The following is a 57,189-nucleotide window of genomic DNA, read 5'->3' as shown; positions in this document are numbered from 1 at the left end:
TGCGCAGATGCGCGACTTCGGCAAGTCGATGCTGGTGTGCCGCATGCAGGTCGAGCGCGACCATCACCACACGGCCTGGGAATGGTTCGGTTACGGCCGCACCATGGCGCTGCTGCCGCTCAACGAGGGCCAGGCATCGGCGGTGATCACGCTGCAGCCGCGGCAGATCGAAGAACTGCTGGCGATGGATGAGGTGGCCTTCGGCGATGCCATCAGTGCGTGCTTTGAACATCGCCTGGGCCGCATGCAGCCGGTGGCGACGCCGCAGGCGTACCCGCTGGTAGGTGTGTACGCGCACCGTTTCGTCGGCGAGCGTTCTGCGCTGATCGGCGATGCCGCAGTCGGCATGCATCCGGTCACCGCGCATGGCTTCAACCTGGGCCTGGCCAGCGCACAGCGGCTGGCGCAGGGCATCGTCGCGCAGCAGCGTCGCGGTGCCGACATTGCTGCCGCCGGCATGCTGACCAGCTACCAGCGGGGCCATCGGCTGGCGTCGCGGTCGCTGTACGAGGCCACCAATGCGATCGCCAGCCTGTACACCGACGACCGTCGCCCGGCGCGCCTGCTGCGTGCGGCTGGCCTGCGCCTGGCGCAGGGCGTGGCACCGTTCAGGCAGCTGATCGCCTCGCACCTGACCCAGCGCGTGGCCTGAACGGCTTCAGATCAGCCGGCAGCCAGCACCCGGATCTGGCTGCCGGAAAATTCGACCACCTGGCCCGCCCGGATCTTGCAGGCCTTGCGCAGCTCGATTTCGCCATCGACCCGCACCTGGCCTTCACTGATGACCATCTTGGCCTCGCCGCCGCTGGTGACCAGGTCGGCCAGCTTGAGCAGCTGCTTGAGTTCGACGTAGTCACCGTCGAGGTCGAATTCGAGAATCTGCATGGAGCGGGTTCCTGGGAAGAGGGCGCAGGCCAGCGGCCGGGCCGGGAAGCGGGCGCGTATTGTGCGCCAGCACGGGCTCGACGGCACGCGCACGGAAAGCTGTTCGCCTCGTTCAGGATCAATGCGGTATCATCCCGCTCTGAGCGAGTGAAATCTCCTCCGACCGAGCAGCGCCAGGGCACGCGATAAGAAGGGCGCCCAAAGCGCGGACCATCCCTTTTTATCGCACTGCCAGGAAGACGGCAGTGCCTTCGGAGTTCCCCATGTCCCAAGATTCCCAAGCGCCGCTGCAGTTCGCGCAGCTCGGCCTGTCCGAGCCCGTGATGCAGGCGGTCACCGCCATCGGCTACGAAACCCCGTCGCCGATCCAGGCCGCCACCATCCCGGCGATGCTGGAAGGCCGCGACGTGCTGGGCCAGGCCCAGACCGGTACCGGCAAGACCGCTGCGTTCGCACTGCCGGTACTGTCCAACATCGACCTGCAGCAGATCAAGCCGCAGGCCCTGATCCTGGCGCCGACCCGCGAACTGGCCATCCAGGTCGCCGAGGCGTTCCAGTCCTACTCGTCGAAGATCCCGGGCTTCCGCGTGCTGCCGGTGTACGGCGGCCAGCCTTACGGGCAGCAGCTGTCGGCGCTGCGCCGTGGCGTGCATATCGTGGTCGGTACCCCCGGTCGCGTGATCGACCACCTGGACCGCAGCACCCTGGACCTGTCCGAGCTGAAGACCCTGGTGCTGGACGAAGCCGATGAAATGCTGCGCATGGGCTTCATCGACGACGTCGAAGCGGTACTGAAGAAGCTGCCGGAGCAGCGCCAGGTGGCCCTGTTCTCGGCCACCATGCCGCCGCAGATCCGCCGCATCGCGCAGACCTACCTGCAGGATCCGGTGGAAGTGACCATTGCGGCCAAGACCACCACCTCGGCCAACATCCGCCAGCGTTACTGGTGGGTGAGCGGCATGCACAAGCTGGATGCGCTGACCCGCATCCTGGAAGTCGAGCCGTTCGACGCGATGATCATCTTCGCGCGCACCAAGGCCGGCACCGAAGAACTGGCCAGCAAGCTGCAGGCCCGTGGCCTGGCCGCTGCCGCCATCAACGGCGACATGCAGCAGGCCCAGCGTGAGCGCACCATCGCCATGCTGAAGGAAGGCAAGCTGGACATCCTGGTTGCCACCGACGTGGCTGCGCGCGGCCTGGACGTGGAGCGCATCAGCCACGTGCTGAACTACGACATCCCGTACGACACCGAAAGCTACGTGCACCGCATCGGCCGTACCGGTCGCGCCGGCCGCAGCGGCGAGGCGATCCTGTTCGCGACCCCGCGCGAGAAGGGCATGCTGCGCCAGATCGAGCGCGCCACCCGCCAGCCGATCGAAGAGATGCAGCTGCCGAGCGTGGAAGCGGTCAACGACACCCGCATCAACAAGTTCACCTCGCGCATCAGCGAAACCCTGGGTGCCGGTGGCCTGGACTTCTACCGCCAGCTGCTGGAGCGCTTCGAGAACGAGCAGAACGTGCCGGCCATCGAGATCGCCGCCGCGCTGGCCAGGATGCTGCAGGGTGACACCCCGTTCCTGCTGCAGCCGCCGGTGCGTGCCCCGCGTGAAGAGCGCGCCCCGCGCGAGCGTTTCGACCGTGGCGACCGTCCGGAGCGTGGCGATCGCTTCGACCGCAACGAGCGCGGTCCGCGCTTCGAGCGTGGCCCGCGTCGCGAAGACGCCGAAGGTGGTTTCGAGCAGCGTCCGCGCCGTGAGGTTCCGCCGCGTGGTGCACCGGAGCAGGGCATGGAGACCTACCGCATTTCGGTGGGCCATCAGCATGGCGTGAAGCCGGCCAACATCGTCGGCGCCATTGCCAACGAAGCGGGCCTGGAAAGCCGCTTCATCGGCCGCATCGACATCCACGACGACTTCTCGCTGCTGGACCTGCCGGCACAGATGCCGCCGGACGTGCTGTCGCACCTGCAGAAGGTGTGGGTGTCCGGCCAGCAGCTGCAGATGCGTGCGCTGGCTCCGGGTGAAGACACCAACCCGGCCCCGCGTCCGTTCAAGCCGCGCTTCGACAAGCGTGGCCCGGGCGGCCCGGGTGGCCCACGTCGTGGTGGCCCGGGTGGTCCGGGTGGCCATGGTGGCGACCGCGGCGGTGACCGCGGCGGTGACCGCGACAGCCGCCCGCCGCGTCGTGACGGCTTCAAGCCGCGCGGCCCGCGCAGCTTCTAAGCCGCACCCGCAGCCGTCCATAACAACGCCAGCCCCCGGGCTGGCGTACAGGAAAAGGGGACGGAGGGGATTAAGTCGTAAATGGCAGGCCATGCGCTTATGCCGAAAACGACTTAATCCCCTCCGTCCCCTTTTTCGCATGGCCCACACATTGCCGGTCATAGGCTGGGCCGGTTCCAAGGCAGGTTGTCACCGCAGCACATTCGGGGGGATCCGGGATGGGTAGAAGTGGCACGGACCAGCAGAGCCGGCGGGTGCCGATGACCCGTGGGCTGGGATTGCGCTTTGCGTTGTTGACGGGCATGGCGATCGGGCTGGTCGCATTGTCCGCGTTGATCCAGGAACTGCAGGCGGCTTCGACGGCCTGGATCGCCGGGCAGGGTTACTGGTCACGCGGGCAGCAGGATGCCACTGCTGCGCTGAGCCGCTACCTGGCGCGCGGCCATGCCCAGGACCTGGAGGACGCGCGCCAGGCCCTGCGGATTCCGTTGGGAGATCTGCAGGCCCGGTTGGCGCTGGAACAGGCGGTACCGGACGAGGAGAAGGCCCGGCAGGGCTTCCTGCAGGGTGGCAACGCGCATGCCGATATCCCGCGTCTGGTGTTCTCGTTCCGCTATGCACGCGACATCGGCGCCTTCCGCCAAGCAACCGCGTTGTGGCGGCAGACCGACGATGACCTGTTGGCGGTGCAGCGGCTGGTCGCCGAGCTGCAGTCGGCGCACGCCGAAGGCACGCTGCCAGTGGCCGACCGCGACCGTTACCTGCAACAGCTGCGCGATCTGGACCGGCGGCTGCAGGTGCAGGCGCAGTCGTTTTCCCGAGCGTTGCTGCGCATGGCCACGATGGTGCGGATCGCCACGCTCGTGGTTGGTGGGCTGTCGGTGCTTGCGATCAGCCTGATGGCGGTGGCCCTCGCGCGCCGCGTCGGCAAGGACCTGACCGAACATGAAAGCCGCTTCCGCGCCGCCTTCTATCAGGCCAATGTCGGCATGCTCAAGCTCGACACCGAAGGCAAGGTGATCGAAGCCAACCAGGCGATGGCCGATATCCTCGACTACCGGCGCGACGTGCTGCTGCAGATGTCGTTGGGCGATCTGCTGATGGACGGCGAGCTTGTCATCGATGGGGTGGGCCGTATCGACTGGGACCGGCAGCTGCGGCCGAGCGAACTGCGCTTCCGCCGTCGCGATGGCAGCCTGGTCTGGGGGCGCTGGAGCGGCACCGGCGTGCGCAGCGCCGCCGGTGGCCTGTCGGTGTTCGCGATCATCGAGGACGTCAGCCAGAACCATGCACTGGCGCGCGAGATCGAGCACCACGCCAGCCATGACCCGCTGACCGGCCTGATCAACCGCCGCGAGATTGAACGGCTGCTGGAACGCGCGCTGTTGCAGGTGCGCAGCGAAGGCGGCACGCACGCGCTGTGCTATATCAACCTGGACCATTTCAAGCTGGTCAACGACAGCTTCGGCCATGCCGCCGGTGACCAGATGCTGCGCAGTTTCGCCGACTATCTGGTGGCGGCGGTGCGTGATGGTGACTGGGTCGGCCGGCTGGGTGCGGACGAGTTCGCGGTGTTCCTCGCCCATGCCGGGCAGGATGAGGCCAAGCGCGTGCTGCAGCGGGTGATCCGCAACCTGGGCCAGGCCACGTTTCCGATCAGCGAGGGCAGCCCGCAGCTGAGCTGCAGCATCGGCGTGGTCGAGGTCAGTGCAGATGCGCCGGACGTGAACTGGTTGATGAGTGCCGCCGACAGCGCCTGCTATGCCGCCAAGCAGGCCGGGCGCAACCGCGTGCACTGCTTCAATGAGAACCGCATGGCGCTGGAGGAGCGGCGGCAGGAGGCCGAGCGCCTGCAGGGCGTCAGCCTGGCGATGGCCGAGAATCGCATGCTGCTGTATGCACAGCGCATCGCCCGCGTGGGGGATCCGTCTTACCTGCACTACGAGGTGCTGGTGCGCATGCGTGGCACCGATGGCAGCCTGCATCTGCCCGGCCAGTTCATGCCGGCGGTGGAGCGCTATGGCATGGCGGTGGCGCTGGACCGGCACGTGCTCGGGCTGCTGTTCCGCCACCTGCAGGTGTGCCCGGCGCACGTGCGCCAGCTGGGCCTGTGCAACGTCAACGTGTCCGCGCAGTCGATCGCCGAGCCGGGATTCCTCGCCTTCGTCTGCGACCTGCTCGAGCGCAACCGCGCGCTGGCCTCCAAGCTGTGCTTCGAGATCACCGAGACTGCGGCGATCAGCAACCTCAGCCAGGCCCGCGCCTTCATCGATGCGGTGAAGGCACGGGGGTGCCGGATGGCGCTGGATGACTTCGGCTCCGGCCTGTCTTCCTTCGGCTACCTGCGCCAGTTGCCGGCGGACATCCTGAAGATCGACGGCGCCTTCGTGCGCGACATGGATACCGACCCTGTCAGCCACGCCACGGTGCGCGCGATCAGCGAGCTCGGGCGCGAGCTGCAGATGGAAGTGGTGGCCGAGTGGGTGGAGACCGCCGAGGTTGCCGGTGCGCTGACCCGGCTTGGCGTACAGGGGCTGCAGGGCTATGCCATCGAACGGCCGCAGCCGCTGGAGCGGCTGACCCTGGTCGATCTGCGCCCGGTACGGCTGGTCGCGGTGAAGGGGCCGCCGGCGGCTGGCTGAACCGCGGGCGCCGACTTTGGTGTACACATGCGTGGCGTGCCCGGCTGCGATAATGCGCGTCAGGGGCGGCGCGCAGTGGGCGCGGACGTAAGCAGGAACAGGACGTGGCGTGGGCGGCAGGCAGTGGCGGTATGGAACAGGAGCGGTGCTGGCCGTCCTGATGGTGTGGTTGGCGTTGCCGTGGCCGCTTCAGGCTGCAGAGGCCGTGTCGGGCCATGATTATCTCCTGGTCGGCGGCGCTACCGACGAGCCGACGCCGCACCGCGCATGCACGCCGCAGATGCTGTCCGGCGCCCGCCAGCAGGTGCTGGTACCGGCTCCGCCGCAGGGCTGGTCAGGCCAACCGCAGGCGCTGGACGTGTTCAACGTCTTTGCCGGTGAAGTGCGCGTCCAGCATGGTGACCGCGAGATCTGCGGCAACATGCATGACGCGCGCACCCGCGATTCACGTTTCCGGGCTGGCATCGGCCTGGTGGCGGTACCGCCGGCCGGCAGCCGTGAGCCGTTCCTGGTCTCCTGGCAGACACCGCTGAAGACACGTTGGGTACCGACCCTGCGGCTGGGCGCGCCCAGCCCGGTGCAGCAGAACGACACCGCCCGCCTGCTGGTGCGCGCGGCCTGCATCGCGGTGGCGATCGCGCTGGCGCTGTCGGCGTTGATGGCCTTCCTGACCACCCGGGACCGCAGTTTCCTGGTCTACATCGCCGGCACCACCGTGATGGTGCTGTGGCAGGCAATCCTCGGCGGGCTCAGCGGCTATCCGGAACCCTGGCTGCCGGTGGGCGAGCACGGCGCATGGTGGCTGCTGGCGCTGACCGCTGCGACCCAGGCACTGGTGCTGCCGGCGCTGTGGCGGCTGAACGGAGGCGATCGCGTGCTGCCTCGATCGCGCCCGGCCCAACTGGCGGTGTTGTGGGCCCTGATGGCGCTGGCCGTGCTGGTGCCGTGGCTGCGCTGGGAGCATCTGGCCTGGGTCGCGAAGGGCTTGCAGGTGTCCTATCTGTCCGGATGTGGCCTGGCACTGATGGTCGGCGTCTGGGCACGCTGGCGCGGCGACCGTTGGGCGCAGGCGGGTCTGGCCGCGCTGGCACCGATGCTGGTACTGATCATCGCCGATGCCTGTGGTGCGGCGTGGCTGCTGGAATACCGGGTGGAGGCGCTGCAGCTGGCGGTGACCTGGCTGTTGATGATGGCCGCGTATGCGTTGAACCAGCGGCTGGGCCGGCTGCGCCAGCAGCGTGATGAACTTCGCCAGCTGGCCGAGACCGACGGCCTGACCGGGCTTCCCAACCGTCGCGCCGGACTGCAGCAGCTGGCCCGCCACCTTGAGCGGGTCGACCGCGAGCGTGGCCCGCTGGTGATCGGCTTCCTCGACATCGACCTGTTCAAGGACATCAACGACCGCCATGGTCACGCCGTGGGCGACCTGGTGCTGGTGGCGGTGGCGCGTGCCCTGCGCATGGCAGTGCGCAGCCAGGACGAAGTGGTACGGATGGGCGGCGAAGAGTTCCTGCTGCTGATGCCGGGCATGCCGCGCGAGGCCGCTTCGGCGCGACTGGACCGGTTGCGCCAGCGAATCACCGAGGCTGGCCAGGCCCTGCAGGTGCCGGGGCTGGAGGTGACCGCCAGCATCGGCCTGGCGCAGTGGCGACCGGGCGAGGACGATCTGGCCGGGCTGCTGCGGCGCGCCGACCATGCCATGTACGTGGCAAAGCGGGCGGGCCGCAACCGGGTCTTCGACGGCGAGGAGCTTGATCCGCCCGCCCTGGCATGAAGCGCAGCGGGCGGCGATGCCGGATAATGGGCCGATGACCACCCGACTCAACAAACATATCGCCGACACCGGCTTCTGCTCCCGCCGCGAGGCCGATCGCCTGATCGCCGCGCGCCGCGTTACCGTCAACGGCCATCCGGCCGGTACCGGCGCGGTGGTAGGCGAGGAAGACCAGGTGCTGGTCGACGGCCAGCCGCTGCGCGCCCGCGTGGCACGCAAGCCCGGCGCCCGCCGCCACGTCTACATCGCACTGAACAAGCCGGTAGGCGTCACCTGCACGACCGAAACTTCGGTCAAGGGCAACATCGTCGACTTCGTCGGCCACGAACAGCGCATCTTCCCGATCGGCCGCCTGGACAAGGACTCCGAGGGGTTGATCCTGATGACCAGCAATGGCGACATCGTCAACCAGATCCTGCGCGCCGAAAATGGCCACCAGAAGGAATACCTGGTGGCGGTGAACAAGCCCGTCACCGATGAGTTCCTGCGCGGCATGGCGCGCGGCGTGCGCATCCACGACCAGATGACGCTGCCGTGCAAGACCTCGCGCATCGCCAAGTTCGGTTTCCGCATCACCCTGCAGCAGGGCCTGAACCGGCAGATCCGCCTGATGGCTGCCGAGTTCGGCTATCGCGTGACCCAGCTGCGCCGCGTGCGCATCGACAACATCAAGATCGGCGCGCTGAAGCCGGGCCAGTGGCGCAACCTGACCGAGCAGGAGCTGCAGGGCCTGCTGCCGAAGCAGCTGGACTGGTAACGCGCGGTAGTGCCGGCCACTGGCCGGCTACTCCAGGCATCGAATGCGCGCGGGATGCCGGCCAGCGGCCGGCACTACCCGTTGTGCGGATTACGCGCCGGCATCAGCTAGACTTTGCAGTGACCTGCCGGAAGTGACGCTGCATGATCAAGCCCGACAAGCCTGCCAACGAAGCCCTCCGGCTCGAGGCGCTGTACCGCTACCGGATCCTTGATTCGCAGCGCGAGAAGTCATTCGACGACCTGGTGGCGATCGCCAAGGCGGTCTGCGGTACCTCGATGGCGGCGGTGACCCTGATTGACGTCGAACGGCAATGGTTCAAGTCGATCCAGGGCATCGACGCGGCGGAAAACCTGCGCAGCGAATCGATGTGTGGCCACGCCATCCTGCAGCCGCACGAGGTCATGGTGGTCGAGGATGCGTTGCAGGACATCCGCTTCCACGACAACCCGGTGGTGACCGGCGACCCGCACATCCGCTTCTACGCCGGTGCGCCGCTGATCAGTTCCGATGGCCTGCCGCTGGGTACGCTGTGCGTGTTCGATGCACAGCCGCAGCACCTGCCAAGCGACAAGGCCGAGGCGCTGGCCGCGCTGTCGCGGCAGGTGATGCTGGTGATGGAGCTGCGCCGTTTCGCGCTCGACATCCAGAACCACATGCTGGAACGCGATGATTACGAGCGCCTGCTGTCGGAGTACCACGACGTGCTGCTGGCGCAGAACGCCGACCTGGCCGAGCAGAGCCGCACCGATGCGCTGACCGGCCTGCCGAACCGCCGCGCGATGGCGGCGGCGCTGGACGAGGCAGTGGCGGTGACCGGGGATCAGCCCGATGTGGCCTGCGTCGCGCTACTGGACATCGACCACTTCAAGCACATCAACGATTTCCAGGGCCACGCCACCGGCGACCGGGTGCTGGCCGAGCTGGGCACGCTGCTGCGCTCGCACTTCGCCGGCCGTGGCATGGCCGCGCGCTATGGCGGCGAGGAGTTCGTGGCGGTGATGCCGGCGACCGACCTGCAAACCGCCGAACTTCAGTGCGAGTTCCTGCGCCTGGCCGTTGCTGATCTGCCGCTGGGGTTCCCGGTCACGATCAGTATTGGAGTGGCCCAGCACCAGCCCGGTGAAAGCGTGGATGAGACGCTGGCACGTGCCGACAAGGCGCTGTACCGGGCCAAGGCCAAAGGCCGCAACCGGGTGGAACGGGCGGACTGAAACACGGCGGTTCGCGCGTTGAACGCATGCGATGCGTGGATGATTCGATGCCGCTCCAGTAGATCCACGCCATGCGTGGATGCTCTTCCCGTTTCACTTGGCGTCGCAGCTCCTGCGATCAGAACCGGCCAGCATGACGCCCTGTTTCCCCGGACGCCGCCCATGCTGCAGACCCTGGCCATCGCCCACTATCGTTCGCTGCACGGGCTCGTACTGCCGCTGCAGCAGTTGAATGTGGTGACCGGTGACAACGGCAGTGGCAAGTCCAGCCTGTACCGTGCCCTGCGCCTGCTGGCCGAGACCGCGCAGGGCGGCGTCGCGGCGGTGCTGGCCCGCGAAGGCGGGCTGGGCTCGGCGCTGTGGGCGGGTCCGGAAAAAATGGACCGTCGGGTTGCTGCCGGCGAAATCCCCCTGCAGGGCGGCCCACGCCAGGAATCGGTGGGATTGAAGTTGGGCTTCGCCACTGACGAATTCGGCTACGCCATCGATCTGGGCTACCCGCCGCCCAGTCGATCGGCCTTCGCACTGGACCCGCAGATCAAGGCGGAGGCGATCTGGTCCGGCCCGTTCCTGCGCAGCGTCAACCTGTTGGTCGACCGTCGTGGAGCGATGGTGCGGCAACGCCATGCGCGCGGTTGGGATCTGGTGGATGACCGGTTGTCGCTGTTCGACAGCCTGTTCACCCAGGTCGGCGATCCGCAGCGCCTGCCGGAAACCATCGCCCTGCGCGAGTACATCCGTCGCTGGCGCTTCTACGACCATTTCCGCAGCGACGCCGATGCACCGGCGCGGCAGCCGGCGATGGCCACGCGCACGCCGGTGCTGCATCACGACGGCCGGGATCTGGCGGCAGCCTGGGTGACCATTATCGAGATCGGAGACCCGGTCGCGTTGGCACGCAGCGTCGACGATGCGTTCCCCGGTGCCACGGTCGGCTTCGAGGAGCTGGACGGTCGACTGGCCCTGCGCTTCCACCAGCCGGGGTTGCTGCGGCCGTTGTCGATGGCCGAACTGTCCGACGGTACGCTGCGCTTCCTGCTGCTGGCTGCTGCGCTGCACACGCCGCGTCCACCGCCGCTGCTGGTGCTCAACGAGCCGGAGACCAGCCTGCATCCGGACCTGCTGCCGGCGCTGGCGCGGCTGATCATCGCAGCCAGTTCGCGCAGCCAGGTATGGGTGGTGTCACACGCCAGCCGCCTGATCGCGGCGCTGGAACAGGCGCCAGGGTGCCATTCGCTGCATCTGTACAAGGAACAGGCCCGCACTCTGTTGAGCGGGCAGGGCCTGCTGGATGCGCCGGCCTGGCATTGGCCGCAGCGTTGATACGGGCGTCCACGCCATGCGTGGATGCACTCAATCGGCGATGTTGCGCGCCTCGGCCGTGCCAAGAATCTCCGGATGCTGCACCGGCTTGCGGCGGTTCAGCAGCGGATGCAGGAACACGGCGCCGACGATGATCGCCACGCCCAGGTAGAACCACGGGGTGACTTCGTGCTGCTCGCGCAGCAGCACCACCGCCAGCACCACCGCATAGACCGGCTCCAGGTTGGTCACCAGCTGCACCGTGTAGGCGCTCAGGTGGCGCAGTGCGACCAGGGCCAGGGCAAACGGCAGCAGCGTGCAGAACCCGGCCAGCACCATCAGCAGGATGCCGTCGTGCAGGTCCGGGACCACCCACAACGGGCTGGCCAGCGCAGGAAGCAGGTAGGGCATCAGCGGCGCCAGCAGGGTCAGGGTGAGGGTGCCCGCACCCAGCTCCAGCGCGGTGACCGTGAGCGGATCGGCGTGGCTGACCATGCGCTTGTTGAGCGAGCCGAACACCGCCACCAGCAGCGCTGAGATCGCGCCGATCAACACACCCAGGCGCATGCCATCGGGCACGCCACCGACCACCAGCGCAACACCCGGCAGCACCGCCAGGCCGAACGCCAGCTCACGCAGCTGGAACGGCCGCTTGGCCACCCACGGTTCGATGATCGAGGTGAACACCGGCGCCAGTGCGATGCAGGTGGCAGCCACCGAGGCATTGGCCAGCTTCACCGCGCCATAGAAGGTCAGCCAATGCAGGGCGACCAGCGCGCCAATGCCGGCGTAGCCGGCGACCAGCCGCAGGGGCAGGGTGCGCAACCCGCGCCAGACCCGTGGCAGCAGGGCCAGCATCGCCGTCACCAGCAGCATGCGCCACCACACCAGCGGCAGTGCGGGCAGGGTGATCAGCTTGCCGAGGATGGCGGTGATGCCCCACAGCAGGACACAGAAGTGGATCTGCCACAGCGCTTTGCGGGTGTCGGGTGTGCTCATCGGCCTATTGTGAGGCAATCGCGCGGCCGTCGGCGATGACTGTGGCATGCTCGCGGCATCGACCCAGAGAACCGAGCCATGGCAGCCGATTGCTCCCTTCTGCGCGGATGGGCCGCACTGACTGCCCTGATGGCGGCAGCCTCGCTGCTGTTGCAGTACCTGTTGCTGGTGCAGGGGCCGGGGGCGGCGGCCGGGATCGGCGTGGCGACGCTGCGTTTCTTCGGCTATTTCACCATTCTCAGCAACCTGGCTGTCTGCGTCGGATGTGGGTGGGTGGTCCTTGGCAGAGTGCTCAAGCCGGCGGTGGCGGCGAGCCTGGCGCTGTGCATCGGTGTGACCGCGTGCGTCTACGTGCTTGCATTGCAGGGGCTGTGGCAACCGACCGGGCTGCAATGGTGGGTCGATGCGGGCCTGCACTATGTCGTGCCTGCCCTGTTCCTGCTGGGGTGGCTGCTGCTGTTGCCGCACGGTGAGCTGCGCTGGCGCGCGCTGGGCGGCGTGCTGCTGGTACCGCTGGCCTACCTTGGCTGGGCGATGCTGGTCGCTGCAATGACCGGACAGGCGCCGTATCCATTCCTCGAACTGCAACGCCTGGGCCTGGCGGCCTTCCTGCTCAACGTGCTGCGCGTTGCGGGCGTGTTCGTGGTGGGCTGGACCCTGCTGTGGGGGCTGGACCGCTGGCGCCGTCGATGAGGCGCTGCAGGGCCATCGCTGCCGCCGGGTTGCGGGCCTTGCCGGCACCGATGCACAGCAGGTAGACCTCGCGCGGGGTTTCCGGGGCGTGCCCGGCCAGACAGGGCAGGTCGTCCACCGGCTCGCCGCGTGACCAGCGTCGCGCGCGTTCAGCCCAGCGCTGCTGCACGGGCGCAGGCAGGCCCTCTTTCAAGCGGGCCTGGCTGCGCTTGATCCGCGCGTAGACGAAGCCCGAACTGACGTCGCCGTGCAGCGGCGCCTCGTCGCTGTCCTCGATCACAAGTGCCACGCCGTGGCGGCGCGCGGCGGCGACCAGTGCGGGGCCATGTGCTGCGGCATTGCGGACCTCCAGCGCATGCTGCAGCGGCACCCCTTCCAGCTGCTTCGGCAGCTGCGCCATCAGCGCGTCTAGTGCATCGGCGTCGGCCGGGTGGCGTGGATCGAACTGCCACAGCAGCGGGCCGAGCCGGTCACCGAGCGCAAGTGCCGCCTGCAGGAACGGCGTGGCCGCTTCCACGGTGCTGGCCAGGTCGCGGCGCTGCACCAGATAGCGTGGCGCCTTCATCGAGAAACGGAAGCCTTCCGGGGTCTGCGCGGCCCACTGCGCGCACTGGGCCGCAGTCGGCGTGCGGTAGAAGGTGCCGTTGATTTCGATGCAGCGCAGGGCGCGGCTGGCATGGGCCAGCTCTTCACGCTGCGGCAGGCCCACGGGGTAGAAAACGCCGCCGCGCCATTCGGGAAACACCCAGCCACCGATGCCGCAGCGGATCTCCGCCTGCCGGGCGGTCGCGGTCACTGGCCGTGGTCCGTGCGCCACGGGTCGTAGCTGCCGAACCACCACAGATAGCCTTCCGGGTCGGCGCAGGCATAGCCACGGCCGCCGTAGTCCTGGTCGGCGATGTCGACGACGATGCGGGCACCGGCGGCCTTGGCCCGGGCGTAGTGCGCGTCGGCATCGGTGACGATCACGCAGGCACTCTGGGTCTGGCGGCCGCCGACTTCTCCGGGCAGGACCGCGTGTTCGCTCCACGCGCTCTGGTTGTTGGCCGAGCCGAGCATGATCATGCCGTTGCCGAAGGTGAGCTGGGCATGGAAAACCGTATCGCCATCGGCATACACGGCCTGGGCATGGAAGCCGAAGGCGCGCTGCAGCCAGTCGATGGCAGCCTGCGCATCGCGGTAGCGCAGGCACGGAATGATGGTGGAGCCGTTGCTCGGTTGGCCGTTTCCGCCCATGACACCCCTCCTATGGCACAGGGCAGGGTGCGCCGCAGACCGTTACCATTCCGCGAAACCCCGGTGACGGCCTGCACATGGCCGCCACCCCTGTTCGGAGATCGTGCTGGATGAAACCCTGGATTGGAGGAGCCGTGCTGCTGGCGTGCACGACCATGGCGAGCGCTGCCACCCCGGCGCAGCTGCAGGAGCTGGATGCGACCGTCGAGCGCGTGCGCGCGCAGTTCGACGTGCCCGGTATTGCGGTGGCGGTGGTCAAGGATGGCGAGGTGGTGCTGGAGCGCGGCTGGGGCGTGCGCGAGCAGGGCAAGCCGGAACCGGTGCAGGCCGATACGCTGTTTGCCATTGCGTCCAACACCAAGGCGTTCACCGCCACTTCGCTGAACCTGCTGGCCGAGGACGGCAAGCTGAAGATGGATGACAAGGTGATCGACCACCTGCCGTCGTTCCGCATGTCCGATCCGTTCGTGACCGGGCAGATGACGATCCGCGACCTGCTGTCGCACCGCAGCGGGCTGAGCCTGGGCGCCGGCGACCTGCTGTTCTGGCCGGCCACCTCCTACAGCAATGCCGAAGTAGTCGAACGGCTGGGCAGGGTGCCGCTGAAGGGCGGTTTCCGCGAGAGCTACGCGTACGACAACATCCTGTACGCGGTTGCCCAGCAGGTGATCGAGCATGTCTCGGGCATGAGTTACCAGCAGTTCCTGCAGACGCGCATCTTCGACAAGGTGGGCATGACCGGCACGCGCTACAACGCCGATCACCTGAAGCCGGGCGACAAGGCCGCGGTCGGCCACGCCAAGTACGATTTCAAGGACCTGCGCACCGTTGCGCCGCTGACCTGGTCGAACAATGCCGGCGCCGGCGGCATCTATTCCAGCGCGCACGACATGGCGCGCTGGATGCAGGTGCAGCTGGCCGAAGGCAAGCTGGCCGACGGCACGCCGTTGTTCAGCGAGAAGAGCCAGCAGCAGATGTGGCGGATGATCACGCCGCAGTCGATCCCGGCGCCGAGCGTGCCGGAGCTGGCACCTGCGCGGGCCAACTTCGCCGGCTATGGCGAAGGCTGGAGCCTGAGCGACTACCGTGGGCAGAAGCTGGTCTGGCATACCGGTGGCTGGCCGGGCATGGTTTCGCGGCTGACCCTGGTACCGGGCGAGAAACTGGGCGTGGTGGTGCTGACCAATCAGGAAGTGGGCGCGGCGTTCAATGCGATCACGCTGAGCGTGCTCGATGCCTACCTGGGCGGTGAAAAGCATGACTGGGTGGACGCCTATGCCAAGGCCGTGGCCAAGGGACAGGACAAGGCCGACGAGGCCTGGGCCAAGCACCAGAGCGCACGCGACAAGGGCAGCAGGCCATCGCTGGCGCTGGCCGGCTACACCGGCAGCTTCCGTGACCGCTGGTATGGCGACATGCAGATCAGCGCCGAAGGCAAGGGCCTGCGCCTGCGCTTTGCGAAGACCGCGCAGCTGAGCGGGCGCCTGGAGCACTGGCAGCACGACACCTTCATCGTGCGCTGGGACGACCGTTCGCTCAACGCCGACGCCTTCGTGAACTTCAGCCTGGACCCGGATGGCAAGGTGCGCGAGGTGCGCATGCAGCCGATTTCCGACCTGACCGATTTCAGTTTCGATTTCCAGGACCTGCTGTTCACCCCGGTGAAATGACGCCGCCGGGCGTGCCCCGGCGCTGACGTTTGACGAATCCGATGGGTAGTGCCGGCCGCTGGCCGGCCACTTCAGCTTCCCGGGAGGCGTCACAAGGTTGCCGGCCAGCGGCCGGCACGACCGCAGCCGCAGCGATCGTCGGCCGGCGTACACATGCGGCGTGGGATACTCCGCCGGCTAAGATGGCGAGGGAATGCGATGTTCCGTTGGTTTGAATCCCTGATTCCGGTGTTCCCGCCCGTGGATGGGCGCATGCCACCGCGCAAGGTGCTGCCGTTCTACCTGCACTACCTGCGCCCGGTGTGGCCGGTGCTGCTGGCCACGCTCATCGCCGGCCTGCTCCTGGCGCTGGTGGAAGTGGCCATGTTCGATTACCTGGGCCGCATCGTCGACATGGTCGCCGAGCAACCCGGTGCCGATTTCTTCAAGCGCCATGCCAATGAACTGGGCTGGATGCTGTTCATCACGGTCATCGCGCGGCCGATCCTGGTCGGCCTGCACAACCTGCTGGTCAACCAGGCCATCGTGCCCGGCCTGAGCAACCGCTCGCGCTGGCTGATGCACAACTACGTGGTTCGGCAGAGCCTGAGCTTCTTCCAGAACGACTTCGCCGGCAGCGTCGCCAACCGGGTGATGCAGACCGGTACCTCGCTGCGCGAGTCGGCGGTGCAGATGGTCGACTCGCTCTGGTACATCGTGGTCTATACCGGCACCGCGCTGTACCTGTTCGCGCAGGCCGACTGGCGGCTGATGGTGCCGCTGATCCTGTGGCTGCTGGCCTACGTGGTGATCATGGTCTACTTCGTGCCGCGCGCGAAGGAGCGGGCCTGGATCGCCTCGGAAGCACGTTCGAAGGCAATGGGCCGCATCGTCGATGGCTACACCAACATTCCCACGCTGAAACTGTTCGCCCATGGCGGGCGCGAGCAGGCCTACGTGGCCGAGTCGATCCAGGAGCTGGCAGTCAAGCACCGCGCGCAGACCCGGGTGACCACCGGCATGGACCTGACCATCGCCATCGTCAACGGTTTCCTGATTGCCGGTACCTGTGGCCTGGCCCTGTGGCTGTGGAATGGCGGCCACATCACTGTCGGCGCGATCACGCTCGCGACCGGCCTGGTGATCCGCATCCACAACATGTCCGGCTGGATCATGTGGACCATCAACGGCATCTTCGAGGACATCGGTACGGTACAGGATGGCATCACCACCATTGCCCAGCCGCTGACCGTGCAGGACCGCGAGGACGCGGTGCCGTTGCAGGTGACCCGCGGTGGCGTGCACTTCCAGGACATCCACTTCCACTACGGCAAGAAGGGCGGCGTGATCGCAGGCCTCGACCTGGTGGTGAAGCCGGGCGAGAAGATCGGCCTGGTGGGTCCTTCCGGTGCCGGCAAGTCGACCCTGGTCAACGTGCTGCTGCGCCTGTACGACCTGGAAAGCGGCCGCATCCTGATCGACGACCAGGACATTGCCTACGTCACTCAGGAAAGCCTGCGCCAGCAGATCGGCGTGGTCACCCAGGACACCTCGCTGCTGCATCGCTCGATCCGCGACAACCTGCTGTACGGCCGGCCGGACGCGACCGATGAGCAGTTGCGCGCTGCGGTGGCCAAAGCGCGTGCCGAGGCCTTCATCGATACGCTGGTGGACGGGCAGGGGCGTCGTGGCTACGACGCGCATGTCGGCGAGCGCGGCGTGAAGCTGTCCGGCGGCCAGCGCCAACGCATCGCCATTGCCCGCGTGCTGCTGAAGGACGCACCGATCCTGGTGCTGGACGAAGCAACCTCGGCACTGGACTCGGAAGTGGAAGCGGCGATCCAGGACAGCCTGGATGAGCTGATGGGCGGCAAGACGGTGATCGCGATCGCGCACCGGCTGTCGACCATCGCGCGCATGGACCGGCTGGTGGTGATGGACCAGGGCCGCATCGTCGAGACCGGCAGCCACGCCGAACTGATTGCGGCCGGTGGCCTGTACGCACGGTTGTGGGCGCGGCAGACCGGGGGGTTCGTGGCGGCCGATCAATGAGTGTTTTCGGGGTCCGAGCCCTTCCCTTCGAAAAAGGCTCCGACCCCGGCGTGCTTCTGGGGACCTGCATGATCCGCTCCCTATGCTCCCTGCTGCTGGCGCTCGCGCTGGCCGGGAGCACTGCGACCGCGATGGCCGCACCCGTCGCCGACGAGCAACTGCAGCAGCTAATCCTGCTCAGCCGCCACAACCTTGCAAAAAAAACGGCCCGGGTTTCCCCGGGCCGCTCCGCTTCACCTCACACCGGCTCGATCACTCGATCGGCTGGTCCAGCATCAGCTGGCGTGCGAAACGCACCGGCGGTGCGCCGTAGGACAGTACCTGGTCGTGGTACGCCTTCAGGTTGAACTTGTCGCCCAGCTTCTCCTGCACCGCCTTGCGGGTGTCGAAGTGTTCCTGCGCACCGACGAAGTAGGTCGGCAGCTGCGCCGAGGTCAGCTGCGCGCGCACCCACTTGCCGGCCGCTTCGCTTTCCTGCTGGAACGCGTCGTGGGTCATCAGGTGCATCGCCTTCTCGCGATCCCAGTTGTCCACGTGCACGCCCTGGTCGAGGATCGCGTTGGAGATCGTGCGCAGGTAGAACTTCAGCTGAACCAGGTGGAACAGCGGGTCGTTGTTGAGGTAACCCTGCTCCTGCAACATGCGCTCGGTGTAGACCGCCCAGCCTTCGGCGAACAGGCCCGAACGCAGCACCGCACGCAGGGTGGAAGGGAACTTGGCCGAATGCCAGCCCTCCAGGTAATGGCCCGGGGTGCCTTCGTGGATGCTCAGCAGGTGGATCATGCGCGAGTTGTACTCACGCAGGAACGAGTCGACCTGCTTGTCGTTCCAGTCGTCCGGAATCGGCGACACGGCGTAGAAGGTCTTCAGGTTCTTGTCCAGCGGACCCGGCGAATCGCAGTAGGCCACGGCCACGCCACGTTGGAATTCCGGCATCAGGATGATGTCCACCGGCGCATCGGGCAGCGTCATCAGGTCGTGCTCGCGCACGAATGCGGTGGACTGCTCCAGCGCGGCCTTGGCATCGTCGACGACCTTGTCGCGTGCCGGCTTGTCGGCGTAGGCCAGCTCCAGCGCAGCTTCGATCGCCTTCTGCTGCTGCTCGTCGGTCGGCTGGGCCGGCATCTCCGGCGCACCCGGCTTGTCCTTCAGCACGGTCTGCGCGATGCCGTACATGTCCTCGCGCACACGCTTGAGTTCGGCGCGCGCACGGTCACCGATCTCCTGGCGCGACAGCGAGGAGCTGAGCGCGAACTTCAGCTTCTGGTCGTACTTTTCCGCACCGATGCGGAAGTCGCCCTTGGCGTTCGGCACCAGGGTCTTGTCCAGCCAGGTCTGCTGCTCGTCCACCGCCTTCTTCAGGCCGTCGATGGCCGCCTGCAGGCGCTGCTGGTCGGCCTGCGGCAGTTCACCGATGTGCGGGGTGATGAAGGTATCGACGATGCTGAGGATGCCCTTGTTCTGCTTGGCCACCGTCTCGGCGTGGATCTTCGGCACGCGCGCCGGATCCAGGTTCTCGCGGGCCTGGGCGAAGATCGCCGGCAGCTTTTCCATGCGCGCGGTGGCCGACTTCAGGCGCTCCGGCAGTGGCGCGAACTCGCGCGCCATCAGGCCGTAGATCGCGCTGCCGGCGATGCCGTTGTACAGCTGCGGGTCCCACTTGCCGGACTGAAGCACTTCGGCGTTCCAGATTTCCGACTGCAGCTGGTTGCGCAGGATCGCCGCGTCCACCTGGTTCTCGCGGCCCAGCTTGGCCACGTCGATCTTGTCCAGCTCGCCCAGCAGCGCCTTGTAGGCGGCCACGGTCTTCTGCTGGCCGGCGGCACTCAGGTCGTCCAGCTCGCTGTCGTAGCGGTGGTCACCGATCTGGGTGGCGCTGACTGGCGACAGCTGCATCCAGGTGTCCAGCGCGCGCTTGGACAGATCGGCGAAGGCGGCGTCGACCGCCGCGTCACCGGCCTGCTGGCTGGCGGCCGGGGTGGAAGCATTGGTCGGGGCGTCGGCCGGCTGGCAACCGGCCAGCGTGGCGACCAGGGCGAGGGCAAGAAGATGCGGGCGCATCGGCATTCCTGTACGGGGTCAAACCCTGAGCATAGGGCCCAGTCGCTGCTTTGTCCCCGTGCCATAGGATTACCATGGGCGGATTCAAGGACCCTCCAAAGGAGCGCAGGACATGGAATACCAAGGAAGCTGTCATTGCGGCAGGATCGCATTCACCGTACAGGCCGAGGCGCCGATCAGCGACGTCATCGACTGCAACTGTTCGATGTGCCGGCGTCGCGGCAGCCTGCTGTGGTTCGCCCCGCGTGCGGCGTTCCAGCTGGCCACCGATCCGGCGGACGTGGCCACCTACCACTTCAACAAGGCCCACATCGACCATCACCACTGCCGCGAATGTGGCGTCGCCCCCTACAGCGAAGCGGTCGATCCGCGTAGCGGCACACCGATGGTGGCGGTGAACGTGCGCTGCGTGCCGCAGGTCGATCTGGCTGGCCTTTCGGTGACCTCCTACGACGGAGCCGCACTGTGACGGGCGCGCGCGCCTGGACGCGCAGCCTGGCGATGCCGGTGGTGCTGCTGGCATTGGCGGGCTGCGCCAAGCAGGGCGACATGGCCGCGGATGCGGGCGCCCCGGCCGCCGAAGCGGCCGTCGCGTCGCCAGAAGGTGCGTTCCTCGCCTATGAACATGACGTGCAGGTGCAGCTGGAGGCGGCAAAGATCGCGCCGCGCATCCAGCAGATCGCCCAAGCCTGCCAGAGCGCGAAGTTCGGTGACTGTGCAGTGTTGCAGGTTGAGCAGCACGGCGGCGAGCAGCCCAGCGGTGAAGTGAAGGTGCGCATCGCCCCGAAGGGCACCGAGCCGCTGATCGCGATGGCTGGTGAAGGCGGCAAGCTGCAGTCCCGCAATACGCGCGCCGAGGATCTCGCGCAGGCGGTGGCCGACACGGCATTGACCAAGGCGCGGCTTGAAAAGGAGCACGCCCGCCTGCTGTCCTACCAGGACCGCAAGGACCTGAAGGTCGAAGACCTGATGGCGATCACCACGCGCCTGTCGGAGATCGAGGCGGGTGTCGAGCAGGCCAACAAGGACGCCGCGCAGCAGCGTCGGCGCATCGATACCCAGCTGGTGGCGATCCACTTCGACACCACCTCTGGCCAGCGCAGCCGCAGCGAGATCGGCGAGGCGCTGAGCGAGTCGGGCAGCATCCTCAGCACCAGCATTGCGTTCCTGATCCGCGCTGCTGCCGCGCTGCTGCCGGTGGCGGTGCTGGCCTTGATCGCGGCCTGGGGTGTGCGCGCATGGTGGCGTCGCCGCCGTCGCAAGCTACCGCCCAACCCCTGAGATGAAGGCCGATGCCGGCCGTCAGCCGGCATCAGCCCTCGTCGGTCTCGTACTCGACGAACACATCGAGTTCCAGCGCCAGTTCCTGCACCGCATCGCGCACCTTCTGCGCGGTGCTTTCATTGCCGACTTCCACTTCCAGCTCGTGGATGCCCGGGCCGATGTCATCGGACAGCCCGGCCGAACTGGAATCGTCGTCGTCCATGTGCGGCATCAGGTCGTCGGTTTCTTCGACATGTTCGATGCCGTCCAGGCCGAGCAGCAGGTCGCTGATGGCGCGGGCGTCGTCTTCGGTTCCGGTGATGCGCAGTCGCAGCATGGCCATGGCATAGGTACGTTGTGGGTTCGCCAGCAGCCTAGCCAGCGTGAGGCAAAGAACGGGTGAGGGCGCAGTCAGGCGTGCGTTGCCGGCCGCCCGAGCAGGCTGTCCGGCAATGCCGGAATCGGCGTGCGCTCGTCCTGCGCCTGTTCCAGCAACCAGTCGATGAACAGGCGCGCGGCCGGGCTCGGCGGTTGCCCTTCTGCGTGCACCACGTGATAGGCATAGCGCGCCTTCAATGCCGGGCCGGGCAGGCGTACCACCTCGTAGCGCTGCAGGTAGGGCTGGGCGATGTGGGTGCGCGCCAGCACCGCGCCCATGCCATACACCGCTGCACGCATCGCGTCGGTGCTGTCGGCGAAGGTGTGCATCGGCGGCATCGGCGACGGCGGGCGCGCGCCGGCGTGGCGGAACCAGTCGCGCCAGCCCTGCGGCGACAGGTCGGTCAGCAGCGGCAGCTCGGCGATGCGCGCCGGATCGACCAGCGTTTCGACCCCGGCCAGTGCCGGTGAGGCCACCGGGAACAGATAGTCATCCATCAGGTGCTGCGCACGCAGGCCCGGCCATTGGCCCAGCCCGTAGCGGATGCCGACTTCCGGTCCGTTGTCGTCGTAGCGATCCAGCCCGCTGCCGGTGTGCAGCTCGATGCGGATGTGTGGATAGGCCTGGGTGAAGCGTGGCAGTCGCGGCAGCAGCCAGCAGTACGAGAGCGAGCGCAGCGTGGTGATCCGCAGCGGCACGCTGTCGGCATCCGGTTGCAGGTGATGGGCCACCGCCGCGACATCGGTGAAGGCGGCGCTGGCGGCGTCGGCCAGCTGCCGACCCTCGGCGGTCAGGCGCACGCCGCGGGCGTGGCGCAGGAACAGGCGAACTTCAAGTACTTCTTCCAGGCGGCGCACGTGGTGACTGACCGCGCTGGCGGTCAGGTGCAGCTCCTGCGCGGCCTGGGCGAAGTTCTGGTGGCGCGCCGCGACCGCGAACACGGCCAGTGCGGGTAGCAGGGAAGGGCGTAGCAGCATGTCGAGCCTCAAACCATATTTGTGGCTGGCAGCGATACTACGCGCTTGTGCCGCGGGCGTCTGCGCCTGATCCTGTCCGCCTTGGCGAAGAATTGACGATGTACGGAGGCAAGGCATGAATGCGGTCCCACAGGCGGTCGAGCGTGACTGGCGCACACCGCTGGAATTGACCCTGCTGGGCGCCATCTGGGGCTGCTCGTTCCTGTTCATGCGGGTGGCGGTGCCGTCGTTCGGCCCGTTCGCGCTGGTCGAGGTGCGGCTGGTGCTGGGCGCGCTGGTGCTGCTGCCGTTCCTGTGGCGCGCCCGCGCGCAGTTCCCGCCGCGTCGTTGGCTGTGGCTGGCACCGATCGGCCTGATCAATTCGGCGCTGCCGTTCGTGCTGTTCGCCTATGCTGCCGAGCAGGCGCCGGCGGCGATCGGCGCGATCTGCAATGCGATGACCGTGCTGTTCGCCGCGCTGATCGCCTTCCTGTTCTTCGGCGAGAAGATCGGCATGCGCCGCGCCGGCGCCTTGCTGGTTGGTTTCGCCGGCGTGGTGGTGCTGGCCACCGCCAAGGTGTCCGGCCTGAGTATTGGTACCGCAGTGATCGCCGGCGCTGCGGCGTCGTTGCTGTACGGGCTGGGCGTGAACCTGGTGAAGCGGCACATGACCGGCCTGCCGTCGGCGGCCGCGGCGGCGGCAACGCTGTCGTGTGCCTCGCTGTGGATGCTGCCGATGGCGGTGACCCACTGGCCGCAGGCGGCGATTCCGGGCAAGGCGTGGGGCGCGGCGATTGCCTTGGGCGTGGCCTGCACTGGCTTGGCGTTCCTGATGTTCTATCGCCTGATCGGTCGTATCGGCCCGTCGCGGGCGTCGACGGTGACGTACCTGATTCCGCTGTTCGGCGCGGCCTTCGCGTGGTTGTTCCTGGGGGAGGCGGTGACGGTACAGATGTTGGTGGCGGGGGCGTTGATTCTGGGGAGCGTGGCGGTGAGTCAGAAGGGCTGAGGCGTTGGCGTTTTGCGCGTGGCGCGTGCTGAAGGTGCTTCATTGTTCATGGGCGTCACTTTTCTTTTCGCGCGAAAAGAAAAGTAACCAAAAGAAACGCGCCGCCAGGTCGCGAGCCGCCGCGCTTCGCACGTAGGTCCCCTGCGCTTCTCGGTGAATCAGGGGACGGTGCCGAACTCGCTGCGCTCAGACATCGGCACCTCTTCGCCCCTGATTCCCCTGCGATGCTCGGCTCGCTCAAGGCGGATTCAAGATCAAGAGCCACAGCTGCACGACGATGCTTGGTAGTGCCGGGCCGGGCCCGGCGAGCGAAGCGAGCGCTTCTGCCTTTGATCTTGGATCCGCCTTGAGCGAGCCGAGCACCGCAGGTCCGGCGAGGGCGAAGAGGCGCGGGTGTCTGAGCGCAGCGAGTTCCCGCGCCGTCCCTCGACGGGCCGAGGAGCGCAGGGCACCGGTGCGCAGCACCGGCTCGCGGCCGGCGGAACGTTTCTTTTGGTTACTTTTCTTTTCGCGCGAAAAGAAAAGTGACGCCCATGAACAATGAAGCACCTTCAGCACGCGTCACGCGCAGGAAACCATCAGCGCACCGGCACCGGAATATTGCACAGATCGATATGCCCGGCCGGGCGCTTGTAGAAATCATCCACGCGATTGCGCCGCGCCTCCACCGTATCGGCGAAGGTCTTCGAATCGGTGCGCAGCACCTGGATCGGCGTGCGCTCGGCCACCGGCACGTCGCTGGCACGGCGGATCGACACGATCGGCGTACGCAGTTTCGGGTCGGTGTAGAAGCCCATCGGCGCCGGTCCGCGCGGCGTCGCGCTGAGCAGTTCCATGCCCTTCAGCACGCGACCCACCAGCGTGATGTTGCGGTCCAGCTGGCGCGGTGACTGGCCGGTCACTACGTACAGTTCGGCGCCGATGCTGCTGTCTTCCTCGTTGCTGCGGCCGGCGCCGAGCATCCCGTAGCAGTGCGCCAGCCAGGCCTTGCCGGCTTGCGGGTCCTGGCCCACCGGGAAGCCATCGACGAAACCGGTCTGCGCGGCCCAGCCATCGCGGTCGGGCAGCACGCTTACCTTCAGGCCCGCGCTGGCTCGTTCGAATTCGGCCGGCAGCTTGCGCGCGGCACTGCCGAACGGCTTGGCCTTGGCTGCGTCATCGGCGTCGGCATCGCCGAACTGCACCACGAAGTTGTCCTGCGAGCGGTAGATGCTGGTGCCGTCCCAGAAGTGCTCGTGGGCGAAGGTCTGGATGTTGGCGACATGGCGCGGGGCGAACTGCGGCGCCAGCTCGATGATCACCCGCCCCGCCGGCAGGTCCATGTACAGCAGGTTGGCCGGGTCCGGGGTGCGCCAGTCGCTGGCCGCCGATGCGTCGAGGATCTGCTGCGGGCTGCGGTAGGGCGTGGCCGAACTGGCCAGGGCGGGCAGCAGGCAGGCGAGGGCGAGGGCGGTCAGGGCAAGGCGACGGCGGTGCGGCATGGGAACCCCGGAACATGAACGAGGCTTCGATTCTGCGCGAGCAATTCGGTCACGCCAACCGGCAGAGTGACTAACGACACATTCGCTATACCGAACTTCGCACTACTGTGGACTTCAACGTAGTGGAGGACCGGCCATGTCCGAGGACGATGTCCACCTGAAGAAGTTCCAGAAGGAGCTCAGCGCCGGAACGGTGTCGCTGGCCCTGCTGGCGGTGCTGGCCCGGGCCGGGGAGCCGCTGTACGGCTACCTCATTGCCAAGGAGCTGGAGCGGGTGGGCGAGGGCGTGCTGAGCGGCAAGCAGAGCGCGCTGTACCCGGTGCTGCGCAACCTGGAGGGCGCCGGGCTGCTGGAAAGCCATGTGGAGCCATCCAGCAGTGGTCCGCCCCGGCGCTACTACCGCATCAATGAACGTGGCCGCGAGGTGCTGGCGCAGTGGCGCCAAGCCTGGCAGGCCACCCGTGATTCCGTCGATTCCGTGTTGGAGGGGGTACCGCAATGAACGACCCGAGCCTGGCAGGCCGAGCCCTGCCGACCACCATCCCGCAGTATCTGGCGCAGCTGCGCGCGGCGCTGGAAGGTGCCGATCCGGCGATGGTGCAGGACGCGTTGTACGACGCCGAGGAATACCTGCGCTCGGAGCTGGCGGCGCAGCCCGGCCGCAGCGAAGCCGAGGTCATCGCCGACGTGGCCGGCAGCTATGGCGCCCCGGACGAAGTGGCCGAGATCTACCGCGAGACCGAAGTGACGGTGAACCGCGCGCTGCGCACGCCGCGTGCGGATACCGCGCCGGTGCTGCGTGCAGCGGCCGAAGCCAGTGGCGTCGAGCCGGCCTCACCGCCGCAGGCGCCGGTGCAGCGTTCGCTGCTGGCGCGCTTCTTCGGCGTGGTGACCGATCCGCACACCTACGGTGCGCTGTTCTACATGCTGCTGTCGCTGGCTACCGGCATCTTCTTCTTCACCTGGGTGGTGACCGGCCTGTCATTGTCGCTGGGCCTGCTGATCCTGATCATCGGCATTCCGCTGACCGTGCTGTTCTTCGGCTCGGTGCGCGGGCTGGCGCTGCTGGAAGGACGGCTGGTGGAAGCGCTGCTGGGCGAGCGCATGCCGCGCCGCCCGCGTTACACCGACCGCAGCCGCACCTGGCTGCAGCGCATCGGCGACATGTTCACCGATGGCCGCACCTGGCTGACCCTGCTGTACTTCGTGCTGATGCTGCCGCTGGGCGTGGTCTACTTCACCATCGCGGTGACGTTGCTGTCGCTGTCACTGGGGTTCATCTGGGCACCGGTGGCCGCACTGTTCAGCGGTGACATTCCGGGCGTGTACGTCGACGGCGTGAACGTGTTGCCGATGGCCGCTTCGCCGCTGGTGGGCATCGTTATCGCCGCCGTGGGCGTACTGCTGCTGTTGTTGACCATGCACCTGGCACGCGGCGTCGGCAAACTGCATGGTCTGATCGCCAAGAACCTGCTGGTGCGGTTGTAAGCGGGAGCCCAGGCTTCGGTAGGTGCCAACCTTGGTTGGCACGATCGATCAGATGCCGGGATCCATGGTAGAGCGCCAACCAAGGTTGGCATCTACCAGGGCCTGGTTACCCCGCCTTTCGCCGCAACGGGGTGACGTTGCTCTTCTTCTTCGTAGCCTTCGCCGCCGGGGTTTCGGCATGCGCGGCGAAGAAGTCGCGTACCTTCGGGTACACCACTTCGCGCCAGCGACGGCCACTGAAGATGCCGTAGTGGCCGGCGCCTCCGACGATGAAATGCTCGCGGCGGTCAGCAGCAATGCCGGTGCACAGCGCCTGCGCGGCTTCGGTCTGGCCGAGGCCGGCGATGTCGTCCAGTTCGCCCTCGATGCTCAGCAGCGCGGTATCGCGGATCGCCGACGGGTCGACCTTCTCGCCATTGACCACCCACTCGCCACGCGGCAGCAGGAAGTCCTGGAACACCACGCGGATGGTGTCCAGGTAGTACTTGGCCGGCATGTCCAGCACCGCGTTGTACTCGTCGTAGAAGCGACGGTGCGCGTCGGCGTCTTCCAGGTCGCCCTTGACCAGGTCGGTGTAGAAATCCCAGTGCGAGCTGAAGTGGCGGCTCGGGTTCATCGACAGGAAGCCGGCGTGCTGCAGGAAGCCCGGATACACGCGGCGGCCGGCGCCGGGGTAACTGGCCGGCACGGTGTGGATGACGTTGTTCTCGAACCACGACAGCGGGTTCTGCGTGGCCAGGTTGTTCACTGCGGTCGGGCTGCAGCGCGCATCGATCGGGCCGCCCATCATCACCAGCGTGCGCGGCGTCGGCTCGCCACGGCTGGCCATCAGTGAAACCGCGGCCAGCACCGGCACGGTGGGCTGGCACACGCTGACCACGTGCAGGCGCTCGACACCCAGGTGGCGGATGAACTCCTGGATATAGGCGATGTAGTCGTCCAGGCCGAACTCGCCTTCGCTGGCCGGTACCATGCGCGCGTCAACCCAGTCGGTGACGTACACGCGGTGGTCGCGCAGCAGCGTGCGCACGGTATCGCGCAGCAGCGTGGCATGGTGGCCGGACAGCGGTGCCACCACCAGCACGAACGGCTGGTTGAGCATGGTGTGCAGCTGGTCGGCTTCATTGCTGTGGCGCTTGAAGCGCAGCAGCTTGCAGAACGGCTTGCTTACTTCCTCGTGCACGACGATCGGCACGCGCTCGCCTTCGACCTCGATTTCGTTGATGCCCCACTCGGGCTTCTCGTAATCCTTGCCGATGCGATGGAACAACTCGTTGACCGCCGCCAGGCGATCGGCACCCGGCATCTGCGACCACCAGTGGCCCGGGTTGGCGAAGAACTTGGCGTTGGCCTGGGCCTGGTGCACCCAGGGGGCAAGCAGGTTGCGGGTCAGTTCGTGCAGTTGATAGAGCATGACGACCGAATATGTATGGTCATATGTTGCCGCGCAGCATATCCCATCCGGGTGTCCCGCAGGTTAAGTTGCCTGAAAATAATGAATCCGGATTCACATCCGTTCCAGCGCGGCGGCATCGCCTGCCAGGGCGGGGCCGAGCCAGCAGTGCGACCCCACCGGCTGCAGGCCGTGCCGGGCCAGCGTGCGGCGGTACCAGCGCGCCGGGCGGGCGTGGAAGCCCTCGTGGTCGCCGTCGAATTCATCCTCGGCGGCGAAGGTCTCCAGGAAGGCCACGCCACCGGTCAGCTCGGCCACCCCGGCCAGGCCGGCGCGCAGTTCACGGTCGGGCACGTAGTGCATCACGTCCGAGCACACCAGCAGGTCGACCGGAGCGCAGGGCCGCAGCCAGGCGAAATCACCGAAGGCGGCCAGGTGCAGGTTGCGGGTCCTGCCGTAGCGGCGCACAGCGTACTCGCTGCTGTCGAAGCCGAGATATTCGACCTTCGGACGCAGCTTCAGCAGCGGCGCGCGCCAGGCGCCTTCACCGCAGCCGATATCCAGCACGCTGCGGATCGGCCGCTCCAGGTAGTACTCGGCGCTGGCCACGGCCAACGCAACCTTGCGCGCCAGGCGGGCGCTGCCGCCGATGTCGGCACGGCGGTACCAGCGTTGGAAGTAGGCGGCGTCGTAGGTCTTGTCCATGGGGCGGTGCGCGATCGGGGAAAACGGCGCCTATCGTACGGTGTTGCGGCGCGCCATGCGTCGATGTGTCGCGGCGGGCGTGCCTGCGGCGGCTTCGCCACGGCATGCGAGAATGGCCGCCAACCTACGCCAGCCGCCGGAGCGAGCGCATGCAGAGCTACTACTGGGTCAAGACCTTCCACATCGTGTTCGTGGTGGCGTGGATGGCCACGGTGTTCTACCTGCCGCGCATCCTGGTGAACCTGGCCGAGACCGCGGGCCAGCCGGCGGTGAGCGAGCGCCTGCAGCTGATGGGCCTGCGCTTGTACCGCTTCGGCCACTCGATGTTCGGCCTGGCGTTCCTGCTCGGCCTGGTGCTGTGGCTGGGCTACAAGGTCATCCCCGATTTCCCGACCATGGTGGCTCCGGGAGCTGCCGGCTGGCTGCACGCCAAGCTGGGGCTGGTGGTGCTGCTGCTGGTGTACTTCGGCTGGACCGGTCGCCTGCTCAAGGGCGTGGCCAAGGGCCGGGCGCTGCCGTCGTCGCGCGCGCTGCGCTGGATCAACGAGATCCCGCTGCTGGCGTTCATTCCGATCGTGTGGCTGGTGCTGGCCAAGCCGTTCTGAACGGGGCGCGCTGCGCGCGCGGCGCATCGCACAGATGCATCCACGCATGGCGTGGATCTACTGGGTTGAGCTGTGGCTTTTGATGTCCAGGTCCGCCATGAGCGAGCCGAGCATCGCAGGTGAAACAGGGGCGAAGAGGCGCCGATGTCTGAGCGCAGCGAGTTCGGCGCCGTCCCCTGATTCACCGAGAAGCGCAGGGAACCGGTGCACAGCACCGGTTCGCGTTCGGCGGCGTGTTCTTTGGTTACTTTCTTGCAAGAGCAAGAAATTAACAAGCCGATGAATCAGGCTGCCTCGTACGTGCCGTAACTGCGCAGGCGCGTGTAGCGCTGTTCCAGCAGCTGTTCGGTGGACAGCTTGTCCAGCGCGTCCAGCTCGTTCAGCAGCACGGCCTTCAGGCGCTTGGCCATCTGGGTCGGGTTGCGGTGGGCGCCACCGGTCGGCTCGCGCACGACCTTGTCGACCAGGCCCAGGCTCTTCAGGCGCGGGGCAGTCAGGCCCAGTTGTTCGGCCGCTTCCTTGGCCTTGCCCGCGTCCTTCCACAGGATCGAGGCGCAGCCTTCCGGCGTGATGGTCGAGTACACCGCGTATTCCAGCATCACGGTGCGGTCGCCCACACCCAGTGCCAACGCACCGCCGGAGCCGCCTTCACCGATCACGGTGCAGATGATCGGCACCTTCAGCTCGGCCATCTCGATCAGGTTGCGCGCGATCGCTTCGGACTGGCCGCGCGACTCGGCGTCGATGCCCGGCCAGGCGCCGGCGGTGTCGATCAGGGTCAGCACCGGCAGGCCGAAGCGCTCTGCCATCTTCATCAGGCGCAGTGCCTTGCGGTAGCCCTCCGGCTTGGGCATGCCGAAGTTGCGCTTGATCTTTTCCTTGGTGTCGCGGCCCTTCTGGTGGCCGATCACCATTACCGCGCGGCCATTGATGCGGGCCAGGCCGCCCATGATCGCCTTGTCGTCGGCGAAGGCGCGGTCACCGGCCAGCTCCTGGAACTCATCGAACATGACGCGGATGTAGTCGGCGGTGTACGGACGCGACGGGTGCCGGGCCAGCTGCAGCACCTGCCACGAGGTCAGGTTGCGGAAGATCTGCGCGGTGCGCATGCGCAGCTTGTCCTGCAGCGCGTGCACTTCCGCCTCGACATTGACCGCCGGCCCGGCACTGGCGTTGCGCAGTTCCTGGATCTTGGCTTCCAGGTCGGCGATGGGTTGCTCGAAGTCGAGGTAGTTCGGATTCATCGGAAGCCGTCGTGTAAAGAAGGGGGCAATTCTAGCCGAATGCGTGCAAACCACCCGTACGCCTTCGTCTGGAAGGCGACGGTAGCGCAGCCGGGCAGGCGGCGCCAGTCAGCTCAGGGCACCACCAGGGCGCTGCGGCCCATCAACTGGCTGCGCTGGGAAACGAAGTCGTTGTAGGCCTCGTTGGCCTCCCGGCCCAGGCCGCTGCCCAGGGTGGCAGTGGCCGAGGTGAAGGCCATCTGCGCAGCGAAGTCCTGCTTGCGCAGGGCCTTCTGTTCATCGGCGGTGGTGGCCTTCAGCCATCGCGCGTAGACCTCGCGAAGCGGCGCGGCATGCGCCTCGAAGGCCGGTGCCAGCGCCGGCAGGCTGGCCGGTGCCGGTTCAAGGCTGTATGCCGGGGCCACGTAGCCGGCCGGCTGTTGGCGCTTGAATGCACCGGGTTCGCCCATGCCTTCTTCGACGTAGGTGATGAAGTCCGGGGCCGTGAACACCTTGGCGACGATCTGGCCACCACTGGAATCGACGTGGGCGACCACCTTTTCCTTCGGGAACGGTTCGCGCACGCCGTAGGTCCAGGTCTTGTCGATGAACAGGTCGTGGTGCTTCTCGAAGGGCCCCTCGAAGTCGACGCCGCCCAGCTCGATGCCAGCCTTGCCGGTGCCGAAGTTCTTCAGCTTGCTCTCGTCGGTGACGTAGACCTCGCGTGCGATCACGTATTCGCTCAGGGTCGGGTTGATCAGGCCGCCACGACCGTCGACGTAGACGATGAAGCGCACGTCGCCAAGCGCGTCTGTGTGCAGGCGATGTTCGCCAATGGCGAGCGAGATCGGGCGCGAGCCGTGCGCGGCCACTGGCACGTCCTGGCCGTCGATGCTCAGCGCCAGCGGCGCGTCGGTCGGGTTGTCGATCTGGAACTCGATCTTCGACGGCGAGCAGGCGGCCAGTGCCAGTGCGGCAACGAACGGAAACAGCAGGGTCTTCATGGGCGATCGTCCTTGATGGTTGGAACGGGAAAACAGGAACACGAAGGAGCCAGCCTCAGCTGGCCCACGGCGGGCTGTAGCGCACCTTCAGCGTGCGTACGGCCGGGTCGGCGCGCAGCGCCTCCATCAGCTTGGAATCGATGCGTACCGCGCTCTGCCCGGAGACATCGAGCATGCCGGCGACACCGCCTTGCGGGCCCTTCAGCAGCAGGTCCAGGCGCAGCGGCGTGCGCCCCGGGCGATGGCGGTCGAGCAGGGCATTGATGCGCTCCCAGACCGGGCGCTGCTGGCGCAGGTCCAGGCGCAGCGACAGCCGCGTGGCGTAGTTGGCGCAGACTTCATCGAAGTCCCAGCACTGGCGGATGCGCAGCGCGTAGCCACCGTTGAACTCGTCCTCGCGCAGGCCGCCCTTGACCACCAGGATGCGGTCCTTGGTCATCAGGTGGCCGAACTCGGCCATTGCATCAGAGAACGCACTGCACTCGACGCGGCCGCGGCCATCCTCCAGCTGGATGAAGATCTGGCTTTCGCCCTTGCGGCGCACGCCGACCACCTGGCCTGCCAGCACGGTCTGCACCTCCGGGCGCCAGCGCTTCTCGCCGCCACCGCCGCCACCGCTGTTGGCGCTCCAGATTTTCTCCACCGAACCCAGGTCGTTGCCTACCAGATCGCGCACATCGTCGCGCCAGGGATCGAACGGGTGGCCGCTGAGGTAGAAGCCCAGCGTGTCGCGCTCACCGTTGAGGCGCTGCAGCAACGGCCATTCTTCGGCTTCTGGCAGGTCCAGCTGGATCGAAACGGTGCTCGGGTCGGGCCCGCCAAACAGCGAGTTCTGTCCGGACGCACGCTCGCGTGCCATCTGATCAGTGGCCTTGATCACTTCCGGCAACTGCAGCATCAGCGAGGCACGGTTGCGGCCGAGCTCATCGAGCGCACCGCAGTTGATCATCGCTTCCAGCGTGCGCCGGTTGAGCTTGGCCGAGCCGACGCGGGTGCAGAAGTCCAGCAGATCCTTGAACGGGCCGCCCTTCAGTCGTTCCTCGACCACCGCTTCGCAGGCGCCCTGGCCCACGCCCTTGATCGCGCCCAGGCCGTACTGGATCGTGTCCGGGGTGACCGCTTCGAACATGAAGGCCGACTGGTTCACCTTCGGCGGCAGCACGGTCAGGCCGAGGTTGCGCACCTCGTCGAGGAAGCCGACCACCTTGTCGGTGTTGTCCAGGTCCGAAGACAGCGTGGCCGCCATGAATTCGGCCGGATAATGGCGCTTCAGCCACGCGGTCTGGTAGCTGACCAGTGCGTATGCAGCGGCGTGTGACTTGTTGAAGCCATAGCCGGCGAACTTCTCCATCAGGTCGAAGATCTCGTCGGCCTTGGGGCCATCGACGCCGCCCTTGGCCGCACCTTCGCGGAAGATCTCACGGTGCTTGGCCATTTCCGCCGGCACCTTCTTGCCCATCGCGCGGCGCAGCAGGTCGGCGCCGCCCAGCGAGTAGCCGCCGACGATCTGCGCCATCTGCATTACCTGCTCCTGGTACACCATGATGCCGTAGGTGTCCTTCAGGATCGCTTCGGTGCGCGGATCGGGATAGATGATTTCTTCCTGGCCGTGCTTGCGCGCGTTGAACGAAGGAATCAGGTCCATCGGGCCAGGGCGGTACAGCGACACCAGCGCGATCAGGTCTTCGAAACGGTCGGGGCGCGCGTCCTTCAGCAGGCGGCGCATGCCCGAGGATTCGAACTGGAACACCGCGCCGGTGTTGCCGTTGGCGAAGATGTCCTTGTAGGTGGGCGCATCGTCGAGCGGGATCGCGGCAATGTCGACCGGCGGAATGCCCGCGCGTTCGTGGCGCTTGTTGATCGCCTTCACCGCCCAGTCGATGATGGTCAGCGTGCGCAGGCCGAGGAAGTCGAACTTCACCAGGCCCACTTCTTCCACGTCGTTCTTGTCGAACTGGGTGACCGGGTTCTTGCCGAGCCCATTTTCGTCGTGTTCCGCATACAGCGGGCAGAACTCGCTCAGCGGCTCGGGCCCGATCACCACGCCGCCGGCGTGCTTGCCGGCGTTGCGGGTCAGGTCTTCCAGCTGCAGCGCCAGGTCGATCAGGTCGCGGACATCGTCCTCGGTCTCGTAGCGCTGGATCAGTTCCGGCGACGCCATTTCCGAGCTCGGGCCTTCCTTGCCCTTGCCCAGCGCATCCTTCAGGTGGATACCCAGGATGTTCGGGATCAACTTGGAAACGCCGTCGACCAGGCCGTACGGGAACCCGAGCACGCGGCCGGAGTCGCGCACCACCGCCTTGGCGGCCATGGTGCCGTAGGTGATGATCTGGCTGACGCGCTCGCGCCCATACTTGCGCGCGACGTAGTCGATCACCTCGTCGCGGCGGTCCATGCAGAAGTCGATGTCGAAGTCGGGCATCGACACGCGTTCCGGATTGAGGAAGCGCTCGAACAGCAGGTTGTACGGCAGCGGATCCAGGTCGGTGATCTTCAGCGCCCACGCCACCAGTGAACCGGCACCCGAGCCGCGGCCGGGGCCGATCGGAATGCCCTGGTTCTTGCCCCATTGGATGAAGTCGGCCACGATCAGGAAGTAGCCGGGGAAGCCCATCTTGATGATGGTGTTGAGCTCGAACTCCAGGCGTTCGAAGTACTCTTCCCGGGTCTTGCCCGGCGCCAGCGGATTCTTCTCCAGGCGCTCTTCCAGGCCCTCGCGCGACATCTTCTGGATCCAGGTATCCAGCGTTTCGTCGTCGGGCACCGGGTAGTTGGGCAGGAAGTAGGTGCCCAGCCGCATCTCGATGTTGCAGCGCTCGGCCAGCGCCAGCGTGTTGTCGATCGCGTCGGGGATGTCGGCGAACAGCGCGCACATCTCCTCGGCCGACTTCAGGTACTGCTGGTCGCTGTACTCGCGCGGACGCTTGGGATCGTCCAGCACGCGGCCGGTGGAAATGCACACGCGCGCCTCATGCGCGCTGAAATCGGAGGGCGACAGGAAGCGCACGTCATTGCTGGCCACCACCGGCAGGCCACGCTGGCCCGCAGCCATCAGCGCGAACTGGTTGAAGGTTTCCTCGCCCTCGCGGCCGGTGCGGGTCAGCTCCAGGTGCAGGCCATCGCCGAACACCCGTTGCCAGTCGGCCAGCTGCTGCTCGGCCAGCTCATGCTTGCCGTCCAGCGCCAGGCGTCCGGCCAGGCTCTGCCGGCCGGCCAGCGCGAACAGGTTGGCGTTGCCGGCCTTCAGCCAGTCCGGGTGGATGGCTACGCCGCCTTCGGGGCGATGGCCTTCCATCCAGGCGCGGGTCAGCAGCCGCGACAGGCTCAGGTAGCCTTCGCGATCACGGCACAGCAGGGTCATCCGCCACGGGTCCTGGCCTTCCTCGGCGATCAGCACGTCGGCACCGGCGATCGGCTTGATGCCCACGCCTTCGGCGGCCTTGTAGAACTTGACCAGGGCGAACAGGTTGTTGAGGTCGGTCACCGCCAGCGCCGGCAGGCCGAGCTCGACCGAGCGCGACAGCAGGTTGGCCTGCTTGGCCTTCTTCGGGTCCGCCTGGTCCGGCTTGGCCGGCACACGGATGGTGGAGTCCGCCAGCGAGAACTCGGTGTGGACGTGGAGATGTACGAAGCGGGAGTTGGACATGCCGGACCAGGTTGGAGCGCGCGGGCCCCGGGTGCTGACGGAGGTTCGTCGCCGGGGTCGGGAAGCGCTGGAATGCCCGGTCAGGGTAGCGAGGGCAGGGGGTTGCCACAAGGCTTGACAGGGGCACGGCGTGGCGCCGGATTCAGGCGTGCGGGAGGCCGCCTTCTGTAGAGCCGAGCCCATGCTCGGCTGTCCACAGCAGCCGAGCATGGGCTCGGCTCTACAACTCCAGCTGGCTCAGGCGATGGCCGCGACAGCCGGCGCTTCCAGGCACTCGCGCACTGGCGCGAAGCTGCGGCGGTGCTCCATGCAGGGGCCGTGCTCGCGCAGGGCGGCCAGGTGGGCCGGGGTGCCGTAGCCCTTGTGCTGTTCGAAGCCGTACTTCGGATGGCGGGCATGCACCTCCTGCATGTAGCGGTCGCGCGAGACCTTGGCCAGGATCGAGGCGGCCATGATCGCGCGGTCGATGCCATCGCCGCCGACCAGCGCCTGCGCCGGTAGTGCCAGGCCCTTGGGCACCACGTTGCCGTCGATGCGCGCGAAGCCGGCCACATGGGCGACCGCTGCAACGACGTCACGCATGCCCTGCAGGGTGGCCTGGTAGATGTTCAGGCGGTCGATGGTGTCCACGTCCACCAGCACCACATGCCAGGCCAGGGCGCGCTCGATGATGCGGTCATGCAGCTGCTCGCGGCGGGCCGCGGTCAGCTGCTTGGAGTCATCCAGGCCGTTGATCCGTGGTCGCGACGGGTCGAACACCACCGCTGCCACCGCCACCGGCCCGGCCAGTGGGCCACGGCCTGCCTCGTCGACGCCAGCGACCAGGCGCTCCGGCTCGACCACGGGCGCACCGTCGAACAGGGTCAGGCTGGCTGCGGCGGCGTGACGGCGGCTCATGCCTGTGCCTGGTCGCGCATCAGCAGTTCGCCAACGGCGTCGGCGGCACGCGCCGAGGCGTTGCGGCGCAGCCGCTCGTGCAGGCGCACGTAGGCATCCTGCAGATCGGTCACCCGCTGCGGGTGGTCGAACCACTGCTGGATGGCCGCGGCCAGCTTGTCCGGCGTGCAGTCGTGCTGCATCAGTTCCGGTGCCAGGTCCTGCCCGGCCAGGATGTTGGGCAGGGCGAAGCGGTCGACCTTGATCAGGCCGAGCGCCTTCACCAGTCGATAGGTCAGTTCGTTGACGCGGTAACCGACCACCATCGGCCGCTTCACCAGCATGGCCTCCAGGGTCGCGGTACCGGAGGCCAGCACCACCACGTCGGCGGCGATCATCGCGTTGCGCGCCTGGCCATCCAGCACATGCGAATAGGCCACCGGCAGCGCCGAGCGCGACAGCTGTTCCTCGATCAGTTCCCTGCAGGCCGGGTTGGCGGCAGGCACCACCACATGCAGGCCCGGAATGCGTTCGGAGACCTGCCAGGCGGCTTCGAAGAACGGTTCGCCCAGGCGCGAGATCTCGCCCAGGCGGCTGCCCGGCAACACTGCCAGCACCTTGGCCGAGGCCGGCAGTCCGAGCGCGGCGCGTGCTTCCTCGCGATTGCCCTGCAGCGGAATGTCATCGGCCATCGGGTGGCCGACGAAGCGCGCGTCGATGCCGTGCCTGGCATAGATCGGTGGCTCCATCGGGAACAGGCACAGCACCAGGTCGGCGCTGCTGCCGATCTTCTCGGCGCGCTTTTCGCGCCAGGCCCAGACCGAGGGACTGACGTAATGCACGGTGCGCACGCCACGCTGCTTCAGCCAACGCTCGATACCCAGGTTGAAGTCGGGGGCGTCGATGCCGATGAACACGTCCGGCTGCCAGTCAAGCGCACGCTGGCGGAACGCCGAACGCAGCTTGAGCAGGCGCGGCAGGTGGCGCAGCACTTCGGTCAGGCCCATCACCGCCAGCTCGCTGGCATCGTGCCAGGTCTGGCAGCCCGCGCTGCGCATGGCGTCGCCACCGATGCCGGCGAACTCGGCATTCGGGAAGCGCGCTTTCAGTTCGCGGACCAGGCCCGCACCGAGCAGATCGCCGGAGGCCTCGCCGGCCACCAGCGCGATCCGCAACGGGCGCTCGCTGAGCACCCGTTGCGCCGGGACGCTGCCGGTCATCGAGGCCAGCGGGATCACTGCGGCGCCGGCCGGCGCCTGGCCGGTCGTGCTGCTCATCGCAGCAGGGGCCTCTCGGCGTGCTCGATGAAGTCCAGCATCGCCTTTACGTCGTCGCTGTCACGCGCCTGCTCGGTCAGCTGCACCTTGGCCTCTGCCAGCGGCAGGCCCGCCACGTACAGCGTGCGGTAGGCACGCTTGATGGCCGAAATGCGGTCAGCGTCGAAGCCACGTCGCTTCAGGCCTTCGCTGTTGATGCCGCGCGGGCGTCCCAGCGAATCAGTACCGACCATGGTGAACGGCGGTACGTCACCATTGGTCAGCGCGCCCATGCCGAGGAAGGCATGCGCGCCGATCCGGCAGAACTGGTGGGCACCGGCGAAGCCGCTGATGATCACGTAGTCGCCCACGGTCACATGGCCGGCCAGGGTGGTGTTGTTGGAGAACACGCAGAAGTTGCCGACATGGCAGTCGTGCGCCACGTGCGTGTAGGCCAGCATCCAGTTGTCGTTGCCGATGGTGGTGATGCCGCCGCCGCCGCCGGTGCCACGGTTCAGGGTGACGAACTCGCGGAACACGTTGCGGTCGCCGATCACCAGTTCGGTGCGCTCGCCGCCGAACTTCTTGTCCTGCGGCTCGCCACCGATCGCGGCATGGCCGACGAAGCGGTTGTCGCGGCCGATCCGGGTCGGGCCGTGGATGCTGCAATGGGGGCCCACCACCGTACCGGCACCGATTTCAACGTCGGGGCCGATCAGGGTGAAGGCGCCCACCTGGACATCGTCGGCCAGGCGTGCGGCCGGGTCGATGACGGCGGTGGGGTGGATCCGCGGTGCGTTGTCAGTCATTGCTGCCTCCAGTGGATCAGCCCTTGGCGCCGGCACACATGACCTCGGCCGACGCGACGACTTCGCCGTTGACCTTGGCTTCGCCGTAGTACCAGCCCATGTTGCGGATCAGGCGCTTCATCTGCACGTCCAGCATCAGCACGTCGCCGGGGACGACCTGCTTGTTGAAGCGGGCGTTTTCCACCTTGACCATGTAGAACAGCTTGGACTGCGCATCGCGGCCAAGCGTGAGCTGGGTCATCACGCCGCCGGCCTGCGCCAGCGCTTCGATGATCAGTACGCCGGGCATGATCGGGCGGCCCGGGAAGTGGCCCTGGAAGAACGGCTCGTTGATGCTGACGTTCTTCTGCGCCAGGATCCGCTTGGCCTCGACGTCGAGTTCAAGCACCCGGTCCACCAGCAGGAACGGGTAGCGGTGTGGAAGCAGCTCCTGGATCTGGCAGACGTCGATCGGAAGCTGCAGCGAATCGTTCATTCTTTCTCCTTGCCAGCAGCCAGGACGCGGCGAGCCAATGCGTCCAGCTGCTTGAAACGCGCGGCGTTCTTGCGCCACGTACGGTTGTCGGTCAACGGGGTGCCGGATGAGTACTCGCCCGGCTCATGGATGGAATTGCGGACCACCGACTTGCCGGTGATCACGACCTTGTCGCAGATCTCGAGGTGGCCGACAACGCCGACGTGGCCGCCGAGCAGGCAATAGCGGCCGATCTTGGCGCTGCCGGCGATGCCGGTGCAACCGGCGATGGCCGAATGCGCACCGATCTGCACGTTGTGCGCGATCTGCACCAGGTTGTCCAGGCGTACGTCTTCGTCCAGCACGGTGTCTTCCAGCGCGCCACGGTCGACGCAGGTGTTGGCGCCGATTTCGCAATCGTCGCCGATGCGCACGCCGCCGAGCTGCGGCACCTTGATCCACTTGCCGGCGTCCATCGCCAGGCCAAAGCCGTCGGCGCCGAGCACGGCACCGGGATGCACGCGCACGCGCTTGCCCAGCCGAACCCGGGTGACCAGGGTGACCCGGGCGATCAGCTCACAGCCGGAATCCAGGCTGCAGTCCTCGCCGATCACGCTGCCGGCGCCGATGATGCAGTTCTCGCCGACCACGCTGCGCGCACCGACCGAGACGAACGGACCGATGTGCGCGCTGGCCGCAACCTGGGCACTGGGGTCGATCACCGCGCTGGGGTGGATGCCCGGCGGACGGGTCGGCGCGATGTCGAACAGCGCGGCGATCTTGGCGAAGGTGGTGTACGGGTCCTTGGCGACGAGCGCGGCGACGGGAGCGGACTCGGCGTCTTCGGCACGCAGCACCACCAGCGAGGCCTGGCTGTCGGCCAGCTGGGCGCGGTAGCGCGGGTTGGCAAGGAAGGTCAGCTGGCCAGGACCGGCATGGGCGAGGGTGGCCACGCCATGGATGGCGGTGGCGGGGTCGCCATGGACCTGCAGGCCGAACTGCTCGGCGAGTTGCTGGGCGGTGTAGGTGGGAGTATTCACGGCGGGAGTTTAACGTGTGACGCCATTGCGGTCATGCGGGGTCAAAAGCGGTGCCTGCCTGATGTCCCGGGGTGATGGCGCAGGGGGCTGCTCAGGACACGCCGCAGACCCATCCCTGGGGGCTCGATGGCGCCTTGCTCGTGTGCGCTGTCCTGCGCACACGGCAAGACCGGGGTTGGGGGTCCTGCCCAACCCGCCCGAGGCATGCCTCGGGCCCATGGCGCCAACGGTCCTGGTCAGCCCCCTGCGCCATCACCAGATGATTTCACGCGAGCGCGGGAAGTAGCGGCGGCGAGCAAGTAAAACGAAAACGCCGGGCAATGCCCGGCGCTTCGCGCCCCGTCTGGTGGAGAGCCCCCCTTTGTTAAGGGGGGCGCGCCAGCGGCGCGGGGGATAGGTGAAATGCGCGGGCAATTCACCGGAGGTGGATCAGTTCTGAGGAACAGAGTTCCTCAGAACTGGCCACCGAACGTGAATTGCAGGCGTTCGATCTTGTCATCGTCTTCCTTCTTCAGCGGGAAGGCGTAGCTGATCGAGATCGGGCCGACCGGGGCGCGCCACAGCAGGGCCACACCGGTGGATACGCGCAGCTCGTTGGCCTTGAAGTTGTCCACGCCGGTATACACGTTGCCGAAGTCGACGAAGGCCGACACGCGCGCCGACGGGCTGTCGAACAGGCGCGGGAAGTAGGCCTCCACCGAGCCGACGGTCTTCAGCGAGCCACCCAGCGGCTGGCCTTCTGGGTAGCCGCGGGTAACTTCGCGCGGGCCGAGGGTGTTGTCCTCGAAGCCGCGTACCGAGTTGGTACCACCGGCGTAGAAGTTCTCGAAGAACGGCAGGCCGCTGGCGGTGACGGTGCGGGTGGTGCCATCCGGATTGGTCAGCGTACGGGTGTAGTCCTTGCCGTAGGCATCACCGTAGCCGATTTCGGCGCGGGTGTTGATCACCAGCGACGGCATGATCGGCCAGTACTTGCTGATCTGGTAGTTCAGCTTGTAGTACTCGATGGTCGAACCCGGCAGCGTGGTTTCCAGGCCCACGCGCTGGTAGGTACCGCGGGTCGGCATGAAGTAGTCGTTGCGCGAGTCGCGCGCCCAGCCCAGCTCGGTGCGCCAGGCATGGAAGGTGCGCTTACCGACGGCGTTGATGTAGTCGATGATCGACTGCGGGGTCGAGCCTTCGTAGGTGGTGATCTGGTTGCTGTCGATGCCGAACATCAGCGAGACGGTATCGGTCTCGGTCAGCGGCACGCCAAACACCACCTGCGCGGCACCGTTGGTGCTGTTGTACTGCGCGGTGTTGAAGTCGGAGTAGTCCAGTTCGCGCCAGGACAGGTTGTAGCCCAGCGAGACGCCGTCATCGGTGAAGTACGGGTTGGTGTAGCTGAAGCCGTAACGCTGCAGGTAGCTGCTGCGCGAGGCTTCGACCGACACGCGGTTGCCGCCGCCGAGGAAGTTGTTCTGCGACAGCTGCACCGACGTGGTCATGCCGTAGGACTGCGAGTAACCCAGGCCGAACACGAAGCTGCCCGAGGTGGTTTCCTTGACGTTGTAGACGACGTCGACCTGGTCGTTGCTGCCGCTGACGGCCGGGGTCTCGACGTCCACCGATTCGAAGTAGCCCAAGCGCTGCAGGCGGATCTTGGAACGATCGATCGCGGCCTGCGAGTACCAGCTGTTCTCGAACTGGCGCATTTCGCGACGCATCACTTCGTCGGACGTACGCGTGTTCCCGCGGAACAGGATGCGACGCACCGACACGCGCGGGCCGGGCACGACCTGCATGTTGATCGCCACGGTCTGCTCGGCGCGGTTGGTGGTCGGGATCGGGTTCACCTTGGCGAACGCGTAGCCGATGTTGGACAGCGAATTGGTGATGGTGTCCGAGCTGAACTCCAGCAGCGCACGCGAGAACGTATCGCCGGACTTCTGGATCACCATGCGCTCGACGTCCTCCTGCGGGAGGATGGTGTCGCCGCTGACCTTGATCTCGGAGATCTTGTACTGCGCACCCTCGGTCACGCCCGCGGTCAGGAACATGTCGCGCTTGTCGGGGCTGATCGAGACCTGGGTGGAATCGATGCTGAAATCGACGTAGCCGCGATCCAGGTACCAGGAGTTGAGCTTTTCCAGGTCGCCGGACAGTTTTTCCTTGGAGTACTGGTCGTCACGGCGGTACCACGACGCCCAGTTGTGCTCCTTGGACTCCCAGGTTTCCAGGATGTCCTTGCTCTCGAACTTTTCGGTGCCCACCAGGTTGACGTGGCGGATCTTGGCCGCCTTGCCTTCCTTGATGGCGATGGCGATGTCCACGCGGTTGCGGTCCAGCGGGCTCACCGTGGGGGTGATCTCGACGTTGTACTTGCCGCGGTCGTTGTACTGGCGGCGAAGTTCCTGGGTCACGCGGTCCAGGCTCAGCCGATCAAAGGTGCCGCCCTCGGTCAGGCCGATGTCGGACAGGCCCTTGAGCAGCTGCTCGGACTTGATGTCCTTGTTGCCGGTCACGGTCAGCTTGTTGATCGCCGGGCGTTCCTTGACGGTCACTACCAGGATGCTGCCCTGGCGGTCCAGCTGCACATCCTCGAAGAAGCCGGTCTTGTACAGGGCGCGGATCGTCTCGCCGACCTTGCTGTCGGTGACCGTCTCGCCACGTTCCACCGGCAGGTAGGTGAACACCGTGCCCGAGCTGATGCGCTGCAGGCCGTCGACGCGGATGTCGCTGACAGTGAAGGGCTCGGCTGCCTGGGCCAGGGCGGGGGCGCCGGTGACGGCGGCAAGGGCGAGGGCCAGCAGGCGGCGATTGGGGAGTCGCGTCATGTCACGTCCGGTAGGAAGGTCGATTTCATTGGTGCGGGATGCCGACGCTGTAGACGGCAACAACGTGGAAAAGTTCATCGCGGGACCAGGCCGAGGATGTCGTTGTAGAACGCCAACCCCATCAGCCCGGCCAGCAACGCCAGGCCGATGTACTGGCCGGCGGCGATGGCACGCTCGCTCAGCGGGCTGCCCTTGACCAACTCGATAAGGTAATACAGCAGGTGGCCGCCGTCCAAGATCGGGATCGGCAGCAGGTTTATGATGCACAGGCTGAGCGACAGCAGGGCAAGGAACTGCAGGAACCAGTCCAGGCCGCGCTTGGCCGAGACATTGGCTACCCGGGCGATGGTGACTGGCCCGGACACGTTCTGCAGCGAGGCCTTGCCGGTGACGATTCGGCCCATCATGCCCAGCGAATCTGCCGCCAGGCGGCCGGTTTCGCGCACGGCCACGGTGACCGCGTCGAGCGGGCCATAGCGAAGCAGGGTGTCGTAGGGAGGGCTGAATGAAGTCGGGAACTGCACGCCGATCTGCCAGGTCGGTTCACCCCTGGAATCCTTGCCCTGGCGCGGGGTGACTTCCAGCGCCAGGCGTTCACCGCCGCGCAGGACCTCGATCATGCCAGGGCCGCCGGCGCGGCCCAGCGTCTGGATCTCGCCGATGACCTGATCGGCACCATCGATGCGCTGGCCATCAATGGCCACGATCAGGTCCCCCGGCTGCAGCTGCCCGGCCACCACCGAATCCGGCGTCAGCGAGTCGACCAGCGCCGGCTGCAGCCACGACTGCCAGTACAGGCCGGCCAGGATCGGCACCCGCCGCTCATCGAAACCTGCCGGCAGCTGCGACAGCGGCAGAGTGCGCATGCGTACCTGGTCAGCCGTATCCAGCACCTCCAGCCTCACGTCGCGGCGGTCCATCGCGGCCGCGGTCAGCGCCATGCTGGCTTCACCGAGGGTAACGACCGGGCGCTCGTCCACGCGCAGCACGCGGTCACCGCTGGCCAGCCCGGCACTGGCGGCGATGCCGCTGACACGGCCGACCGTCGGCGAATAATCCTGCTTGCCGATCACGAACATCGCCCACAGCAGCAGGATGCACAGCAGCAGGTTTGCGATCGGGCCGGCGGCGACGATGGCAATGCGCTGCCAGACACTCTTGTGGTTGAAGGCCTGGCCGCGCTCGTGTGGGTGGACTTCAACCTCGCGCTCGTCGAGGAACTTCACGTAGCCGCCGAGCGGGATGGCGGCAATGGCGAACTCGGTGCCGTGCCTGTCCCGGCGTGACCACAGCGGCCGGCCGAAGCCGACCGAGAAGCGCAGGATCTTGACCCCGCACATGCGCCCGACCCAGTAATGCCCGAACTCGTGGAACGTGACCAGCAGCCCGAGGCTGACAATCATCCACCAGACCGATCCGATGAAGTCAGTCATGCAGGCTCACAATGGCGGGCAGGGGCGGCGGCGTCATGCTGGGCGAGGCAGTCGTTCAGGCGGCGTCGATGGCGTTCAGGGTGAGCTGGCGTGCCCGCTGGTCGGCGGACAACAGGACCTGCAGTGTATCGGCTGGCTGGGTCGGCAGTGTTGAAAGAGCGTTAGCAACCAGCTTCGGGATGGTCAGGAAACCGATCCGGCCCTGAAGAAACGCTGAAACCGCCTCTTCATTGGCGGCGTTCAGCACGGCCGGTGCGGTGCCGCCGGCCTGCATGGCCTGCCAGGCCAGCGCCAGGCAGGGGAACGCGTCCGTGTCCGGGGCCTCGAAATCCAGTCGGCCCTGGGCCAGCAGATCCAGCCCGGCCACGCCCGATTCGATGCGTTGCGGCCAGCCCAGGCCAACGGCGAGGGTGGTCCGCATGTCCGGCAGGCCCATCTGTGCCAGGGTCGAACCGTCAACGAACTCGACCAGCGAATGGACCAGGCTCTGCGGGTGCACCAGTACCTCGATGCGTTCGCCGGGTACGCCGAACAGGTGGTGGGCCTCGATGACTTCCAGGCCCTTGTTCATCAACGTCGCCGAATCGACCGAGATCTTCGGCCCCATCGACCATTTCGGGTGGGCAACGGCCTGGGCCGGGGTGACCTGGGCCAGTTCGTCGCGGCTGCGGCCACGGAATGGGCCGCCGGAGGCGGTCAGCAGGATCCGGCGCACGCCGGCGCCATCAACGCTGGCATCGCGTGAGCGCAGGCACTGGAAGATTGCGCTGTGTTCGCTGTCGATCGGGATGATCTCGGCGCCCGCGCGTTCAGCAGTGCGGGTCAGCAGCTCACCGGCCAGTACCAGTGATTCCTTGTTGGCCAGCAGGATGCGCTTGCCGGCGGCGGCTGCGGCCAGGGTGGAAGACAGCCCGGCCGCGCCAACGATCGCGGCGACCACGGTGTCGCAGGCGTCACTGGCGGCCAACTGGTCCAGCGCGGCATGGCCGGCATGCGCCTCGGTGGACAGCCCCGCATCGCGGAGGCCGTCGCGCAGTTCGGTGAACAGCGCTTCGTCGGCGATGACCGCGTGCGCTGGCCTGTGCTGGCGGCACAGTGCCAGCAGCGCCTGCACCTGGCGGCCGGCAGCGAGCACCGTGGCCTGGTAGCGGTGCGGGTGGCGGGCGATCACGTCCAGCGTGGAAGCACCGATCGAGCCGGTGGCGCCGAACACGGCGACCCGGCGCAGGTCTGCGACAGCATTCATGGTCAGAATCCGAAGATTTCCTTGCCGAGTGCGAACACCGGCACGGCAGCCAGGACACCGTCGACACGATCGAGCACACCACCATGGCCCGGAATCAGGTTTCCGGAGTCCTTGGCGCCGGCGTGGCGCTTGATCAGGCTTTCGAACAGGTCACCCAGCACCGAGGCGAACACGGCCACCACCGAGGTGATCAGCAGGCCTGGCAGGTGCCCGGCGTCGATGCCGGCCAGCCAGCCCAGGCCGAGGGCCACGGCGACACCGGCCAGCAGGCCGCCGAACAGGCCTTCCCAGGTCTTGTTGGGGCTGATCCGTGGGGCCAGCTTGTGCTTGCCGAAGTGACGACCGGCGAAATAGGCGCCCGAATCGGCCGCCCAGACCAGTGCCAGCGCAGCCAGCAGCCACAGGTGGCCCTGCCTGCCCGGCGGATCGCCGCCGGCATGGATCAGCACCAGCGCAGCCCAGGCCGGAACGATGGCCAGCGTACCGGCCAGCATCTTCACGATGCGCGAGGGTGCCGACGGCTGCGCACCGAAGTTGAAGAAGCGCAACCAGACCAGCGCGGCCAGCCACCAGGCCACGCCGGCCAGGGTGGTGATCTGGAACAGCACCAGCGTGCTGCCATCGGCCCAGACCAGCAGCACCATCAGCAGCAGGTTCAGTACCAGCAGCACGGTACGCGCCAGGGTGTCTTCGATGCCGGCCAGCTTCAGCCATTCCCACAGGCCGATCAGCAGCACCGCAGCGGCCGCCGCTGCCAGCCACTGGGTCGGCAGCAGCAGGATCGCGGCAATGGCGACCGGCGCCATGATCAGCGCGGCAAGGACTCGGATCTTGGTCATGGGCTGGAAGTCTCGGTGGCCAGTGCGGCGATCTGGGCGCTGGTCAGGCCGAAACGACGCTCACGTCTGCCATACGCGTCCAGCGCCTGCTGCAGCTGCCCGGCATCGAAGTCCGGCCACAGGGCATCGGTGAACCACAGCTCGGTATAGGCCAGCTGCCACAGCAGGAAGTTGCTGATGCGGGTGTCGCCACCGGTGCGGATGAACAGGTCCGGCGGTGGCAGGTCGGCCAGGGCCACCTGGCTGCCCAGCAGCGATTCATCGATCTGCTCGGGCAGAAGGCGGCCGGCCGCCACTTCGACGGCCAGGGCGCGCGCGGCGCGGGCGATGTCCTGGCGGCCGCCGTAGCTGGCGGCGATCGACAGGGTCAGGGTGGTGTTGTCGGCGGTGCGCTGCTCGGCCAGCTGCATGCGGCTGACCAGCCCTGCACCGAAGCGCTCGCGTTCGCCGATGAAGCGAACGCGCACGCCACGCCGATGCAGCTCGTCCACTTCACGGTCGAGCGCGCCGAGGAACAGCTTCATCAGGGCATCGACTTCTTCCTGCGGCCGGCCCCAGTTCTCGCTGGAAAACGCGAACAGGGTCAGCGCCGGTATGCCCAGTTCAAGGCAGCGCTCGATGGTGCGGTTGACCGCGCGCGCGCCGGCCCGGTGGCCGATCACGCGCGGACGACGGCGCTGCTGTGCCCAGCGCCCATTGCCATCCATGATGATGGCGATGTGGCGGGGCAGGGCGGCCGGCAACGGAGGTGGGACTGAAGGCATCGACTTCAGACCGACAGCAGTTCTTTTTCCTTGTCGGCAACGACCTTGTCGACGTCCTTGATGTTGGTGTCGGTCAACTTCTGGATGTCGTCTTCACCGCGCTTCTTCTCGTCTTCGCTGATCGCCTTGTCCTTGACCAGCTTGGCGATTTCCTTGTTCGCGTCCTGGCGGATGTTGCGGATCGCGATCTTCGCGCCTTCGCCTTCCTTCTGCACCTGCTTGACCAGCTCCTTGCGGCGCTCTTCGGTCGGCGGCGGCATGTTGATGCGGATCGCAGTGCCCAGCGTGTTCGGGGTGAATTCGGCGTTGTAGAGACCCTTTTCGATCTCCTTGATCATGCCCTTGTCGAACGGCGTGACCAGCAGCGAGTGCGCGTCGGCGTTGGAGATCGACGCGACCTGGTTCAGTGGGGTGCTGGCGTTGCCATAGGCGCTGACCGTGACACGGTCCAGCAGGGCCGGGGTGGCGCGGCCGGTGCGGATCGAGGTGAGGGTGTGCTTCAGAGCGTCGATGCTCTTGGCCATGCGCGTCTGCGCGTTGTTCTTGATGTCGTTGAGCATCGCCGGGTCCTGGGTGTAACTGGAATCGGGCGATTATAGGCGAATACGGGACGCTGCCGGGCCTGAATCGGCCCGGAGCTCGCCTGGCGCTCAGGCTCAGGCCGGGTCGCGGCCCTGGACCAGGGTGCCGATGTTCGCGCCGCTGAGGATCTTCAGCAGCTCACCCGGCTGGCCCATGTCGAACACGCGCATCGGCAGGTCGCTGTCGCGGGCCAGCGCGAAGGCCGCCGTATCCATCACTTCCAGGCCGCGGCGGATGACTTCGTCGTAGCTCAGGCTGTCGAAGCGGACCGCGTCGCTGTGCTTGTTCGGGTCCTTGTCGTACACGCCATCGACCTTGGTGGCCTTCAGCAGCAGGTCGGCGCCGATCTCGATCGCGCGCAGCGCGGCGCCGGAGTCGGTGGTGAAGAACGGGCTGCCGACGCCAGCGGCGAAAATCACCAGGCGGCCCTTTTCCAGGTGGCGGATGGCGCGGCGGCGGATGTAGTCCTCGCACACGTCGTTGATCTTGATCGCGCTCATCACGCGGGCCTTGGCGCCCAGTTTCTCGAGGGCGTCCTGCATGGCCAGGGCGTTGATGACCGTGGCCAGCATTCCCATCTGGTCGCCGGTGACCCGGTCCATGCCGCCAGCGGCCAGGCCGGCGCCGCGGAAGATGTTGCCACCGCCGATCACCAGTGCCACTTCGGCACCGGCCTGCTGGGCTTCGATGACCTCACGGGCCAGGCGGTTGATGACCTTCGGGTCGATGCCGTAGTCCTCATCTCCCATCAGCGCCTCCCCGGAAAGTTTCAGGAGGATGCGGCGATAGGCGAGCTTGGACATGGGGACCTCGGGTGCGTGGAAATCGCGGGGGATTCTACGCGCATGCGGCGTAGGGCCAAAGTGTTTTGTGCACTGCGGCGCGAAATCCTGCCATCCGCCCCGGTCATGCAGGGCGTCCCGTTCAGCCCAGCTCGGCGCCGGCGGTGGCTGAAAGCTCATCGTGGCCGAGCGCGCCGGGGGAGCGGGCGATCACCCGGTTACGGCCCAGGTTCTTCGAGCGGTACAGCACGTCGTCGGCGGCGCGCAGCAGGTCCTGCACGTCGGCAAAGCGCTCGTAGCCGCCCTGGGTAGCCACGCCGGCGGAGAAGGTGACGAACAGCGGCCCTCCCTCCAGTTCGGCCATCGGCGTGGCGACGATGTTGGCCAGTACGCGCCGGATTACGTCAAGGGCCACGGACTCACTGGTATTGGGCAGCAGCGCGACGAATTCCTCGCCGCCGAAGCGGGCCACGGTATCGCTATGGCGCAGCTGGCCCTGCAGCTTGCCGGCAAAGGCGCGCAGCACCTCGTCGCCGGTCAGGTGGCCGTGGGCGTCGTTGATCTTCTTGAAGTCATCCAGGTCGATGAAGGCCACCGACAGCGGCCAGCCCTGACGCCCGGCGCGCAGGAACTCCTGCTCGAGCACCGCCTCCAGCTGGCGCCGGTTGAGCACGCCGGTCAGGGCGTCGCGGTGGGCCTGGTCAGCCAGGCGCTTGGCCCGCGCCTCGAATTCGTCGGCGCGGCGGCGTGCCTGCTCGGCATCCTGCAGCTCGCGCAGGTTGCGCAGGGTGGCCAGCTCCTGCGCGTGGTCGATCAGCTCGCGGACCCGCGAGGGCGAGTTCAGGCCGGCCTCGAACAGGCTGGCGATATCCGGCAGGGCCTCGCTGATGCGGGTCAGCACCTGGTCGAAACGGGCGCTGTCGAGTTCCAGCCGCTCATGCACGTGGTGCAGGGCGCGCTCGCGGGCGGCATCGGCGTCATCGTCCAGCCAGATGTCGGCAACAGCGCCGGACAGCTGCACGCAGGCCTGGAACGGCGAATCGGCGGCGTCGTCGTCCTCGCTGTGGCTGATGCTCTCAACCAGATAGCGTGGCAGGCCCCATTGCTCGGCCACCCAGGCGCCGACATCGGCGTGGCTGCAGCCGAGCGCGTCGCGTTCGCGGGCGACCAGGTCCGTGTTGTCACGGGCTTCGCGCAGCAGCGGCAGGTAACGCTCCGATTCGGCCTGGGCAAGGCACAGCACGCCCAGGTCCTGCAGCAGCCCGGCCAGCATCAGTTCCTCCAGCCGGCGCAGGCCGCGGGCCTGGCCCAGCTGGCTGGCGGCCAGTGCACTGAGAATGCTGCGCTTCCACGCGCGCTGGCGCAGGTCGTGGTCGGCGCCTGCGCCGCCGGTCAGGCCCTGGGTGACGGTGAAACCCAGGGCAAGGCTGATTGTGGCGTTAAGGCCGAGCATGGTCAGTGCCTGGCCAAGGTTCTCGATGCGGCGGCGGCTGGCGTACAGCGGCGAATTGGCGATGCGCAGCATGCGAGCGCTCAGCGCCATGTCGATGGCGATGATGTCGGCGGCGGTGGCGATATCCGCTTCCGGGTCCTGTGCCAGCTCGATGATGCGCAGGGCAATACCGGGCGGCGAGGGCAGGTTGCGGCAGAGCGCCAGGGCAGCTGTCAGCTCGGGAGGCATGTCGGGTCGTTCAATTCCATTAGGACAAGAATACCTAGGAATGCATCACAGTCCGCGATTTTCCTTCCTGCTACGCGACTGTGGATTCCCTGCGCCGAGTATCGGCTTGATTCGCGCGCAACGCAAAGAGCCCTGATATCGGGCTGTGCCTGGCGTCAGTGCGCGCACCAACGGTGCCCACCCACCGATGCAGTGGGTACAAAAAAAGAGCCGCGGTTTCCCGCGGCTCCTTCTGGTCGCTTCACAGCCGGAGGGCTGGAATCAGACCTGCATCGCCTTGGCAACTTCGGCGGCGTAGTCTTCCACCACCTTCTCGATGCCTTCGCCGACGATCAGCAGCTTGAAGCCAGCCACATCGGCGCCAGCGGCCTTGACCACCTGCTCGACGGTGGTGTCGCCCAGCACGTAGGTCTGGCCGTACAGGGTCACGTCGCTGACGATCTTGTTGATCTTGCCGCTGATGATCTTTTCCAGGATCTCGGCCGGCTTGGCCTTGTCCTTCTCGGACATCTTGGCCAGCTCGATTTCCTTTTCCTTTTCGACGAAGTCGGCCGGAACGTCCGCAGCCTTGTTGTGCGGCGGCTTCAGCGCGGCCACGTGCATGGCCAGGCCGCGGGCCAGCTCGACGTCGCCGCCGATCAGGTCAACCAGCACGCCGACCTTGCCGTTGGTGTGGACGTAGGCGCCGATGTTGCCGGTGGTGTCGACCTTGACCATGCGGCGGATCTGGATGTTCTCACCCAGGGTCTGCACGGCGGTGGCGCGGGCTTCTTCAACGGTGCGGCCATCGGCCAGCGTGGCAGCCTTCACGGCTTCCACGTCGTTGGCGCCCGATGCCAGGGCGGCAGCGGCGACGGCGTTGACGAAGGTCTTGAAGTTGTCGTCGTTGGCGACGAAGTCGGTTTCCGAGTTGACTTCGACCAGCACGGCCTTGCCGCCATCCTGGGCCAGGCCCAGGCGGCCTTCGGCGGCCACGCGGTCAGCCTTCTTGTCGGCCTTGGCAGCGCCGGACTTGCGCATGGCTTCAGCAGCGGCGTTGATGTCGCCGTTGGCTTCGGTAAGCGCCTTCTTGCATTCCATCATGCCGGCGCCGGTGCGCTCGCGCAGTTCCTTGACCAGGGAAGCAGTGATTTCCACGGGATTACCTCACGAAAGAAAGGGGTTGGGCCGGCATGGTGGCCGGCCCGTGTGACACGGTCCTGTCACGCGCCAAGGGCTGCGTGCAGGAGGGTGGACGCCGGGCGTCCACCCTGTGGCCTGGATCAGGCCTGGGCGTCGTCGCCCTTCTTGGCAGCCTTCTTGGCCGGAGCGCGGCGGGCCGGCTTCTCTTCGCCTTCGGCAGCGGCTTCAGCGAACTCTTCCTCACGCACCGAAGCGGCGTGCGGAGCAGCAGCCTTGCCTTCCAGCACGGCGTCGGCAGCGGCGCGGGCGTACAGCTGCACAGCGCGGATGGCGTCGTCGTTGCCCGGGATGGCGTAATCAACCAGTTCCGGGTTGTAGTTGGTGTCGACCACGGCGATGACCGCGATGCCCAGCTTCTTGGCTTCCTTGATCGCGATGTCTTCGTGGCCGATGTCGATCACGAAGATCGCGTCCGGCAGGCGGTTCATGTCCTTGATGCCGCCCAGCGAGGCTTCCAGCTTGTCGCGCTCGCGACGCAGGCCCAGCACTTCGTGCTTGACCAGCTTCTCGAAGGTGCCGTCGGTTTCACCGGCTTCCAGTTCCTTCAGGCGGGCAACCGACTGCTTGACGGTACGGAAGTTGGTCAGGGTGCCGCCCAGCCAGCGCTGGTTCATGAACGGCATGCCGCAACGCTCGGCTTCTTCCTTGATGGTTTCGCGGGCGCTGCGCTTGGTGCCCAGGAACAGGACGGTGCCGCGCTTCTGGGCAACCGACGAGATGAAGTTCATCGCGTCATTGAACAGCGGGACGGTCTTTTCCAGGTTGATGATGTGGATCTTGCCGCGGGCGCCGAAGATGTACGGAGCCATCTTGGGGTTCCAGTAGCGGGTCTGGTGGCCGAAGTGGACGCCGGCTTCCAGCATCTGACGCATGGTGACCTGGGGCATTGCAATACTCCTGATATGGAACCAGCGATTCCGCCCGCGGGAATAGGTATGCGGGACGCGTGGAAGCGCGATCGGTTCCGGGGTTGGGCTTCCCTGTTGCCTCCGTGGCCGAACTCCTTGCGGAGCACCCCGGCACGGATGGGGGCAGCAGGTGTGGATTCACCGGTGACGTCCGGTGTGGACGGGTTCCCGCGCACGCAGGCGGCAGGAATCCGGACGATTATAGCTCGCTGCGGGCGCTCGCTGCAATTGCGGGGTCAGATGCGGCCAGATCGACCTCGCGGCCGTCCTGCAGGCGTGCCCGGAAGCGGCCACCTGCGTAACTGTCCGCGCGGGCGGGCAGGGGCCAGCGTCGTTCATGGCCGGCGAGGATGTAGCCGGCCAGCCCGCCCACCAGCACTGTCGATTGGCCGTCCGCCGCGATGAAGCGCAGGTCGTGCAGGCGGCCGTGCAGCGTACCGCAGTTGCTGAGTCGCAACGCAGGCTGCGACCCCAGGGCCTCGATCCGACCCTGCAGGCGGGCGTGCAGCACTGGCGCCGCGGCGCCCCGGAACAGCGGTAGCGAGTAGCGCGGCAGCCCTGCCAGCGCCGGCGTCAGCACGATCCTGTAGGCCTGTTCACCCATTGCCGCGGCCGGATCGCGTGGCAGCAGCCAGACGCGCTGCGTACCGCCCGGGGCGAGATCCAGCCGCGCCGGGCTGACCCGGATCTGGTCGCTGGGCTGCAGTCGTTCGGCGTCCAGCTGCTGATCCCAGGCCAGCACCTGCACGTGGCCCTGCCAGCGGCCGGGCCCGGGATTGCGTAGCCACAGCTCGGAGCGGCCGCCTTCGGCCGGCAGCTGCAGGGTGGTAGGCAACACCTCAAGCGCCGCAGCCGGCTGCGCCAGCAGTGCAAGCAGGATCAGCAGCGCGCGCATCAGTAGATGAGGGTCACGGCGGGTGTTGCGTTCTCGTCCGTCGCCGGTGGTGCGAGCTCGCGCACCTGGGATGGCAGCTGGGGTGTATCGCTGCGCTGGTGCGGCGCCGTACAGCGCGCGCCACCGGTGTCGTCGCTGCAGGAGTCGACCACGGTCAGCCGGATCTGCAGGGAGCTGCTGGGTTCGGCCAAGGCCGGCGTACTGGCGACCAGCATCGCCGCGATCGAAAATGTGCGAACCACCTGCCATCCACCATGCTGAAAGACTTGCTGCGCGGTATCGGCGGGATGTGCCGGAACTGTAGCGCCGAGCCGGCGCTCGGCACGGCCTTCGTCCGGTGGGTGCCGACCGTTGGTCGGCACGCCGGTCAATAGGTGATCGTCACCGTCACCAGGTCGTTGTAGGTACCAGCCGGGGGCTGGCCGGTGACCGGCGGCACCCGGCCGTAGATGGTCAGCTGCTGTGCGCTGCCGGTGCCGGTGCCGCTGGCCGTGTCGACAGTCAACGTATTGCCCCAGCGCAGGCTCCGAGCCGAGTCCCGGTACAGCTCGTAGGGAAGGTAGTAGGTACTGCCGCCGATGGTGGTGGCCATGCGGCGGATGCTGGTCGCGGCAGGGTTGTTCCGGCCGTTGTTGAGTCCGACCTGGAAGGCGGTGTTCTTCAGGCAGGTCAGTGTCAGCGTGGCGGTCCGGTCGATGTTGGCGGGAATGCCGCCGGTGACGTTGCCGAAGTTCATGTCGGTGGTGACGTAGCTGCCGCACTGCGGCAGCACATTGGCGGTGGCGGTGAAACTGAAGGCTGCGCTTGCGCTGTTGGTGCCGGTGGCGCCGCCGTTGCAGGTGGCGGGCACTGTGGCATTGCCGAGCAGGACCTCGTTCCAGGCCCAGGTCAACACCACGTCGGCGCCGCTGAAGGTGCTGCTGTAGGCGCCGGAGGCCAGGATCTGGTTGGCCGGAATCTGCCCGAACAGCTGCACGGACTGCGCACCGCTGCCGCCGGCGACCAGCGGCACGCTGTAGGTCATGGTCAGTTCCTGTGCCGGGGGCGTGCCGCGCGGGACCAACCCCGTCACCTGGCTGAAGTTCGAGGAGTTGTAGAGCTGGAAGTTCATGCTGTCGCTGCTGCTGGTCTTCATCGTCCGCCAGCTTGAACTGCTGCCGCCACCACTGCCTGCGCCGATGCCGACGCAGACGCGCACACCGGTTGTGGCCAGCGCGCTCAGCGCGGCGGTGGTGCATGTCACCGTGATGTTGAGGTTGGCCGTGCTCGGGCCAGGCGCATTGCTGTTGATGTTGCCGAACGGCAGCGTTGGATTGGCGACCGCGGTGCAGACCGCGACGGCGCGGGCCGGTGCTGCCGCCAGCAGGCCAGCGAACAGCAGCAGGCCGAGCAGCAACGTCCTCATGGCGCCACCTCCGGAATGCACTGCAGCGGCGCCGGTTTCGGCCGCGCGCCGGTCGCCACCACCCTGGGCGGGTCGGGGACCTTCACCCGGCAGGGGCCGCGGCTGGTGGTGACGTACAGCACGCTGCCGGCGGCAACGTCTTCCAGGTACAGCAGGCCGTCATAGCCGACCGTGGCCTGGCGGCCATCGGGCAGCTGCACCTCGCTGCCCACCTCCAGCGGCTGCCCGTCCATTGCCAGCAGGGTCAGGCTCAGCGACGGTCGCGAGCGCAGCTCGAAGGCAATCCGGGTGCCGGCGCGCTGGCGAGGCGTCACCCAATCCTCGATGCGGTCGGCACGCATGTCCTCGGGCAGGTCCAGGGTATCGATCGAGACACGATTACGCTGCCAGGACAGCAACGGGCTGACCAGCAGCAGGCCGCGATCATCGGTGACGCCGATCAGGCGGTTTTCCAGCCGCACCGGCACGCCGCCGACGCCACTGGTGCTGATCACCGCGAACGCGTCCGACACTTCGCGCGTGGCGAAGGTGTGGCCACCCATCCACACCACGCTGCCGCTGGCGCTGGCGTAGGCATAGTTCAGCCCGCCCTGGCGCGAGGCGCCGAACGAATAGCGGCCGGTATCGTTGAGGATGCCGACCTCGGCCAGGCCGCCATTGCCGTCCTCGCCATGGCGCAGCTGTGCGCGCCAGCCGACGCCGCCGGCACTGCCATCGCCGGGCACCGGCTGGGTCACGTCCGCGACCCAGCTCTGGCTGTCGCCGTTGCGTTGGCTCGAGAGGCTGGCCTGGCGGTTGTTGCCCAGGCTGGCGGTCAGCGACAGGTAGATGCTGCGGTCGTCGCTGTGGTCCAGGTTCTGGTTCAGCGACAGGTAGGCCGACCAGCGCTGGCTCCAGCTGCGCGACCAGAACAGGCTGGCGTAGCGGTTGTCGTCGCCGTCGGGGTAGCGCAGGCGCAGGTAGCTTGCGCTGAGCGTGCCCAGCCGCAGCAGCTCCAGGCCGAGGGTGGCCTGCTCGCTGATGCTCGGTGGCAGGTTGCCCTGCAGTGCGCCCAGGTCGCGGTAGTCGCCGTGGCTGCGCACGCTGCGCAGATTGACGTTGAAGCGGCGGTTGTTCCAGCTGTAGCCCAGCGCCCATTGCCCGCCCTGCAGCCCGTGGTAATCACTGCGTGCATAGGCCGCATTGAACACGCCGGCAGCGCCGAGCAGCCACCAGCCGCCGATGCCGGCCTGGGCCAGGCCGCCGCCGCCTTCGGCATGCGCCTCGCCAGTGAAGGCATCGCTGATGCCGCCGCGCCAGCTGGCACTGGCCACCGTGCGATCGTCGTAGCCGAAGGAGCGCTGGCCGAAGTCCTCGCGCAGCTGGCCGACGCCGACCGACCAGTCCGAAAGGCCCTTGGCCAGCAGTTGCTGGGTGCCATAGAAACTGAAATCCAGTGTCTGCATGCGGCCGAACGCATCGGTTACCACCACCTGCGCGATGCCGGTGCCGCTGATACCAGGCTGTGCCGCCAGCTGGAACGGACCGACCGGGACCTGTCCGCTGTACTGGCGCAGGCCATCCACGTACAGCTCGACCGTGGAGGGCACCACGGCCTGGCCGAGGAAGCTCGGCGTGGGCGTCAGTACGCGATAGGGCTGCAGCCCGTAGTTGCGACCGATCTGCACGCCACCCATGCGCACTGGCCGGGTCCAGTCGACGAAGCCGCTGTAGAAGTCGCCGACCTCCAGCGTCGTTGCGCTGTCGGGGAAGTCCAGGCTCCAGCGGGTGTCCAGGCGCACGCTTTCGCCGCGCCAACGGCGATCACCGGGTTGCTGGTAGCGGCGGCTGATGGCGGTGTTCTCAAAAGTCCCGTTGCCGATGCCGAACACGCGCAGCTCCGAGCTCAGGCTGAGGTTGCCGAGCGTGTCCACCCGGCTGCCGTATACGTCGTAGTTGAGCAGCACGCCCGGCGAGGCAGTGCCAGTCGGCGCACGCGCCTGCGGCCGGCTGAGCACCGTGGTCGGCAGGGTCAGCTGGTCCAGCGGCACATCCAGCGCCAGGGTCTGCATGTGCGCGTCGTAGCGCACCACCGCGCCACTGATCTGGTCCAGGTAGACCGGTACCTCGCCGCTGGCATTGAAGCCGAGCTGGCGCAACACCTCGGGGCTGGCCTGAAGCCGGCCGCGGTTCTCGATGAACGGCAGCAGGCCGCGTGGCGTGCTGTTGAGCGACACATCCAGGTACAGCGTCTGGCTGGCGGTCAGTGGGGTCGGGGGCGGCAGGGTGGCATCGGCCGACACGCCGGAGACATCAACGGCCGCGCCGGACGCATCGGCGGCCTCGGTCGCCGCGGGAGCCAGGGCAGCCAGCAACGCGCCCATCAAGGCCTCAGCGAGCCGGTGGGGGCGACAGTGGCGTCTGTTCCGACTCGCCATTGAGCTTGGCCGTGATCTGGTCGTTGTCGCGGTCGATCGCCACGCGCTCGATCGGCCAGCGCATCACCTGGCCCGGCAGCACGTAGCCCAGCAATCCGGGATGGACGATGCGCGGACGCGTGGCGCTGCCCAGCGCAAGATCGGCGATCTGCGCGTAGCTGTCACCCGTATTGGCCACCTCCACGCCATTGCGGCCATCCGCCAGTGTCACCAGGCGAGCCTGCAACTGTGGGGCGAGGGCGCCGGCCGAAGGCTGCACGAACACGGGGATCGAATAGCGCAGGACGAACTGCATGCCCTCGGCACGCGTGGCCAGGTCCGGGATCTGGTCCACGATCAACCGGTAGTGCCGTTGTGCAGGCGGTGGCTCGTTGTCCGGACGCATCACCCGCACCAGTTGCTGCTGGCCCGCAGCCAGTTCCTGCATGGGCGGTGTGGCCATCAGCTCATCGGTGGGCAGCAGCCGTTCCTGGCCGTCCTGCTGCACCCAGCGGAACACGCGCACCTGCAGCTTCACCGGCGCGGTGCCGCTGTTGGTCAGCCATAGCTCAGCCGCACGCTGGCGCGCCTCCAGCTGCAGGCTGGTCGGCGCGACCTGCAGGCTGGTGGCGCCGGCGGTGGCGGTGGCCAGCAGGCACAGGGCGAGCAGCGCCACGCCGGTGGCGCGCCACGGGCGGGGTCCGGCCATGCGGGCGTGCTCCATCAATAGGTGATCGTGGCGGTAACCGTATCCAGGTAGCTGCCGGTGGCCGGGTTGTTGGTGCTCAGGTTCAGGATCTGGCCGTAGACAACGTACGGCACGGCCAGGCCGGTGCCGATGCCGGCCTGGGTATTGGTGCCGGTTGTGGATCCCCAGACCAGGGTATGCGCGGCATCCTGGTAGAGCTGGTAGCCGACATAGTTGTTGGCGGTCACGGCGGCATTGGTGTTCTTCATGCGCCGCGTGGTGACGTCGTTGGCGGTGCCCGCGTTGGCGCCCGCATTCAGCGCGATCGTGTACGGCGTCAGCGCCGAGCACTGCGCGGTGACCGTGCCCTGGCCGAGGGTGGGCGTGGCGGTGGTCGACGCCGCCGTGCCGAAGTCGACGTTGGTAGCGGCCGCGGCCGTGATGGTGCAGGCCTTGGTGACCACCAGCGTGACGTTGAAGGTGGTGGTATCTGCGGCCA

The 57,189-nt window shown here is 67.2% G+C and carries 50 protein-coding genes (2 of these 50 only partly in view); 16 read left to right on the top strand and 34 right to left on the bottom strand.

Features of this window, described 5'->3' with window-relative positions; all coding sequences use genetic code 11:
- Positions 1–652, top strand: partial view of a 5-demethoxyubiquinol-8 5-hydroxylase UbiM gene (gene ubiM / locus G370_RS0102335; RefSeq protein ID WP_019659157.1) — the 3' portion only. It extends 527 nt beyond the left edge of the window; the window shows 652 of its 1,179 coding nt (coding positions 528–1,179); its start codon lies beyond the left edge, outside the window; it ends in the stop codon at positions 650–652.
- Between the two features lie 11 nt (positions 653–663).
- On the opposite strand, the gene G370_RS0102330 is transcribed toward ubiM, so the two are convergent.
- The gene (locus G370_RS0102330; RefSeq protein ID WP_019659156.1) at positions 664–885 is read right to left on the bottom strand and encodes an RNA-binding S4 domain-containing protein; all 222 of its coding nucleotides are present in this window, start codon (positions 883–885) and stop codon (positions 664–666) included.
- Between the two features lie 263 nt (positions 886–1,148).
- Here G370_RS0102330 and G370_RS0102325 point away from each other — a divergent pair, with 263 nt between their 5' ends.
- From G370_RS0102325 to G370_RS0102300, 6 genes are all read left to right on the top strand, one after another.
- Positions 1,149–3,107: a DEAD/DEAH box helicase gene (locus G370_RS0102325; RefSeq protein WP_019659155.1), complete on the top strand. Its 1,959-nt coding sequence runs from the start codon at positions 1,149–1,151 to the stop codon at positions 3,105–3,107.
- Positions 3,108–3,325: 218 nt separating this feature from the next.
- On the top strand, positions 3,326–5,749 hold the full coding sequence (locus G370_RS0102320; RefSeq protein ID WP_019659154.1) for a putative bifunctional diguanylate cyclase/phosphodiesterase: 2,424 nt from the start codon (positions 3,326–3,328) through the stop codon (positions 5,747–5,749).
- Positions 5,750–5,858: 109 nt separating this feature from the next.
- Positions 5,859–7,523, top strand: a complete 1,665-nt coding sequence (locus G370_RS0102315; protein ID WP_019659153.1) for a sensor domain-containing diguanylate cyclase — start codon at positions 5,859–5,861, stop codon at positions 7,521–7,523.
- Positions 7,524–7,557: 34 nt separating this feature from the next.
- On the top strand, positions 7,558–8,280 hold the full coding sequence (locus G370_RS0102310) for a pseudouridine synthase (RefSeq protein WP_019659152.1): 723 nt from the start codon (positions 7,558–7,560) through the stop codon (positions 8,278–8,280).
- 143 nt (positions 8,281–8,423) lie between these two features.
- On the top strand, positions 8,424–9,494 hold the full coding sequence (locus G370_RS0102305; RefSeq protein ID WP_019659151.1) for a sensor domain-containing diguanylate cyclase: 1,071 nt from the start codon (positions 8,424–8,426) through the stop codon (positions 9,492–9,494).
- 162 nt (positions 9,495–9,656) lie between these two features.
- Positions 9,657–10,817: an AAA family ATPase gene (locus G370_RS0102300; protein ID WP_019659150.1), complete on the top strand. Its 1,161-nt coding sequence runs from the start codon at positions 9,657–9,659 to the stop codon at positions 10,815–10,817.
- 30 nt (positions 10,818–10,847) lie between these two features.
- Here the strand turns inward: G370_RS0102300 and G370_RS0102295 are convergent, their stop codons facing one another.
- Positions 10,848–11,795: a DMT family transporter gene (locus G370_RS0102295; protein ID WP_019659149.1), complete on the bottom strand. Its 948-nt coding sequence runs from the start codon at positions 11,793–11,795 to the stop codon at positions 10,848–10,850.
- Between the two features lie 78 nt (positions 11,796–11,873).
- Between G370_RS0102295 and G370_RS0102290 the strand changes: the two genes are divergently transcribed.
- Positions 11,874–12,488, top strand: a complete 615-nt coding sequence (locus tag G370_RS0102290; protein WP_026346926.1) for a Pr6Pr family membrane protein — start codon at positions 11,874–11,876, stop codon at positions 12,486–12,488.
- On the opposite strand, the gene G370_RS01000000120655 is transcribed toward G370_RS0102290, so the two are convergent.
- Both G370_RS01000000120655 and G370_RS0102280 read right to left on the bottom strand, forming a co-directional pair.
- Positions 12,409–13,284 carry a DUF72 domain-containing protein gene (locus G370_RS01000000120655; protein ID WP_019659147.1) on the bottom strand — a complete coding sequence of 292 codons (876 nt, stop codon included), beginning with the start codon at positions 13,282–13,284 and terminating at the stop codon, positions 12,409–12,411. The two genes, G370_RS0102290 and G370_RS01000000120655, sit on opposite strands and share 80 nt — an antisense overlap.
- On the bottom strand, positions 13,281–13,724 hold the full coding sequence (locus tag G370_RS0102280) for a VOC family protein (protein WP_019659146.1): 444 nt from the start codon (positions 13,722–13,724) through the stop codon (positions 13,281–13,283). Before G370_RS0102280 ends, G370_RS01000000120655 begins: the two co-directional genes overlap by 4 nt.
- A gap of 110 nt (positions 13,725–13,834) precedes the next feature.
- Here G370_RS0102280 and G370_RS0102275 point away from each other — a divergent pair, with 110 nt between their 5' ends.
- Together G370_RS0102275 and smrA are read left to right on the top strand one after the other, a co-directional pair.
- Positions 13,835–15,394 (top strand): serine hydrolase, encoded by a 1,560-nt coding sequence (locus G370_RS0102275; protein WP_019659145.1) that lies wholly within the window; start codon positions 13,835–13,837, stop codon positions 15,392–15,394.
- 198 nt (positions 15,395–15,592) lie between these two features.
- Complete coding sequence (gene smrA, locus G370_RS0102270; protein ID WP_019659144.1) at positions 15,593–17,425, top strand: multidrug efflux ABC transporter SmrA; 1,833 nt, start codon at positions 15,593–15,595, stop codon at positions 17,423–17,425.
- A 252-nt stretch (positions 17,426–17,677) separates the two neighbouring features.
- Here smrA and G370_RS0102265 read toward each other — a convergent pair whose 3' ends face one another.
- Positions 17,678–19,486, bottom strand: coding sequence for a DUF885 domain-containing protein (locus tag G370_RS0102265; RefSeq protein ID WP_019659143.1), 1,809 nt, complete (start codon positions 19,484–19,486; stop codon positions 17,678–17,680).
- Positions 19,487–19,598: 112 nt separating this feature from the next.
- Here G370_RS0102265 and G370_RS0102260 point away from each other — a divergent pair, with 112 nt between their 5' ends.
- Positions 19,599–19,955 carry a GFA family protein gene (locus G370_RS0102260; protein WP_019659142.1) on the top strand — a complete coding sequence of 119 codons (357 nt, stop codon included), beginning with the start codon at positions 19,599–19,601 and terminating at the stop codon, positions 19,953–19,955.
- Positions 19,956–19,987: 32 nt separating this feature from the next.
- Positions 19,988–20,767: a DUF4349 domain-containing protein gene (locus tag G370_RS0102255; RefSeq protein WP_032955174.1), complete on the top strand. Its 780-nt coding sequence runs from the start codon at positions 19,988–19,990 to the stop codon at positions 20,765–20,767.
- 31 nt (positions 20,768–20,798) lie between these two features.
- On the opposite strand, the gene G370_RS0102250 is transcribed toward G370_RS0102255, so the two are convergent.
- Positions 20,799–21,092, bottom strand: a complete 294-nt coding sequence (locus G370_RS0102250) for a hypothetical protein (RefSeq protein ID WP_005415831.1) — start codon at positions 21,090–21,092, stop codon at positions 20,799–20,801.
- A 68-nt stretch (positions 21,093–21,160) separates the two neighbouring features.
- On the bottom strand, positions 21,161–22,105 hold the full coding sequence (locus G370_RS0102245) for a LysR substrate-binding domain-containing protein (protein WP_005415832.1): 945 nt from the start codon (positions 22,103–22,105) through the stop codon (positions 21,161–21,163).
- Between the two features lie 115 nt (positions 22,106–22,220).
- On the opposite strand from G370_RS0102245, the gene G370_RS0102240 reads away from it, so the two are divergent.
- Positions 22,221–23,093, top strand: a complete 873-nt coding sequence (locus G370_RS0102240) for a DMT family transporter (RefSeq protein WP_019659140.1) — start codon at positions 22,221–22,223, stop codon at positions 23,091–23,093.
- A 578-nt stretch (positions 23,094–23,671) separates the two neighbouring features.
- Here the strand turns inward: G370_RS0102240 and G370_RS0102235 are convergent.
- A complete protein-coding gene (locus tag G370_RS0102235; protein ID WP_019659139.1) occupies positions 23,672–24,574 on the bottom strand; it encodes a peptidylprolyl isomerase in 903 nt (300 codons plus the stop codon).
- Positions 24,575–24,710: 136 nt separating this feature from the next.
- Here G370_RS0102235 and G370_RS0102230 point away from each other — a divergent pair, with 136 nt between their 5' ends.
- Entirely contained in the window at positions 24,711–25,076 is a 366-nt protein-coding gene (locus tag G370_RS0102230; RefSeq protein WP_004150914.1) for a PadR family transcriptional regulator, read from the top strand.
- Complete coding sequence (locus G370_RS0102225) at positions 25,073–26,062, top strand: sensor domain-containing protein (RefSeq protein WP_019659138.1); 990 nt, start codon at positions 25,073–25,075, stop codon at positions 26,060–26,062. The genes G370_RS0102230 and G370_RS0102225 overlap by 4 nt, the downstream gene beginning before the upstream one ends.
- 106 nt (positions 26,063–26,168) lie before the next feature.
- Here the strand turns inward: G370_RS0102225 and G370_RS0102220 are convergent, their stop codons facing one another.
- Both G370_RS0102220 and G370_RS0102215 read right to left on the bottom strand, forming a co-directional pair.
- Positions 26,169–27,476, bottom strand: a complete 1,308-nt coding sequence (locus tag G370_RS0102220; RefSeq protein ID WP_019659137.1) for a polyhydroxyalkanoate depolymerase — start codon at positions 27,474–27,476, stop codon at positions 26,169–26,171.
- 93 nt (positions 27,477–27,569) lie between these two features.
- A complete protein-coding gene (locus G370_RS0102215) occupies positions 27,570–28,160 on the bottom strand; it encodes a class I SAM-dependent DNA methyltransferase (RefSeq protein ID WP_019659136.1) in 591 nt (196 codons plus the stop codon).
- Positions 28,161–28,309: 149 nt separating this feature from the next.
- On the opposite strand from G370_RS0102215, the gene G370_RS0102210 reads away from it, so the two are divergent.
- Positions 28,310–28,765, top strand: a complete 456-nt coding sequence (locus G370_RS0102210) for a CopD family protein (RefSeq protein ID WP_019659135.1) — start codon at positions 28,310–28,312, stop codon at positions 28,763–28,765.
- A 284-nt stretch (positions 28,766–29,049) separates the two neighbouring features.
- Here the strand turns inward: G370_RS0102210 and G370_RS0102205 are convergent, their stop codons facing one another.
- The 24 genes from G370_RS0102205 to G370_RS0102090 all read right to left on the bottom strand — a co-directional run.
- Positions 29,050–30,009, bottom strand: a complete 960-nt coding sequence (locus tag G370_RS0102205; RefSeq protein WP_019659134.1) for an acetyl-CoA carboxylase carboxyltransferase subunit alpha — start codon at positions 30,007–30,009, stop codon at positions 29,050–29,052.
- Between the two features lie 113 nt (positions 30,010–30,122).
- Positions 30,123–30,992, bottom strand: coding sequence for a hypothetical protein (locus G370_RS0102200; RefSeq protein WP_019659133.1), 870 nt, complete (start codon positions 30,990–30,992; stop codon positions 30,123–30,125).
- Positions 30,993–31,047: 55 nt separating this feature from the next.
- Entirely contained in the window at positions 31,048–34,638 is a 3,591-nt protein-coding gene (gene dnaE / locus G370_RS0102195; protein WP_019659132.1) for a DNA polymerase III subunit alpha, read from the bottom strand.
- Positions 34,639–34,875: 237 nt separating this feature from the next.
- The gene (locus tag G370_RS0102190) at positions 34,876–35,535 is read right to left on the bottom strand and encodes a ribonuclease HII (protein WP_019659131.1); all 660 of its coding nucleotides are present in this window, start codon (positions 35,533–35,535) and stop codon (positions 34,876–34,878) included.
- Positions 35,532–36,734, bottom strand: a complete 1,203-nt coding sequence (gene lpxB, locus G370_RS0102185; protein WP_233654152.1) for a lipid-A-disaccharide synthase — start codon at positions 36,732–36,734, stop codon at positions 35,532–35,534. Before lpxB ends, G370_RS0102190 begins: the two co-directional genes overlap by 4 nt.
- Before the next feature lie 53 nt (positions 36,735–36,787).
- Positions 36,788–37,579, bottom strand: a complete 792-nt coding sequence (gene lpxA / locus G370_RS0102180; RefSeq protein ID WP_005415844.1) for an acyl-ACP--UDP-N-acetylglucosamine O-acyltransferase — start codon at positions 37,577–37,579, stop codon at positions 36,788–36,790.
- Between the two features lie 16 nt (positions 37,580–37,595).
- Positions 37,596–38,054: a 3-hydroxyacyl-ACP dehydratase FabZ gene (fabZ, locus tag G370_RS0102175; RefSeq protein ID WP_005415845.1), complete on the bottom strand. Its 459-nt coding sequence runs from the start codon at positions 38,052–38,054 to the stop codon at positions 37,596–37,598.
- On the bottom strand, positions 38,051–39,073 hold the full coding sequence (gene lpxD / locus G370_RS0102170) for a UDP-3-O-(3-hydroxymyristoyl)glucosamine N-acyltransferase (RefSeq protein ID WP_019659129.1): 1,023 nt from the start codon (positions 39,071–39,073) through the stop codon (positions 38,051–38,053). The genes fabZ and lpxD overlap by 4 nt, the downstream gene beginning before the upstream one ends.
- A gap of 452 nt (positions 39,074–39,525) precedes the next feature.
- Positions 39,526–41,889: an outer membrane protein assembly factor BamA gene (bamA, locus tag G370_RS0102165; protein ID WP_019659128.1), complete on the bottom strand. Its 2,364-nt coding sequence runs from the start codon at positions 41,887–41,889 to the stop codon at positions 39,526–39,528.
- A 74-nt stretch (positions 41,890–41,963) separates the two neighbouring features.
- Entirely contained in the window at positions 41,964–43,322 is a 1,359-nt protein-coding gene (gene rseP, locus G370_RS0102160; RefSeq protein WP_019659127.1) for an RIP metalloprotease RseP, read from the bottom strand.
- A gap of 55 nt (positions 43,323–43,377) precedes the next feature.
- The gene (locus tag G370_RS0102155; protein WP_019659126.1) at positions 43,378–44,568 is read right to left on the bottom strand and encodes a 1-deoxy-D-xylulose-5-phosphate reductoisomerase; all 1,191 of its coding nucleotides are present in this window, start codon (positions 44,566–44,568) and stop codon (positions 43,378–43,380) included.
- 2 nt (positions 44,569–44,570) lie between these two features.
- Positions 44,571–45,407: a phosphatidate cytidylyltransferase gene (locus G370_RS0102150; RefSeq protein ID WP_019659125.1), complete on the bottom strand. Its 837-nt coding sequence runs from the start codon at positions 45,405–45,407 to the stop codon at positions 44,571–44,573.
- Positions 45,404–46,171, bottom strand: a complete 768-nt coding sequence (gene uppS / locus G370_RS0102145; RefSeq protein ID WP_019659124.1) for a polyprenyl diphosphate synthase — start codon at positions 46,169–46,171, stop codon at positions 45,404–45,406. Before uppS ends, G370_RS0102150 begins: the two co-directional genes overlap by 4 nt.
- Positions 46,172–46,176: 5 nt before the next feature.
- Entirely contained in the window at positions 46,177–46,731 is a 555-nt protein-coding gene (gene frr / locus G370_RS0102140) for a ribosome recycling factor (protein WP_019659123.1), read from the bottom strand.
- Positions 46,732–46,827: 96 nt separating this feature from the next.
- Positions 46,828–47,556 carry a UMP kinase gene (pyrH, locus tag G370_RS0102135; protein WP_019659122.1) on the bottom strand — a complete coding sequence of 243 codons (729 nt, stop codon included), beginning with the start codon at positions 47,554–47,556 and terminating at the stop codon, positions 46,828–46,830.
- Positions 47,557–47,677: 121 nt separating this feature from the next.
- Positions 47,678–49,216 (bottom strand): sensor domain-containing diguanylate cyclase, encoded by a 1,539-nt coding sequence (locus tag G370_RS0102130; protein ID WP_019659121.1) that lies wholly within the window; start codon positions 49,214–49,216, stop codon positions 47,678–47,680.
- Positions 49,217–49,477: 261 nt separating this feature from the next.
- Positions 49,478–50,353, bottom strand: a complete 876-nt coding sequence (gene tsf / locus G370_RS0102125) for a translation elongation factor Ts (RefSeq protein WP_019659120.1) — start codon at positions 50,351–50,353, stop codon at positions 49,478–49,480.
- 125 nt (positions 50,354–50,478) lie between these two features.
- Complete coding sequence (rpsB, locus tag G370_RS0102120; RefSeq protein WP_019659119.1) at positions 50,479–51,285, bottom strand: 30S ribosomal protein S2; 807 nt, start codon at positions 51,283–51,285, stop codon at positions 50,479–50,481.
- Between the two features lie 220 nt (positions 51,286–51,505).
- Entirely contained in the window at positions 51,506–52,201 is a 696-nt protein-coding gene (locus G370_RS0102115; RefSeq protein ID WP_019659118.1) for a fimbrial biogenesis chaperone, read from the bottom strand.
- Positions 52,201–52,443 carry a hypothetical protein gene (locus G370_RS0102110; RefSeq protein WP_238558860.1) on the bottom strand — a complete coding sequence of 81 codons (243 nt, stop codon included), beginning with the start codon at positions 52,441–52,443 and terminating at the stop codon, positions 52,201–52,203. Before G370_RS0102110 ends, G370_RS0102115 begins: the two co-directional genes overlap by 1 nt.
- A gap of 125 nt (positions 52,444–52,568) precedes the next feature.
- On the bottom strand, positions 52,569–53,606 hold the full coding sequence (locus tag G370_RS0102105) for a Csu type fimbrial protein (protein WP_019659116.1): 1,038 nt from the start codon (positions 53,604–53,606) through the stop codon (positions 52,569–52,571).
- The gene (locus tag G370_RS0102100; RefSeq protein ID WP_019659115.1) at positions 53,603–55,969 is read right to left on the bottom strand and encodes a fimbria/pilus outer membrane usher protein; all 2,367 of its coding nucleotides are present in this window, start codon (positions 55,967–55,969) and stop codon (positions 53,603–53,605) included. Before G370_RS0102100 ends, G370_RS0102105 begins: the two co-directional genes overlap by 4 nt.
- Before the next feature lie 7 nt (positions 55,970–55,976).
- Positions 55,977–56,726, bottom strand: coding sequence for a fimbrial biogenesis chaperone (locus tag G370_RS0102095; RefSeq protein ID WP_019659114.1), 750 nt, complete (start codon positions 56,724–56,726; stop codon positions 55,977–55,979).
- Positions 56,726–57,189, bottom strand: partial view of a Csu type fimbrial protein gene (locus G370_RS0102090; protein ID WP_019659113.1) — the 3' portion only. It continues 67 nt past the right edge of the window; only the last 464 of its 531 coding nucleotides appear in the window; its start codon lies off the right edge, out of view — the gene reads right to left on this strand; the stop codon is at positions 56,726–56,728. Before G370_RS0102090 ends, G370_RS0102095 begins: the two co-directional genes overlap by 1 nt.

This window comes from Stenotrophomonas hibiscicola ATCC 19867, assembly GCF_000382065.1.
Taxonomy (GTDB): domain Bacteria; phylum Pseudomonadota; class Gammaproteobacteria; order Xanthomonadales; family Xanthomonadaceae; genus Stenotrophomonas; species Stenotrophomonas hibiscicola.
Note: the sequence above shows the minus strand (reverse complement) of the source record. Positions and strands in the feature narration are given on the sequence as shown.

Bases quoted from the DNA above. Each gene is read 5' to 3' on its own strand.
- G370_RS0102330 (WP_019659156.1), bottom strand. From the start codon at position 885: ATGCAGATTCTCGAATTCGACCTCGACGGTGACTACGTCGAACTCAAG.
- G370_RS0102325 (WP_019659155.1), top strand. From the start codon at position 1,149: ATGTCCCAAGATTCCCAAGCGCCGCTGCAGTTCGCGCAGCTCGGCCTG.
- G370_RS0102320 (WP_019659154.1), top strand. From the start codon at position 3,326: ATGGGTAGAAGTGGCACGGACCAGCAGAGCCGGCGGGTGCCGATGACC.
- G370_RS0102310 (WP_019659152.1), top strand. From the start codon at position 7,558: ATGACCACCCGACTCAACAAACATATCGCCGACACCGGCTTCTGCTCC.
- G370_RS0102305 (WP_019659151.1), top strand. From the start codon at position 8,424: ATGATCAAGCCCGACAAGCCTGCCAACGAAGCCCTCCGGCTCGAGGCG.
- G370_RS0102300 (WP_019659150.1), top strand. From the start codon at position 9,657: ATGCTGCAGACCCTGGCCATCGCCCACTATCGTTCGCTGCACGGGCTC.
- G370_RS0102295 (WP_019659149.1), bottom strand. From the start codon at position 11,795: ATGAGCACACCCGACACCCGCAAAGCGCTGTGGCAGATCCACTTCTGT.
- G370_RS0102290 (WP_026346926.1), top strand. From the start codon at position 11,874: ATGGCAGCCGATTGCTCCCTTCTGCGCGGATGGGCCGCACTGACTGCC.
- G370_RS0102280 (WP_019659146.1), bottom strand. From the start codon at position 13,724: ATGGGCGGAAACGGCCAACCGAGCAACGGCTCCACCATCATTCCGTGC.
- G370_RS0102275 (WP_019659145.1), top strand. From the start codon at position 13,835: ATGAAACCCTGGATTGGAGGAGCCGTGCTGCTGGCGTGCACGACCATG.
- smrA (WP_019659144.1), top strand. From the start codon at position 15,593: ATGTTCCGTTGGTTTGAATCCCTGATTCCGGTGTTCCCGCCCGTGGAT.
- G370_RS0102265 (WP_019659143.1), bottom strand. From the start codon at position 19,486: ATGCGCCCGCATCTTCTTGCCCTCGCCCTGGTCGCCACGCTGGCCGGT.
- G370_RS0102260 (WP_019659142.1), top strand. From the start codon at position 19,599: ATGGAATACCAAGGAAGCTGTCATTGCGGCAGGATCGCATTCACCGTA.
- G370_RS0102255 (WP_032955174.1), top strand. From the start codon at position 19,988: ATGCCGGTGGTGCTGCTGGCATTGGCGGGCTGCGCCAAGCAGGGCGAC.
- G370_RS0102250 (WP_005415831.1), bottom strand. From the start codon at position 21,092: ATGGCCATGCTGCGACTGCGCATCACCGGAACCGAAGACGACGCCCGC.
- G370_RS0102245 (WP_005415832.1), bottom strand. From the start codon at position 22,105: ATGCTGCTACGCCCTTCCCTGCTACCCGCACTGGCCGTGTTCGCGGTC.
- G370_RS0102240 (WP_019659140.1), top strand. From the start codon at position 22,221: ATGAATGCGGTCCCACAGGCGGTCGAGCGTGACTGGCGCACACCGCTG.
- G370_RS0102235 (WP_019659139.1), bottom strand. From the start codon at position 24,574: ATGCCGCACCGCCGTCGCCTTGCCCTGACCGCCCTCGCCCTCGCCTGC.
- G370_RS0102230 (WP_004150914.1), top strand. From the start codon at position 24,711: ATGTCCGAGGACGATGTCCACCTGAAGAAGTTCCAGAAGGAGCTCAGC.
- G370_RS0102225 (WP_019659138.1), top strand. From the start codon at position 25,073: ATGAACGACCCGAGCCTGGCAGGCCGAGCCCTGCCGACCACCATCCCG.
- G370_RS0102220 (WP_019659137.1), bottom strand. From the start codon at position 27,476: ATGCTCTATCAACTGCACGAACTGACCCGCAACCTGCTTGCCCCCTGG.
- G370_RS0102215 (WP_019659136.1), bottom strand. From the start codon at position 28,160: ATGGACAAGACCTACGACGCCGCCTACTTCCAACGCTGGTACCGCCGT.
- G370_RS0102210 (WP_019659135.1), top strand. From the start codon at position 28,310: ATGCAGAGCTACTACTGGGTCAAGACCTTCCACATCGTGTTCGTGGTG.
- G370_RS0102205 (WP_019659134.1), bottom strand. From the start codon at position 30,009: ATGAATCCGAACTACCTCGACTTCGAGCAACCCATCGCCGACCTGGAA.
- G370_RS0102200 (WP_019659133.1), bottom strand. From the start codon at position 30,992: ATGAAGACCCTGCTGTTTCCGTTCGTTGCCGCACTGGCACTGGCCGCC.
- dnaE (WP_019659132.1), bottom strand. From the start codon at position 34,638: ATGTCCAACTCCCGCTTCGTACATCTCCACGTCCACACCGAGTTCTCG.
- G370_RS0102190 (WP_019659131.1), bottom strand. From the start codon at position 35,535: ATGAGCCGCCGTCACGCCGCCGCAGCCAGCCTGACCCTGTTCGACGGT.
- lpxB (WP_233654152.1), bottom strand. From the start codon at position 36,734: ATGACCGGCAGCGTCCCGGCGCAACGGGTGCTCAGCGAGCGCCCGTTG.
- lpxA (WP_005415844.1), bottom strand. From the start codon at position 37,579: ATGACTGACAACGCACCGCGGATCCACCCCACCGCCGTCATCGACCCG.
- fabZ (WP_005415845.1), bottom strand. From the start codon at position 38,054: ATGAACGATTCGCTGCAGCTTCCGATCGACGTCTGCCAGATCCAGGAG.
- bamA (WP_019659128.1), bottom strand. From the start codon at position 41,889: ATGACGCGACTCCCCAATCGCCGCCTGCTGGCCCTCGCCCTTGCCGCC.
- rseP (WP_019659127.1), bottom strand. From the start codon at position 43,322: ATGACTGACTTCATCGGATCGGTCTGGTGGATGATTGTCAGCCTCGGG.
- G370_RS0102155 (WP_019659126.1), bottom strand. From the start codon at position 44,568: ATGAATGCTGTCGCAGACCTGCGCCGGGTCGCCGTGTTCGGCGCCACC.
- G370_RS0102150 (WP_019659125.1), bottom strand. From the start codon at position 45,407: ATGACCAAGATCCGAGTCCTTGCCGCGCTGATCATGGCGCCGGTCGCC.
- uppS (WP_019659124.1), bottom strand. From the start codon at position 46,171: ATGCCTTCAGTCCCACCTCCGTTGCCGGCCGCCCTGCCCCGCCACATC.
- frr (WP_019659123.1), bottom strand. From the start codon at position 46,731: ATGCTCAACGACATCAAGAACAACGCGCAGACGCGCATGGCCAAGAGC.
- pyrH (WP_019659122.1), bottom strand. From the start codon at position 47,556: ATGTCCAAGCTCGCCTATCGCCGCATCCTCCTGAAACTTTCCGGGGAG.
- G370_RS0102130 (WP_019659121.1), bottom strand. From the start codon at position 49,216: ATGCCTCCCGAGCTGACAGCTGCCCTGGCGCTCTGCCGCAACCTGCCC.
- rpsB (WP_019659119.1), bottom strand. From the start codon at position 51,285: ATGCCCCAGGTCACCATGCGTCAGATGCTGGAAGCCGGCGTCCACTTC.
- G370_RS0102115 (WP_019659118.1), bottom strand. From the start codon at position 52,201: ATGCGCGCGCTGCTGATCCTGCTTGCACTGCTGGCGCAGCCGGCTGCG.
- G370_RS0102105 (WP_019659116.1), bottom strand. From the start codon at position 53,606: ATGAGGACGTTGCTGCTCGGCCTGCTGCTGTTCGCTGGCCTGCTGGCG.
- G370_RS0102100 (WP_019659115.1), bottom strand. From the start codon at position 55,969: ATGGGCGCGTTGCTGGCTGCCCTGGCTCCCGCGGCGACCGAGGCCGCC.
- G370_RS0102095 (WP_019659114.1), bottom strand. From the start codon at position 56,726: ATGGAGCACGCCCGCATGGCCGGACCCCGCCCGTGGCGCGCCACCGGC.